Source organism: Haloterrigena salina JCM 13891, from assembly GCF_000337495.1.
GTDB lineage: Archaea > Halobacteriota > Halobacteria > Halobacteriales > Natrialbaceae > Haloterrigena > Haloterrigena salina.
The window spans coordinates 55,415-109,736 of sequence record NZ_AOIS01000030.1; the positions used below are offsets into that span (position 1 = coordinate 55,415).

Below are 54,322 nucleotides of genomic sequence, written 5' to 3' on the forward strand. Positions count from 1 at the left end.
GGTGTCGTGGTTCCGTTATGGTACTTGTACCATAGAAATCGCCTGAAACGGGAACCGAACGATCGCTGAATCAGAACCGCTGTGCTTCTGATTCTCCCGTCTGGCCCCACTCTGACGGAAATACGTTCTGGCTCTGCGTTACTGTCGTCGCCGATTCCGCGAACTCGCCCGTGCACACGAGGCTGTGACGGGATGGTGCCGTCACCTCGGGTTTCGTGTCGATCCGTCTCCGCGAGGGGTCGTTAGACTCGAGTAGCTCTCCAAATCACGAGACGTCGACGGACCGAACCGTTATACCGGACGGCGGCACAACGTGGGGCAGTATGCAGGTCGAGAGCCCCGACTTCGTCGTCGCTCGAGACGGGAGCGGCGATTTCGAGTCCGTTCAGGCCGCGATCGACGCCGTTCCGGACTTCCGGGACGCGGAGACGACGATCCTCCTCGAGTCCGGGACCTACGAGGAGAAACTGGTGGTGCCGACCTCCAAGACCAACGTGACCCTCGTCGGTGAGGACCCCGAGGAGACGATCCTCACGTACGACGACTACAACGGCAAGGAGAACCGCTTCGGCGAGGAGATGGGGACGACCGAGTCCTCGAGTTGCTTCCTGTTCGGCGACGACTTCACGGCGCGGGACCTCACGTTTCAGAACACGGCGGGCGCCGTGGGACAGGCCGTGGCCGCCCGGGTCGACGGCGACCGCGCCGTCTTCGAGAACTGTCGGTTCCTCGGCCATCAGGACACCCTCTACACCCACGGCGAGGACAGCCGCCAGTACTACCGCGACTGCTACGTCGAGGGGCGAGTCGACTTCATCTTCGGCTGGTCGACGGCCGTCTTCGAGGACTGCGAGATCTTCTGTACCGGCGACGAGGGGTACGTCACCGCCGCCTCGACGACCGAGGACACCGACTACGGCTATCTCTTCCGAAACTGCGAGATCACGGGTGACGCGCCAGACGGCTCCTTCTACCTGGGGCGACCGTGGCGACCCTACGCCCAGACGGTGTTCGCTCATTGCCACCTCGGAGAGCAGATCCGGCCGGACGGATGGCACAACTGGCGGGACCCCGACAAGGAGGAGACCGCCTTCTACGCCGAGTACGAGAACGAGGGCCCCGGCTTTACGCCCGACGAGCGCGTCGACTGGGCCCGCCAGCTGACCGACGGGGAGGCCGCCGAGTACACCAGAGAGACCGTCCTCGACGGCTGGGAGCCGCTCGAGCGCCTCGCGGACTCTTAATCACCGACCGCGATCAGCGGTCGACCTCGCCCATGATACAGTCGGGGGCGTCGATCACCGCGACCGACGTTTCGCGGCGTCTAATCGGGCAAATACTCCGCGAGCGGCGGCGCGAACGCGTCGATCACGCGACACGGCTCGAGGGCGCGCACGCCGTGTTCCGTCCCGGGCGGGATGACGTAGGAGCCGCCGGCCTCGACCGTTCCGGAGTACGCGCCGCGGAGTTCGAGCGAGCCCTCGATGACGAAACTCGCCTGGGTCGCCTCCTCGTGGCTGTGTGGCTCGCCCTCTTCGCCTTCCGACAGCGAGTAGTGGACCACCATCAGTTCGTCCGTGCAGGCGAGGACGCGGCGCTCGCCGCCGCCCTCGAGGTCGTCGATCCGGGTCGGATCGTCCCAGTCAGTGATCTCCATACGATCGAATTCGTGTCGTTCGAACATAAGGCTCCGCCGGGGTCCGGAACCGGCGCGCCGCGAAACTGCGCGATCGACGGCTATTTTCCGCCCGCGAACGCCGCATCGCGTATGGCCTTTCGATTCGTCACCGGCAACGAGGGGAAGGTTCGCGAGGCGCGGGACTACCTCGCGGACCTCGAGCCAGTCGACCAGATCGACTACGACTACACCGAGGTCCAGAGCGACTCGCTCGCCGAGATCGCAGCCCACGGCGCCCGCGAGGCCTTCGAGGAACTGGGCAGCGACGAACCGGTGCTCGTCGACGACGCGGGGCTGTTCGTAGACGCGCTCGAGGGGTTCCCGGGACCGTACTCCGCGTACGTGGAGGACACCGTCGGCGTCGAACGCCTCTGGCGACTCGCGAGCGAGGAGGAGAACCGCCGGGCGCGGTTCAAGACGGTGCTCGCGTACGCGGATGAGGACGGTACCGAGACCTTCAAAGGAACGGTCGCGGGCACGCTCGTCGCCCCGCGCGGCGAGGGCGGCTTCGGCTACGATCCGATCTTCGAGTACAACGGGCAGACGATGGCAGAGATGAGCACCGAGGAGAAAAACGCCATCTCCCACCGCGGCCGCGCGCTGGCCGAGTTCGCGGAGTGGTACGCCGGACGCGACTGATGAGTCGATAGATCGAGTATTTCCGATTCATCTCTACCAATCCGAATACGTTCTGCAGATCTCCCGAAACCGACGATTTCTCGACATTCAGCACTAGACCTTTATATTGGCCCGGAACGTGAGGTCTCGTAGGTGAGGGAGCGCTCGAGAAACCGCTCTCGAGAGCAAGGTCTCGCTCATCATAAATCGAGAAAATACAATATGAGTTCTGACAACGACGCGCTCGAGGCGGCCTGCCGGAGCCTCGAGGGCGTGTGCGACGACGTCGAGGGGACCGTCGACGCCCTGACGGAGCAGCGGCCGGCCGAGGACAGGGTCGCGACGCAGGCGGCGGTGTTCGGCGCGCTGGCGAACGAACACCGGGTGCGGATCCTCGAGGCGCTCCGGGACGGCGAGCGGTGCGCCTGCGAACTGCAGGTCGTCCTCGAGGCGCCCCAGTCGACGGTCGCGACCCACCTCCGGCGGCTCCGGGAGACGGGGCTGATCAAGGGCCGCAAGAAGGGGAAGTGGACCTACTACCGGATCGCCGACACGGCGGCGCTCGAGTTGCTCGATATCGGCGCCGCCGTCGACGTTCCGGAGTCCGACTGACTGCCGACCGATACGAACCGATACCACCATGTCAGGAACCGATACTACCATCGACGACGCGACCGACACGCCGCGCGACCGGCGGACGCACGTCCGCGAGCGGTACGCCGAGGTCGCGTCCGCCGACGACGACTGCTGCGACGCATCGACGACCGACGCCGATTGCTGTGACGACTCCGCGGCCGACGACGACACCGAAACAGAGTGCTGTGACACCTCGGAAACCGATAGCGGCTGCTGTGATGCTTCGAACGGCGAGTTCGACCTCGAGGACGATCCGTCCCGGGCACTGTCGCTCGGCTACGAGCCGGCCGACCTCGAGGCCGCCCCCGAGGAGTCGAACCTCGGACTCGGCTGTGGCAACCCGGTCGCGATCTCGAACCTCGAGGCCGGCGAGACGGTCCTCGACCTCGGCTCCGGCGGCGGGTTCGACTGCTTCCTCGCGGCCCGCGAGGTCGGCTCCGGGGGACGGGTCATCGGCGTCGACATGACCCCTGAGATGCTCGAGCGCGCTCGCGAAAACGCTTCGGACAGCGAACTCGAGAACGTCGAGTTCCGACTGGGCGAGATCGAATACCTCCCGGTCGCCGACACGACCGTCGATACGATCGTCTCGAACTGCGTCGTCAACCTCTCGCCGGACAAGGGGCAGGTGTTCGCGGAGGCGTACAGAGTCCTTCGGCCCGGCGGCACGCTCGCGATTTCGGACCTCGTCGCGACCGAGCCGCTCCCGCGGGAGATCCGCGAGAACCCCGACGCCGTCGACGCCTGCGTCGGCGGGGCCGCGACGGTCGACGAACTGGAAACGCTGCTCGACGACGCCGGCTTCGTCGACGGCTCGATCGCCCTCGAGGGCGAGTGGACCGCGGACCTGCCGGTCGCGTCCGCGCGGATCGAAGCGAGAAAACCCGTCTGAGTCGCGGTCGGCCGTCTCCGCTCGCGTCCGAACGCGAGCGCCGAAACGACGGCGATCGACGGCCGTCAGTCGTCGCCTTCCGCGGCCGCGTTCGCGCTTCCCCCGTCCGATCCCGAGCCGTCGACGGCCTTCGCCGTGCTGTCGACGTCGACGCCTTCCCAGTCGTGGTCGGCGTGGTAGCCCTCTCGTTCCTTCGCGCTGGCGGCGACGCGGATGAACCCGGCCTTCTCGCGGGCCGCGGGGATCGTGTGGCCGCCGCAGTAGGAGAGCCCCGACTGGATGCCCGCGCAGAACTCCTCGACGACGTCGGCGACCGGCCCCTTGTACGGGGTCAGCGCCTCGACGCCCTCGTCGGCCCGGACGTTCTCCTCTTTGTCGTCGCGCTTCTCCGCGGCGGTCGTCGTCGCCATGCCGCGCGAGCGCTTGTATCGCGTGCCGTCGACCTCGACGACCGCGCCGGGGGCCTCCTCGGTGCCCGCGAAGAGGCTCCCCATCATCACGGTGTCGGCGCCCGCCATCAGCGCCTTCACCGCGTCGCCGGAGGTCCGGATGCCGCCGTCGGCGCAGACGGTGACCTCGAGGGCCTCGGCCGCCTCCGCGCAGTCGTCGACGGCGGTTAACTGGGGAACGCCCGCCCCGGCGACCTTCCGCGTAGTACAGTGGGAGCCGGGACCGATGCCGACCTTCACGCAGTCGGCGCCGGCGGCCGCCAGATCCTCGACGCCCGCGGGCGTCGCGACGTTGCCGGCGACCAGATCCGTCTCGGGGAATTCCTCGCGGAGCCGTTCGACGGCGTCGATGGTTCGCTCCATGTGGCCGTGGGCGACGTCGACGACGAGCGCGTCGACGCCGGCCTCGACCAGCGCGGCGCTGCGCCCGACGTAGTCCTCGTCGATCCCGATCGCGGCGCCGACCTGCTCGCCGGCGTCTTTCACGCGCGCGACCTGTTCGGCCTGCTCCGACGGCGTGAGGAAGCGGTGGAGGACGCCGAAGCCGCCGGCGCGCGAGAGCGCGATCGCCAGTTCGGCCTCCGTGACGGTGTCCATGGCGGCCGAGACCAGCGGCGTCTCGAGCTCGACCGAGGGCGTGAACGTCGTCGAGAGATCCACGTCGCTGCGGCTGTCGACTGGCGAGCGGTTCGGAACGAGGAGGACGTCCCCGTAACTCAATCCGGTGCGGAGATCGTTCATTGACCCCTCCATACTCGCGGCTGGGTCCGCATAAACATCTCGACTCGAGCGGCCGCGCCGCGATGCTCTTCTCGCGTGTTACTCCGACGCTCGAGGGTCCCGATCCGGACCGGGATACGCCCCGCCCTCGACGGCCTCGTAGAGGCTCTCGGGGTTGAACAGCCGCGCGAACGCGTCCGGGGGGCGGACGCTGACCGAGACGCGAGGTTGCAGGGAGAGGCCCGCCCGCGCCGATCCCAGTCCCTCGTCGTACGAGAGCAGGTGTGCAGCCCCACCTCGGTAGGCCGAGGCGAGCGCCGGGTGGTCGTCCGCCGGCTGGTCGACGGCCACTCGCTCGGCCTCGAGTCGCTCCCGGTGGTCGGCCGCGAGGTCGGAATCGGCCAGCACTGCGACGAGCCGTTCGGTTTCCTCGAGCAACCGGTCGCTCGCAACCAGCTCGACCCAGGAGTGACGACGGACGTGATCGAGGGCCTCGCGGGCGTCGCCGCCGACGAGCAGGTCGGCCGCGAGCACTTCGGGAGCCGCGACGACGCGGGCCGGATTCGGTCGCTCAGGCATCGTCGCCGGCCTCCGTTCCCGAGTCGGTCTCCGTCTCGGCCGACAGCTCGTCGGCCGCCGTTCGAACGGTCTCGAGATCCACGTCGTAACCCGCGCCTCGATCGAAGAGTTCGGCCCAGCTCGCTGGCATCGGCACACCTTCGCAGTCCGGAGAGAAAAGCCCCGCGTCTCTCGCGTTCGACTGGTTTGATATCGCACCATGTAATTTATCCTGTCGAAACCGGGGAAGTGACGAACCCAGCCGACAGTCGCCGCTGCACCGCTCGAGCGGCGTCTTCACCTTGGTTTTGCGGGGGATTTGCTACGCTACCGTCGAAAACAGCACTGACAGTGCGGAAAGACGCCAGCTTCGAGTGACCGTTCACTCCGCTCGAGCCAGCGCCCAGAACAGGCCGGCGCCGAGGACGAACGCGACGCCGACGTTGACGAACAGGCCGACGGCGCCGACGCCGAGCACGAACGCCAGCGAACGGCGGCCCGAGACCGGCTCGAACGCCGCACGAGCCAACTCGAGGGAGACGACGACGAGCAGGACGCCGAGGACGGCAAACGGGAACGCGGCCAGCAGGGCCCCGGTGGCCACGAGCGCCAGCGCGAGGTAGCCGACCCCGAGCAACACGTTCGCACCCCCGGTTCGAGCGCCGAAGGCGTACTTCCCCGCGAGGCCGCCGCTGCCGTGGCACATCGGTACGCCGCCGAGCGGAATCGCCGCCAGACAGGTCACGCCCATGCTCGTCGAGAGCGCGTCCGGCGAGATGTCCCGGTCGTAGAGATCGCCACAGAGCAGGGCGGTCGCGATCGCCGCGTTCCCGACCGTCATCCCCAACTGTGCGACGGTCCCCTCGAGCGCGGCGCTCGACAGCGTCGGCCCGCCCGCCGGGAAGACGGCGAGGGCGGGCACCTGCGGCGTCGGGAGCCCCGTCGTCGCGACGGCCGCGATGGCGCCGAGTCCGAGCACGACCAGCACGCTGGCCTGCCGGTAGCCGACCAGCGCTAGCAGGCCGACGACGGCCAGCCCGCCGATCGCGACCGGGAGGTTCCCCGTCGAGAGGTCGACAGCCGCCTCGAGGAGGAGCAGGGCGACGGCGAACTGGACGCCGCGAATCACGGGTTCGCCGACGACCCGCTGGAGCCGGCCAACGAGCCCCAGTTTCCCCACCGCGAGCAGTATGCCCCCCGCCAACAGGCCGGCGGCGGCGAGTTCCGCGTAGGTGAGCGTCCCGACGATCGCCAGCCCGATCAGGGCCTTCATCGGTTCGACGGACAGCGGCAGTCCGTAGTAGAGCCCCCAGACGATCTGGAAGACGCCGAAGCCGACCAGCACGTGGGGCAGCGAGACGCTCGTCGTCGCCGCGAGGGCGACCAACAGCGGCAACACCGTAACCGAATCACCTAGCGCGCCCGTCAGCTCGCTCGTCGAGAACTCGAGCGCGGAGTCGGCCCCAGACCGGAACGAGTACGCCATCTATACCCGGTACAGTCGGAGCCCATTTGAGACTTACCGGTAACCGACTTCCATTTCGCTTCGTGGCTGAAGCAAAGGGATCTCGTTACTGCTGGACCTCGCGAGCGGTCGATTACTGCGACGGAGACTGTTCCCCGATGGACAACGTGTTCCACCCGTTCCACTCATCGTCGATGTAGCCCGTAGATCTCGAGCAGCGCCGGCACCACCGACTGCCGTACTGCGTCGAGATCGTCCGCGGACTCTGGTCGACGAGTTCGCCCGCGGTTCGCGCGATCTCGTAGACGTCGAGAGAGACGGTGACCGGCGCGTAGTCCTTTTCCTCGAGGTCGGCCGCCGCTGGCTGGGCAGCTGGGCGTCTTCCCGTACGTGTCCGCGACGAACGCTGCAGCGTCTTGCGGGAGGTAGCGTTCGTTTCTACGAGACCTGCGTCCTGATCTTCTCTACTGTCGGGTGCGTAACGCCGAACGACGGGATCGATACGAAATAAATCAAATACAGCTATACCAAACTAGTGGCTTCGCGTCCGGCGCCTAGTTATCGACGGACTCGAGCGAGTCCGCCTCGAAGGCGTCGCTGTACCGCGCTAAGTGGATTCGTAGCCGGTCATCGCGAGCTCGTAGGTCTCGCCAGGTCGGTGATCGGGGTCTCGCTGGCGTCGATCCGCAGGTCGTTGGACGCCGGCTCCAATCGTGGCGCCGGTCGTCTCGACGATGACCGCCGCGCTCTGGACCGACAGCTCCTCGCGCTTGTCGCCGCCCTCGAGGTCGCCCGCCGCGAGGGCGTCGATCAGCCGCTTCGCGAGCGGATCGGTTTCGGCGTCTTCACGAACCGCCTCCGGTCCCGTCACGGGATCGGTCGTCTCGTGGACGGCGTTGGCCGCGTAGTTGGCCGCGGCCGCCTCGAGGACGTCCTCGCCGGTCAAAATGTTGCCGGCGACGGTGAAATTGTCGCGCTCGAGGTGTCCGGAGTGCTTGACGCACTCCGCGCCGGTGAAGGCGAACGTCTCCTCGCGGTCGACGCCGTGGAGCTGTCGCTGCGGGGCGGCCTCGTCGGCGTTGAGCAGCGCCTCGAGGGCGTTCATCAGACTACGTCTGCTGGGCCGTCAGAACGCGGACGTTCTGACGACGTCGTCGATCGCGAGCCCGTCCTCGAGGTAGGCGAGCCCGCGGTCGCCGAGTTCGACGTTGACCAGGCTCTGGGTCGCGACGGCGCCGCGGTCGCTGACGAACGGACAGAGGGCACCGACGCCGGGCAGGCGAGTCGTCACGGCGACGCCGAATCGGTGGTGGCTGTCGCCGTCGGGGTCTCGTAGGCCTCGTGAGCGCAGATGCTGAAGGTCATCGTTCGTGAGTCACCGGTCGCAGACAAAAATCTCGCGTCGGTCTCGGTGGACGGGGTCGACACCGGATCGTCCTAGACAGCTTCGTTCGTCGGACCGTCGGTCGACGAGGAGGGTTCCATTCGACATGACTCGAACGTTGCGCCTCACCGGTACAATTTTTGAAACTAAACGGTTTGGAAACATCCCGATCTCGTCGTTCGTTCCGTCCGACGGAACGGTTTTCCTCGAGTTTTCGGGCGCAACTGCCGGGTACCGCCTCGAGACTCGTTCGCCCGTGTTCGGGGCCAATTCATTCGAAGTCGTGACTGTGTCTGACGTAAGAACTATACTGGCGGCCGCGGTGGGTTACTCCAATGGGACTTATGAGCAAAATCCTCGGCGGCGGTCAGTCTCGGACGGCCGAGGACTACGTCGAACTGGATCTCGACGACGCGTCGGCGAGTTCGGCCGAGGCGGCTATGCAGGTACACATCGCCGAAGTCAACGACCAGGCCGACGCCATCGATATCAAAGACGCCGTCTACGACGGCGACATCGTCATCGCGGACATCACGCGTCTGCGAACCTCGGACAGCACCGTCGAACACATCGTCGACGAGCTCCGGCAGGTCGCCCAGGAGGTCGACGGCGACATCGTCCGGAAGGGCGACGATCAGATCATCATCACGCCGACCGGCGTCCACATCAGCCGCGAGAAACTGGGCCAGCGGGTCTGAATCGGCGATTCGACTGTTCTGCGGTTCATCTCGTTCGCACTCGAGAGCGGGCGTCCCTTCCGTCGAACCGGCGTCGGGAGAACTGTAACGGTTCGAACAGAACGACCAGTGTTCCGCGATCTCATACGGCACGGTACGACTCCGTGAGTCGGCACTCTTTCTCGGATTTCGTTGCCGGATCCAGTGACGAAAGCGGCGAACGGCGACCGCCGGTCTCGAGTCCCCTGCCGTCGATCCCGTCGCTGCAATAAAGGCCGGACGTACGACAGGTAGGGTCACCAGTACGAGGAGTGGTGTTGAACCGATCGGTCGGTCTCCCGGTTGGGTTGCGACCCACGGTCGCTCGAGGACGGTCGGTCGTTCCGCATCTCTCGGTGCGCTGATCGAGGTATTTGCGTCGGCTGGCGGTGTGCCACTACCCTCTGTGTCGGCCGCTCGTGCAGGGTCACTCTGTCGCTGACCGGTCGGGCTCTGCGTGTCGGCTGCCGGTTTCGGAGAGCTGTACCGGCTGCCCGGACGAGCTATGTGTGTCGCTCGCTCGATCTGGCCACCGCGGTCGGGCGGGACTGAAAGGGGCTGGCCGCTCGCCGCGGGGCGAGCGGTCCAGGGGCTTTCACGTGTTTTCATCCGGCGGGAATTCCGGTGACGGGTTATTACGCCCAGTGTGTAATCCGTTTCCATGACCGGGTTTCGAGCCACAGTCGTCGTCAAAGACCCCGGGAACTGCCCGATCGCGGACGTGTCGGCGTCTACCGACGAGCTGATCACCTCCGTGACGCGGTCGCGCGCGTCGACCGACGGGACGGTCGTCGAAGAGTTCGGTATCGCCGCCGACGCTGGGACGGAGTCGATCGACGATGGCACCGCGACCGACCTGACCCCCATTCAGGCGAACGATCGCGAAGAGATCTACCGATTCGAACGCGAGAGCGAGGCCGACTGCGCGTGCGAAATCGTCGAGGGAACCGGGACGCCCGTCTCTTCGGTCCGCGCACAGGACGGCGCGCTCGAGTTGACGTTTCGAACCCTCGAACTGACGGAGATCGCCGACATCGTCGACGATCTTCGAGACCGGTTCGAGAGCGTCCTCGTCGAGGAACTCACGCAGGACCACGACGACGAGACGTCGGATCCGGTGCTCGTCGACCGCGACCTGCTGACGACGCGCCAGCGCGAGATCATCGAGACAGCCCACGAGATGGGCTACTTCGACTATCCGAAAGGTGCGAACGCGACGGACGTCGCAGAGGAACTGGAGATCGCTCGATCGACGTTCACCGAGCATCTGGCCGCCGCCCAGACGAAGCTGCTCGATGCACTGCTCGAAAAATAATGTAAAATAATTCGCCCCATATAGTGGTTGGTGACCGAACGTCGAATTAGCGGTCCTTATAACGGGTTCGATTGACCACACGCACGGAACGAAACGGAGACATCACACGCATTTGGCTGTGACGGCGAACAAACGACAATACTTTTCCAATGGGGTGCGGAATATCGACTATGGCTGACGATCTCAAAAAAGGACTGGAGGGAGTCCTTGTCGCAGAGTCAGGGCTCAGCTCGATCGATGGTGACGCCGGTCGACTGATCTATCGAGGGTACTCGATCGAGGATCTCGCTCGCGGCACGAGCTACGAGGAAGTCCTCTATCTCCTCTGGCACGGCGAACTCCCGACCGCGGACGAACTCGAGTCGTTCGCCGCGGCGCTCTCGGAGGAGCGCGAGGTCCACGACGACGTTCTCGACGCCATGGAGCGGCTCGCGGCAGCCGACGAACGGCCGATGGCCGCCCTCCGAACCGCGGTTTCGATGTTCTCGGCCTACGAGCCCGAGAACGACGCTGACCCCGAGGATCTCGAGGCGACGATGCGCAAGGGGCGGCGCATCACCGCCAAGATCCCGACCGCGCTGGCGGCCTTCGAGCGCTACCGGCTCGGCGAGGAGCCGGTCGACCCCCATCCTGACCTGGGGCTGGCCGCGAACTTCCTGTACATGCTGACCGGCGAGGAGCCGAGCGACGTCCACGCCGAAACCTTCGACCAGGCGCTGATCCTGCACGCGGACCACGGCCTGAACGCCTCGACGTTTACGTCGATGGTGATCGGCTCGACGATGGCCGACATCTACAGTGCCGTGACCGGTGGTATTAGTGCCCTTTCCGGCCCGCTTCACGGCGGCGCGAATCAGGACGTCATGGAGGTGCTGATGGAGATCGACGAGAGCAACCTCGACCCCCTCGACTGGGTCGAGCAGGCGACCGACGAAGGCCGGCGCATTCCCGGCTTCGGACACCGCGTCTACAACGTCAAGGACCCCCGCGCGAAGATCCTGCAAGAGCGCAGCAAGGAACTCGCCGAGAGCGGCAACTCGAAGTGGTACGACATCACCACCACGATCGAGGAGTACCTCTCCCAGGAGAAGGGGCTGGCCGAGAAGGGGATCGCCCCGAACGTCGACTTCTACTCCGGCTCGGTCTACTACCAGCTCGGCATCCCGATCGACATGTACACGCCCATCTTCGCGATGAGCCGCGCCGGCGGTTGGGTCGGTCACGTCCTCGAGTACCAGGAGGACAACCGTCTCATCCGTCCCCTCTCGCGGTACACCGGCCCGGAGGACCAGGAGTTCGTCCCGGTCGAAGAGCGGTAACGCGGCCGCTCGAGCGAGTCAGTTTTTCGGCGTCGCGGGTTCGTTTCGACGACATCGATACCGGTCCCAGCAGCGCGAGTCCAACCAGTACGGGCAAGACCGTCGAGTGTGTACCCCGACGCGTGCTGGTCTTCGTCTACGGGACGCTGACCGATCCCGAACGGGTCGCGTCGCTGCTCGCGGACGGTCCCGGCGAGTACGAGTTCGTCGGACCGGCGACGCTCGAGGGGCTCCAGCGCGTCGACGGCCGGTATCCGACGCTCGTTCCGGGCGGCAGTGTCGAGGGCCGACTCCTCTCGGTCGACGAGTCCGCGCTCGAGCGGCTCGATCGCTACGAGGGCGTCGATCGCGGACTGTACGTTCGGGTTGCGGTTTCGGGACCGAACGACCGACGCGTCTGGATCTACGTCGGGCAGCCGGATCGACTCGGCGTCGACGCCGACGGGTGGCCGGACGACCGCCCGTTTCGCGACGCGGTTCGCTCCGCTATCGTGCCGGATGCTACCGTGGTAAGAAGACGCGCATGACGGTCGTCTGCCAACCGTCAGACGCGGGTGTTTCCCCGCTTCTGTGTGGCGATTTCACTTTTACCCTGGAGCCATGAGCTTTATATGCACCGCGTCCCGTTCTACACTCGCACGTCACACGCCGTGCATTCCCTGTATTCCCTGTCGTGTTGCCAATCCGGCAACACTGTCCTGTTGGGGTCGCCGTGAGCGCCGGACCGTCCGGCGAGTCGTCCCCGACAGTCTTACAGTACCCGCCCCGTAGTCGGGCGTATGCTCGAACTCGACGATATTCTCGAGGCTCGCGAACGGGTGCGGGAAACGTCCAGACACACGCCGCTCGAGCGGTCCCACACCTATTCGTCGATGACCGGCGCCGAGGTACACCTGAAACTGGAGAACTTCCAGCGGACGGGCGCGTTCAAGATCCGCGGGGCGACCAATCGAATCGCGACGCTCTCGGACGCCCAGAAGGACGCGGGCGTCGTCACCGCCAGCGCGGGCAACCACGCCCAGGGGGTCGCGCTCGCGGCCACGCGGTCGGGCGTCGACTCGAAGATCGTGATGCCCGAACACGCCCCGATCTCGAAGGTCAAGGCGACCAGAAACTACGGCGCCGAGGTCGTGCTGTCGGGTCGCGACTACAACGAAGCCGCCGAGCGCGCCCACGAGATCGAACGCGAGGAGGGGCGGACCTACGTCCACGCGTTCGACGACGAGTACGTCATGGCGGGTCAGGGGACGATCGGCCTCGAGATCCTCGAGGACTGCCCCGACGTCGAGACCGTCGTCGTCCCCATCGGCGGCGGCGGCCTCATCAGCGGCATCGCGACCGCGATCAAGGAGCAGAACCCGGACGTGCGCGTCATCGGCGTCCAGGCCGCGGGCGCCTCGAGCGCCGCCACCTCGCTCGAGAAGGGCGAGCGAATCTCGATCGACGAGGTCGACACCATCGCCGACGGCATCGCGACCCGCAGCGTCGGCGAGCAGACCTTTCCCTACATCCAGGAGTACGTCGACGAGGTCGTCACCGTCTCCGACCCCGAGATCGCCGTCGCCCTGGTCTACCTCCTCGAGCGCTCGAAGACGGTCGTCGAGGGCGCGGGCGCGGTGCCCCTCGCCGCGGTCCTCTTCGAGAAGTTCGACTACGACGAGGGCGAAGTCATCGTCCCCGCGCTCTGCGGCGGCAACATCGACCTCAACACGCTGACCAACGTCATCGTCCGCGGCCTCGTCGAGACCGGGCGCTACCTGAAGATCCGCACCGTCCTGAAGGACCGCCCGGGCGCGCTCGAGGATCTCCTCGATGTCTTCACCGCCCACCAGGCGAACATCTACGCCATCCACCACGATCGGACCTCCCGCGACGTCGAGATGAGCGATACGGAAGTCGAGATCGAACTCGAGATGCGCGGCCCCGACCACGTCGACGCCTTCCTCTCCGACCTGCGAGACGCCGGCTACGAAGTCGACGTGCTCGCTTGATCGGTTCGGCACGATCGCTCGTTCGCTTGTGCGACGACTGCGTCCGGTCAGTTCACTATGCTTTTCCCATCAGTCAGCAATAATCCGATATGGGAATTCAGGAATACTTCGAATCCGATCTTCGCTTCTACTACGCGATCGGCCTGTTCGTGATGGGGATCTACGTCTTCGGAATCGCGCTCTCGGCGGTGCTGGACCTCGCCGTCATCGATCACCGGCTCATTCCGCTCACCGTCGGCTTCTTCCTGTTCATGTTCGTCTACGTCATCTCGGTGAGCGTCCAGGCCCTCGAGCCGGATTCCTGACCGCGATTCGACGCGCTCGACACTCGTACTGCGCTCGTGTCGGTCACTGCGGCCGCCGAGCGCTCGACCACACTTCGGCCGCTTTTAAGCCGCCTCGGCTCGAGTCGTCGACCATGAAACGGATCATCGAAACCGACGACGCGCCCGCCGCGGTCGGCGCCTACAGCCAGGCGACCAGCAACGACTCGCTGCTCTTTACCGCCGGCCAGATCCCGCTGACGGCCGACGGCGAACTGCTCGACGACGAACCCATCGCGGCCCAGACCGAACAGGCTCTCTACAACCTCGACGCCGTCCTCGACGAAGCGGGCGCGTCGTCCGAGGACGTTCTCAAGGTCACCGTCTACCTCGACGACATCGACGACTTCGACGCAATGAACGAGACCTACGCCGACTACTTCGACGACCAGCCGCCCGCCCGCAGCGCGGTCGAGGTCGCCGCCCTCCCCAAGGGCGTCGGCGTCGAAATCGAAGCCGTTGCCTCCCTCGAGTAATGGCTCCGGCGCTGTCCCCGATCGTCCGATCCCATCCCCGAATCGTCTCGGCGCTCCTGTGGGGCGCCGTCGGCTGGATGGCGTTCCTGGCGCTCGTGCAGGGCTATGCGCTGGTCGTCGACCCGCTCGTGACGTTCGGGCGGGCGGTCGTCGTCGCCGTCCTCGTCGGAGCAATTACCGCGGGAACGGCCTACTGCCTCGAGCACCGCGTGGCTGTCTGGGCGGCGCGACGCGCGAGGGATGAAACCGGGGCACACGGCGGCGACGACAAAAGTAAGAGTTAAAAGACGGACGCGGTTAGGAAGAGACGGGCCAGGATGGCCGAACGGTAAGGCGCACGCCTGGAAAGCGTGTTCCCTTTGGGATTCAGGGTTCAAATCCCTGTCCTGGCGCTTCTGGACATTCGTTCAATTCTACTAAATATATTTGCGTAAGTGTAGACATAATTCCCTATTGAGGACGATACCGTTCAATAATCTCCTTCGGACTGGTTGTGGAAATAATAAATTTAATACTATGACAGAGGCGATTATGCTATGTGGCTGGCGAAGACTACCTGAGACGGACTGCGATTACCCGACCGATCCTTTCTGATGAGCAACAGGAGATGCTTGCGCAGACGCTCAGTGAATGGAAGTCCGCCTGCAACATCGCGAGCCAGATCGGCTGGAACGTCGATGAGACGCGGAAGACGCGTCTCCAACGTCTTGCATACGACGATGTGCGGGACCGAACCCGTCTCGGGAGTCAACACGCGATTCTCGCGATCCATCAGGCCGCGGCCGCGCTCGCAGGCGTCGAAGAGATCGAAGGCCTCGACAAGGGCTACGATACGTCTCGGCCGACGTTCACCAGCGATACGCTGACCTATGACGTACGGACGATGACGTTGTTCGACGACGATTCCGTGTCACTGGCGACGGCCGGTACCGGAGATCGAATCAAGTGCGACCTCGCGCTCCCAGACGACGGAACCGGTTACCAACGTCAGTACCTGGATGACGATGGGTGGGAGCTGACCGAATCGACGCTCTCGAAACGCGACGGCGACTGGTATCTCCATCTCGGCTTTCGCAAACCGAAACCCGAGTCGCGCGATGAGACAAAACCTGGCGCCGAGGACAGGACAGTTCTCGGCGTTGACCTCGGTATCGTCAACATCGCGACTACCATCACCGCGTACTTCGCCTCGGGACGGGAACTGCGACATCGTCATCGCGAGTTCGACCGTATCCGAAGTGGGCTCCAGCGAACCGGGACGCGGTCAGCACATCGGACCATTCAGCGACTGAGCGGACGGGAAGGCCGGTGCGTTCGACAGACGCTCCACGACGTCGCCAACGATATCCTCAGGGAGGCGCTCGACCACGGCTGTACCGTTATCGCCATCGAGAACCTGACGCATATCCGTCAACGGGCACCACCTGCCAAGGAATTTCATCAGTGGGCCCACCGGAAGCTCGTCGATCTGCTCGAGTACAAGGCCAAAGCCGAAGGGATCCGGACTGCGTTCGTCTCGCCGGAGTACACAAGTCAGCGGTGTCCGGAATGCGGACATACCAGTGCGGAAAACCGCGTGCGACAGGCTCTGTTCGAATGCGAGAACTGCGGCGCAACGGCGAACGCCGATTACATCGGTGCGAAAAACATCGGATGGCGATACGTCCGTCGGGGCCAACAGTCGTCTCGGCGGACGGGCGACAGTCGACTCGCCCTAAAGTCAGGAACCGTCGAGCCGAATCGCGGGTTTATCCCGGCCGACTGACGTTGGTCTCGGTCTCGTCACGTTCACTGACAAGCCCCGAACGGGGTCGTCGGCATCCCAGTCTTGGCGTTCTGTGAAGTATCCTACTAGCGCTCTTACTTACGGAGTGATCAGTGCAATCGCGTCCTCGAAAAATGATGAGCGGTACCGGTATCGTGGAGGCGAGACGGGTTACCGCGTCACTGTCGCCGGCGAGTCGGTCGCAATCCAGCAGTCGGGGTCGTCCGGATCGCGGAGTTCGAGATTGCCGCTTTGACACACCACCATTTCGTATCGATCCATTATCGTGACCCCGTCGTGACCTGCGCCGGGATCGGATATCGTAACGGGGCCCTTACCGGCCGTCTCGGCGATAGTATGAGGCCCATACCGCCCCGCAAGCGGACCGGTACTCGTCGCGCGGTCGGGGCTCGAGCGGCCGTCTGCGCCCCGAACTCGTCTGTAGTGCGGTATGTGGAACCGACATTCTCGAACGCCGACGAACAACGATTTATCCCGACGGATCGACGGGCGAGGTATGTGCGGTCGCTACACGCTGATGGTCGAGCGGGAGGTCCTCGAGGAGCGGTTCGACGCGCGGTTCGCGGGCGGCGGTGACGGGTTCGAACCGCGGTACAACATGGCGCCGGGCCAGCGCCTGCCGGTGATCGCGAACGACGACCCGGAGACGGTCCGGCGACTCGAGTGGGGGCTGGTGCCGTCGTGGGCCGATGACGACAGCGGCGGGCTCATCAACGCGCGGGCGGAGACGCTCGACGAGAAGCCGACGTTTCGCGAGGCGTACGAGCGCCGTCGCTGCCTCGTCCCGGCCGACGGCTTCTACGAGTGGGTCGAGACGGACGATGGGAAACGGCCGTACAGAGTTAGCTTCGAGGACGACCGCGTGTTCGCGCTGGCCGGGCTGTGGGAGCGATGGGAGCCCGACGAGGAGACGACCCAGGCCGGCCTCGAGGCGTTCGGCGGCGGGCTCGAGGAGAGCGAAGACGACGGTTCAGACGGCCCGCTCGAGACCTTCACCATCGTGACGACCGAGCCCAACGACCTCGTCGCGGACCTCCACCACCGGATGGCGGTGATTCTCGAACCCGGGAGCGAACGGGAGTGGCTGACGGCCGACGATCCCGGCGAACTCCTCGAGCCCCACCCCTCCGACGGAATGCGCGCGTACCCGGTCTCGCGGGCGGTCAACGATCCGTCGGTCGACGAGCCGTCGCTGGTCGAACCCCTCGAGACCGGTTGAGCCGTCCGAATCGCTGGCGTTCTCCCGCTCGTTCGCTCTGCGCGTTCAGTAGTGGACGCTCCGCGTGAGGACGAAGACAAGCAGCGCCATCAGCAGCGATCCGAGCAGGGTTTCGATGCCGGCGACGGCGCGGGCCCACCCGCCGACCGGCTGGATGTCGCCGTAGCCGAGCGTGGCGAAGGTGATGACGCTGAAGTAGAGGCTCTTGAGAAACGTTCGAACGAGGACGGGGCCGGGGGTGTCCGCCGGATCGTCGATTTCGTAGGTGATCGCCGTGTCGGTTCCGACCTCGCGGATGCCGCCGGTCAGCGGGAACAGCCCCGCACAGACGACGATCAGAAGCAGCGAGGTCGCGACGACGCGCCACGGACTCGTCCCGTAGCGCATGACCCAGCGCGATCCGGCGAGCGTGATCGCCTGCAGGTAGTTTCCGCCCCGCCAGGCCAGGCGGCGCCGGAGATCCATCTCGCGAAGGTAGTAGGTCTGTGCCTGCTCCGAAAGCGCGTTTTCCCCGTAGAGGCGCTGGAGCTCGCGGTAGAGCCACTGTGCGGATTCGGATAGGGCCAGGAAATCCTCGTCCGACGCCCATCTCAGTTCGTTCTCGTACACCGACCGTTCGCCGAACGTCGTCTCGAGGTTGAGTCGAACGTCGGTCAGCCCCGCACGGTACAGCCTCGCCTCTCGAAAGTCCGCGCCTCGGAGGTCGGCGAAGGTGAACACGGCGTCGTGGAGGTTCGCGCCTCGGAACGACGCGCCGTGTGCGTCGACGTCCTGAAATCTGGCGCGGCGGAGATCCGCCTCCGAGAGGTCGGCGCCGTCGAGGACCGCGTCGGTGAAGTCCGCGGCGACGAGCGACCGCCCTGCGAGGAACGACGTCCCGCTCAACATCGTCCCCTCGAGATTCGCTCCGTCGAGCCGTTCGCCCGGCTCCGGCGGATTTCGCTCGTACTCCTCCGCCGGAACGACGCGCTCGGTGTGCCAGAGACACCGATCGGTATCGTCCCACGTGGGCCGCCAGCAACAGACCGCACCGGCCTCGTCGACCCCGCTGCTACTCGTGACGTGTCTACACCGCTGGGCAGTCATAGCCGTCTTAGCAGCTAGCTGGCCCCTAATAGTAGTGCCTGAATACGTACCGACGCGAGCCGCGCGGCGCGGCGTTCAGTTCAGTTCCGCGAGAATCTCCCGAGCCGCCCGCCGGACGGCCTCGTCGCTCGAGCGCGTCGGCTCCCAGCCCAGCGCCGAGAGCTTCTCGATCGAGAGGCGCATCTTCGGCACGTCGCCGGTCCAGCCGCGCTCGCCGCCGGTGTACTCGAACTCGGGCTCGAGTTCCATCTCGTCGGCGACGATGGCGGCGATCCGATCGACCGAGGTCGTCGTCCGCGTCCCGAGGTTGTAGGTGTTCATCGCGTCGTCGGCGTGTTCGACGACGTGGAATATCGCGTCGAGGCAGTCCTCGATGTCGAGGTAGGACTTCTCCTGTCGCCCGTCGCCCAGGATCGTCAGCGTCTCGGGATCGTCCTGCAGCTTTTCGATGAAATCCGGAATGACGGCCCCGCGAAGGCGCGGCCCGACGACGTTCGCGAAGCGGAAGTTCCAGACGGTCAGATCGTGGCTGTGTGCCCGCGCAGAGAGCAGTCCCTCGTCCGCGAGCTTGCTCGCCCCGTAGGCGCTGATCGGCTCGAGCGGGGCGTAGTCTTCGGGCGTCGGCCGCGGGGCCTCACCGTAGACCGTCGAGGTTGAGGTGTAGGCGATCTCCGTGACGCCGGCGTCGGCCATCGACTCGAGGATGTTGCGGGTCATCCGCGTGTTGTCGTCGAACTGGCCGTGCGGGCGGTCGGTGTCGACGTGTTTCGACGCCGCGAGGTGGAAGACGAGATCGACGTCGTCGAGGCGACCGTCGAGAACGCCGGGTTCGGTGAGGTCCGCTTCGATGAACGTCGCGTCCTCGGGAACGCGGTCGGCGTCGCCGTTCGACAGATCGTCGACGATCGTGACGTCGACGCCGTCGGCCAGCAGTCGTTCGGTCAGATGCGATCCGATGAATCCGGCGCCGCCCGTGACGAGAACCCGTCCGTTCGAGAGCTCCATACCGGACGATCCATTGACATCGGGATAATTGTTGTCTTCGCCGTCGATGACTCAAGTCCTCGCCGCGGTAAGGTCCGAATTATATAGGATATGTGATGATTCGTCCGGCGTCGAGTCGCCAGTGCGTCGCCGCTCGTTCGGTACGTCGGCGTCCCATCGGCCCTTTCGGAACGGACCACCCCGTCGCGCAAATCGGATCCACTTAAATATGGCGGATGTACCCTCCTTGTGAGCTCCCTCTTGGAATGTTAGCTTCTCACGTGGATGGGTGCCGAACACCGCGCACTACGGCGGTTTTGCACCGCTCGCTTCGTTTGCTGACGATCGTCACGAGCGTTGAATAGCGTAACGTTTATGTAGAATCACAATCAATGATTCGACCGACTATGAGCCAGCGAATGCAGCAGGGTCAGCCGATGATCGTAATGAGCGAGGATTCCCAGCGCGTCAAGGACAAGGACGCGCAGGATTACAACATCAGCGCGGCCCGTGCGGTCGCCGAGGCCGTCCGTTCCACACTCGGTCCGAAAGGGATGGACAAGATGCTCGTCGACTCGATGGGCTCGGTCACCATCACGAACGACGGCGTCACCATCCTCCAGGAGATGGACATCGACAACCCGACGGCCGAGATGATCATCGAGGTCGCCGAGACCCAGGAGGACGAGGCTGGCGACGGCACCACGACGGCCGTCGCGATCGCCGGCGAACTCCTCAAAAACGCCGAGGACCTTCTCGAGCAGGAGATCCACCCGACGGCGATCATCAAGGGCTTCCACATGGCCTCCGAGCAGGCCCGCGACGAGATCGACGACATCGCCCAGGACGTCGACACCGAAGACGAGGAGCTCCTGCGCTCGGTCGCCGAAACCTCGATGACCGGCAAGGGCACCGAGGTCAACAAGGAGCACCTCTCGCAGCTCATCATCGACGCGGTCAAGCAGGTCACCGTCGAGGACGACGAGGGCAACAACGTCGTCGACCTCGAGTTCCTCAACATCGAGACCCAGACCGGCCGTAGCGCCGGCGAGTCCGACCTGCTCGAGGGCGGCATCGTGGACAAGGACCCCGTCCACGACAACATGCCCACCGAGGCCACCGACGCCGACATCCTGCTGCTCAACGAGGCCATCGAGGTCGAAGAGACCGACGTCGACACCGAGGTCTCCGTCACCGACCCCGACCAGCTCCAGAAGTTCCTCGACCGCGAGGAGAAACAGCTCCGCGAGAAGGTCGACACGATCGCCGACCTCGGCGCCGACGTCGTCTTCTGCCAGAAGGGCATCGACGACCTCGCCCAGCACTACCTCGCAAAGGAGGGCATCCTCGCCGTCCGCCGCGCCAAGAAGTCCGACCTCGAGTTCCTCTCGGAAGTCGTCGGCGCGTCGGTCGTCTCCGACCTCGAGAGCGCGACCGAGGACGACCTCGGCTTCGGCGACGTCACCCGCGACGACGCTGACGAGCTGTTCTACGTCGAGGGCGAGGACGCCCACGGCGTCACGCTCCTGCTGCGCGGCTCGACCGAGCACGTCGTCGACGAACTCGAGCGCGGCGTCAACGACGCACTCGACGTCGTCGCCCAGACCGTCTCCGACGGTCGCGTCCTCGCCGGCGGCGGCGCCATCGAAGTCGAACTCGCCAGCCGCCTGCGCGACTACGCCGACTCCGTCTCCGGCCGCGAACAGCTGGCCGTCGAGGCCTTCGCCGACTCGCTCGAGCTCGTCCCGCGCGTGCTCGCCGAGAACGCCGGCCTCGACTCCATCGACACGCTCGTCGACCTGCGTTCGGCCCACGACGACGGCGACGTCGAAGCCGGCCTGAACGTCTTCACCGGCGACGTCGAGGACACCTTCGAAGCCGGCGTCGTCGAGCCGGCCCACGCCAAGGAACAGGCCGTCACCTCCGCTGCCGAGGCCGCGAACCTGGTCCTCAAAATCGACGACATCATCTCCGCCGGCGACCTGTCGACCGACAAGGGCGGCGACGAAGAAGGCGGCGCCCCCGGCGCCCCCGGCGGCGCCGGCGGCATGGGCGGCATGGGCGGCGGCATGGGCGGCATGATGTAGAACTAAATTTTGCTCTACGGGCCAGCGAAGCTGGCCCTCGGCAAAATTTAGTATAAAAGCACTCCTCGCTCCCGAGGGTCGCTCGTCGGCCCGAGTGCGGCGCGTGGCGCCGCACTCGGGGAACGACGTCGTTCGGGTTCTCCGAACCACTCACTCGCCGATACTCGGCCGAGGATGATCAACCGGCAGTAATTCACTCGCGGTCAGCGGTTTTTTCTCCAGTTCTAATCGCAACACGACTGTCACTCGCGAATCCCACTTCCACTTCGTGGCAAGCCGGCGACCTTTTGTCCTGGGGCCTGTACGGCGACTATGTCGTCGCAAACGACCTTCGGCTGGTCGCTGTTTACCTCCGGTATCGTCACGCTCGTCCTGAAGGCGCTCCCCGGCGACTCGCTGTGGTGGGGGCTCATGCTCCTCGCCGTCGGGCTGGTGTTGCTGTACTACCGGTAGCCGCGGCGCCACCGGTGCCGATCCGGCGGTCGATGCCATCAGTTGCCGAAATCATGGCCGCTTTCCGTTTCGAACCGAAAGCTCTTCGCCAGTGAGTACCACCGAGGACGAGACGCCGTTCGATGCCTACCGCGAGCACGTCGACCGACCGCTGTGGCGACTCTTTCAGGAATACGCGCCCGATCGGTTGGGCTGGTTCACTGCGGGGATGCTCGCCAACTTCGTCGCCCGGATGGCGAGTCTCGTCCCGCCGCTGTTGCTGGGCACCGCCATCGACGCGATCTTCGCCGGCGACGGCGCGTTTGAGTTGCCGATCGTGCCCAACGCCTGGCTGCCGACCACGCAGATGGCCCAGTTCTGGTTCTCGATCGCGGCCATCGCGGGCTCGTTCCTCGTCGTCGCCCTCTTCACCTGGATCTACGGCGTCACCGCCAACCTGTTCGCCCACGGCGTAATGCACGCCGTGCGCGTCGACTCCTTCGAGAAGATGCAGCGTCTCGACATGACCTTCTTCGACGACAAGGAGACCGGCGAGGTCATGGCGGTGTTGAACAACGACACGCAGAACCTCGAGATGTTCCTCGACAACGCGTTGATGAACTCCGCGCGGCTGCTGGTGATGGTCGGCGGGATCGCCGGTGTCCTCTTCTATCTCAACTGGCAGCTGGCGCTCGTCACGCTCGTCGCGATTCCGGCGATGATCGCCTTCACGATCTGGTTCATGCGCGTCGTCGAACCCCGATACGCCCGCCAGCGCTCGGCCGTCGGCTGGCTCAACACCCGCCTCGAGAACAGCCTCTCGGCGGTCACGCTGACGAAGGCGACCAACAGCGAGTCCCACGAGATCGATCGCGTGCGGCGGGCGTCGCGGCGGCTCTACGAGGACACGATGGCCGTCCTCCGACTTTCGTACTTCTACCGGCCCGGCATGGAACTGCTCGCCGGCCTCGCCTTCGCCGGGACCTTCCTCGTCGGCGGCCTCTGGCTCGCCACCGGCGCGGCGCCCGGCCCGCTAACCGGCACCCTCTCGGTCGGCGACTTCGTCGTCTTCCTCTTTATGACCCAGCGGATCGTCGCCCCGCTGGCCGAGGTCTCGAACATCGTCGACCAGTACGAGAACGCCAAGGCCTCGAGCGAGCGCGTCTTCGGGCTGATGGACATTCCCGTCCGCGTCGATGACCCCGACGACCCGGCCGAACTCGAGTCCGTCGAGGGTCGCGTCGAGTACGAGGACGTCACCTTCAGCTACGACGCCAGCGAGGCCCACGTCGGCGAGGAGATGGCCTTCGAGGAGTCCGTCATCCGGGACGTCTCCGTTACCGCCGAACCCGGCGAGACGGTCGCGTTCGTCGGCCCGACCGGCGCCGGCAAGTCGACGCTCGTCAAACTGCTCCTCCGGCTGTACGACGTGGAGTCGGGATCGATCCGGATCGACGGCCACGACGTCCGCGACCTCTCGCTGTCCGATCTGCGGTCGTCGATCGGCTACGTGAGTCAGGAGACGGTGCTCTTCGACGGGACCATCGCGGACAACATCCGTTACGGCCAATTCGAGGCCGACGATGAGGCGATCCGCGAGGCCGCGCGGGCGGCGCAGGCCCACGAATTCATCACCGGTCTCCCAGACGGCTACGAGACCCGCGTCGGCGAGGAGGGTGTCAAGCTCTCGGGCGGCCAGCGACAGCGGATCGCGCTCGCGCGGGTCGTCCTCGCGGACCCGGCCCTCGTCGTGTTAGACGAGGCGACCAGCGCCGTCGACACGAAGACGGAGCTCCAGATTCAGCAGTCGATCGACCGGCTCACCGCGGAGCGGACGACGCTGACGATCGCCCACCGGCTCTCGACGATCAAGGGGGCGGACGCGATCCTCGTCGTCGAAGACGGCGAAATCGTCGAACGCGGGGATCACGAGGAGCTCCTGGCGGCGAACGGTCGGTACGCGATGCTGTGGGCAGCTCAGGCCGGAAACCGCGACACGGCCGCCGAAGCGCTGACCGACGGGGACGACTGATCGAACCGGCGTCGGTCGCAAACGCTGCGGTGCGGCGCCGACGCCAAACCCTCGGGTACGGGCTGCTGACTGACGGAGAATCGTCCGAGCCGCCCGCTTCCGTTCGAATTAGCGCTCGTCGACCTCGAGTTCGAACTGCTCGTTCTCGCTGACCGCGTTGAGAACGACGCTCGTGTTCGAGGCCTTGATATCCGGGTCGGACAGCAGGTCCTTGATCTCGTCGTTCATGCCGTCGGTGTCGGTGAACTTGCCGACGGCGATGACGTCGTAGTCGCCGGTCACCTCGTAGACCGAGATCATCTGCGGGTGATCCCGGAGCGCGTCGGTGACGTCGGGGAGTGCGTTCCCCTCGACCTGCAGCTGAACGACGGCCGTGACGTCGTACCCGACCGCGTCGTAATCGACCTGTGGCGTGTAGCCTTCGATCACGCCATCGTCCTCGAGGTCGGAGAGGTGGTTCGAAACTGTCGTCACCGAAACGTCGAGTTCCTCGCCGAGGCTGCGGAGGCTCGCCCGCCCGTTACCCAGAAGTTCATTCACTAGTTTTGCATCGAGATTTTCGTACGTCATCACGCACACCCACTCGCTAGTCCCATTAGAACTTTACGAACAGTCAGTTCCGACGGTTGGAGAGAAGATTTGCTTAGAGCAGTAGGGTTTTAGTAGCAGAGTTACTTGGGTAGGACGACGAGAAATATGACAAGCGGAAACATCACCGAGGCCGAACAGGCGGTATTAGACGAGATCGAGGAGAAAGACGTCGATTTCCTCCGTCTTCAGTTTACTGACATTCTCGGAACGGTAAAGAACGTCTCCGTTCCCGCTCGCCAGGCCGAGAAGGCCTTCAGCGAGGGTATCTACTTCGACGGCTCCTCGATCGAAGGCTTCGTCCGCATTCAGGAGTCGGACATGCGCCTGGTCCCCGACCCTGACACCTTCGCGATCCTCCCGTGGCGCCAGAAGGAGGGCAGTGCCGCGGCCCGGATGATCTGTGACGTCTACAACACCTCGACGGGCGAGCCCTTCGAGGGCGACCCGCGCCGCGTCCTCAAGAACGCGCTCGAGCGCGCCGAGGACCTCGGCTACGAGGTCAACGCCGCGCCCGAACCGGAGTTCTTCCTGTTCGAGGAAGACGAGGAGGGCCGCGCGACGACCAACACCAACGACGCCGGTGGCTACTTCGACCTCGCGCCGAAAGACCTCGCGAGCGACGTCCGCCGGGACATCATCTACGGCCTCGAGGACATGGGCTTCGAGATCGAGGCCAGCCACCACGAGGTCGCNAAAGACCTCGCGAGCGACGTCCGCCGGGACATCATCTACGGCCTCGAGGACATGGGCTTCGAGATCGAGGCCAGCCACCACGAGGTCGCCGAAGGCCAGCACGAGATCAACTTCGAGTACGACGACGCGCTCGCGACCGCGGACAACGTCGCCACCTTCCGCACCGTCGTCCGCGCCATCGCGGCCCAGCACGACCTCCACGCGACGTTCATGCCCAAGCCGATCCCGAAGATCAACGGCTCGGGAATGCACACGCACTTCTCGCTGTTCGAGGACGGCGAGAACGCGTTCCACGACGAGGACGACGAGTTCAACCTCAGCGACGAGGCCCACTCGTTCCTCGCGGGTATCTTAGAGCACGCGCCGGCGATCACGGCGGTCGCGAACCCGACGGTCAACAGCTACAAGCGCCTGGTACCGGGCTACGAGGCGCCGGTCTACGTCGCCTGGTCTGATCGCAACCGCTCGGCGCTGATCCGCAAGCCGGCGGCTCGCACGCCGGCGGCCTCGCGTGTCGAACTGCGCTCACCAGACCCCTCGTGTAACCCCTATCTCGCCTTCGCCGTCATGATCCACGCGGGTCTCGACGGCATCGAGAACGACCTCGAGTGTCCCGACCCGGTTCGGGAGAACATCTACGAGTTCGACGAGCAGAAACGAGAGGAGTACGGCATCGAGACGCTCCCGTCGAACCTCGGCGAGGCCGTCGAGGCCCTCGAGGACGACGAGGCCATCTACAGCGCGCTCGGCGAGCACGTCGCACCGAAGTTCGTCGAAGCTAAGAGCCAGGAGTTCGAGGAGTACCTCGTCGACGTCTCTCAGTGGGAACTCGACCGTTACCTCGAGACGTTCTGAGGTCGCCCGGCCGTTCGGTGGAGACTCGCTGCCGTTTTCTCTCTCGCTCTCGCCGTTTTGTTTCGGTCCGTAGCTCGCGTCCAGCGCTCGAGCCGCGGGCTCGCGGAACGGGTCGTATCGCTACCGCGCCGCAATTAGTCGGACGCGTCGGGACCGAACGCGTGCTCGTGGCCCTCGAGTCGGAGCCCACCTTCGTCGACATCGCCTTCGAGCGTGTAGTATCGCTCCCAGGCGGGAGCGAGGCTCACCACGTCGACGCCGGCGATCTCGGCCTCGCGGTGGCGCTCGTGGTGGCCGACCAGACAGAGCGACGGCGAGAGGGCCTCGAGCAGGGCGTCGACGTGTTCGCAGCCGGGATCGTAGCCGTAGGAGAGGAGTCCGGTCGGGGCCTCGTGGGTGAGCAGGACGTCGACGTCGTCCAGTTCGGCCGCTCGCTCGACGTCTTCGCGGGTGAAGTGTCGGTGGCGGTCTCCCTCGAGCTCGTCGCGGGCGCAGTCGTACTTCGTCGGCGCGTAGTTCCCCGAGAGGCCGGCCACGCGGAGCCCGTCGACGGACGCGACGGTGCTCGCGAGCAGGTGGACGCCGTCGGCCTCGGGCGGGTCCTCGCCGGCGCGCAGCGCTTCGATGACGTCGAGGTCCTCGTTGTTGCCCGCGACGAACCACGTCGGCGCCGGGAGGTCGTAGTACTCGAGATCGCCGAGCTGTAACACGGCGGCGGGATCGACGGCTCGGTACAGTTTCAGGAGCGTCTCGCGGCGGTCCGGCTCGGACGCGTGGGCGTCGCCGAGAACGAGCATGCGTGGACGAACGGTCCCGTCGAGGAAAACGTTGCTCAGGCTTCAGCCTGGTCGATCCACTCCTCGGCGTCGCTTTCCGAGACGTCGGCGGCCTCGGCGACGGTCTCGGCGTCGGCGCGCACGAGGTCGTCGACCGTCGCGATGCCGGCGTCGGCGAGTCGCTCGCGGACGTCCGCGTCGATTCCCGCGACGGATTCGAGCGTGTGCTCCGGGTCGGTCTCGATCTTCGTCTCCGCCGAGACCTGCTGGTCCTGAAGCTGTTGGGTCACTTCCTCGGCCTGTTCCTCGAGTTGCTGCTGGAGCTGTTCGATCTGTTCGGCCTGCCGGTCGAGCAGGTCCGCGACGTCGTCGCTCTGGCGCTCGAGTTGCTCCTCGAGCTGGTCCTGCAGCTCTTGGGTTCGCTCGAGTTGCTCGCTGAGCTGACTCGAGAGCTCGTCGACGCTCTGGACCGTCTGTTCCTCGACCGAGCGGGAGAGCTCGAGGAACTGTTCGGTCCCGTCCTCGAACGCGTCGACGAACTCCTCGGAGAACTCGTCCGCGACGTCGGCGTCCCGCTCGAGTTCGCGCTCGAGGGCGTCGTAGAACTCCGCGTGGGTCGTCTTCAGCTGTGCGAACGCCTCGTCGACGCTCCGGTGGGCGTCCGCGGACCCCTCACCGGGGAACATCGCGGTCGTCGCGTCGACGTAGCCGTGGGTCGCCGCCTGCGCGAGTTCGAGTTGCTGGCGCTGGAGCGACTCCTGGCCGTTCACTCCGGTCACCGCCAGCCTATCGACGGCGGACTGGGCGGACAACCCCTGCGTGAACAGCTGCTGGCTTCCTTTGATCGCGGTTCGCTGGGCGTCGAACATCGCTCGAATGGGGGATTCCGATTGACTCATTGGTCACTCGGTAGTCGGCGTCGTTCGGGAATAAGTGACGGGCTTGTAAACCACTGAATGGGGTCTAGTGGTGAATAATACCACAACTCGCTTGCCAATGGGTGGCTCTGCGTTCCAGCAACCGTCACGCGAAACTGAGTGTCAGTGTGGGGGCCATTGAGAATTATGAGGGCCTTCGTGGTCCGTTCACCATGGTGGACAGTCGAACCTACGCGTTCGAGGGGACGCAACCGACGGTCGACGACGCGGCGGCGGTGAGCCGGGAGGCGACGCTGGTCGGCGACGTCCGGATCGACGCCGAGGCGAGCGTCTGGCCGGGCGTCGTCCTCAGGGGCGATATCGGACCCGTTCGCGTCGGCGAACAGGCCCACATCGGCGACAATGCGACGATTCACGCTTCGACACTCGCGGACCGCGTCATGATCGGTCATGGCGCGGTGCTCAACGAGGCGACCGTCGAGGAGGGAACGCTGATCGGATTCAACGCGACGGTCAACACGGAGTCGACCGTCGGCGCGGGGAGCGTCGTCGCTGCCGGGACAGTGATCCCCGACGAGTACGACATCCCGCCCGAGTCGTTCGCCCGCGGCGTTCCCGCCAAGATCACGCCGCTCGAGGAGACGGGCGTCGACGCCGAGGCGATCTTCGAGGAGTTCTCGTCGGGCGAGTACACGAACCTGGCCGGCCGCCACGAGGAACTGTTCGACTGAGCGCGCCGCAGACGGTCCGGACGAGTCGGCGGCGAGGGCCCGTTACTCGCCGGCCGGGATTTCCCGTCCGTCCTCGGCGTCGATGCGAATCGGGTCGTCCTCCCGGTCGATCTCGAGTCGGCGCCGCGAGAGGTACGGCGCGAGCGTCGACGCGGAGACGAGGCCGTAGTAGGCACCGTCGCTGACGACCGGGAGGTGTTTCACGCCGTCGGCACGCATCGTTTCCGCGGCGGCGACCAGCGATTCGTGTCGCGAGATCGTGGTGACCGGCGACGACATGACCGCCCCGACCGAGTGCGGTTCGAGCGTCTCGGCGACGAAGGCGACGATATCCGATTCGGTGACGATTCCGACGACGGTCTCGTCCTCGAGGACGACGAGCGCCGGTACGTCCGGATCGCGGAGTCGTTCCGCGGCCTCGGTGACTGGCGCTTCGGGCTGGATCGTTCGACCGGACCGAGTCAGTACGCGTTCGAGTGGAACGTCGATCATCGCTTACGCGTCGCTACCACGACCCGCTACATAACCACTTCGCATATATGCACGGTATTTCCTAGTATTGTATTCCTATGCGATCTAAATTGCCCAATAATTGGACAATATGGAAATATATGGGCACATATTACTATATACCTCACTTGTTACGATGCCCGACCGAGAGCGGGGACTCGTCTCGCCGTCCGGTCCGATTCCCCCGTCGGTCCCGGCTCACCGGACGGCGCCGGCATCGTAGAGCGCATCGATCTCCGCGCCGCTATAGCCCGCCTCGACGAGATACCGGCGCGTGTGTTCTCCCTGCGTCGGGACGCGCTCGTCGAGTTCCGCACGCTTCGCCGTCGCTGCGGTTTCGTCGTCGAACCGGGCCGGAAATCCGATCCGCGGCGGGGCGCCGTCCGGACGCTCGACGAGATCTCGCGCCTGGAACTGGGGGTGCTCGAGCATCTCGGTGGGCGAGTAGACGCCGGCGAACGCCGCGTCGACGCCCTCGAGGGCCGCCTCCCACTCGTCGCGGGTTCGTTCGCGGAAGAGATCGCGGAGTTCGGGCTCGAGGGCGGTGCGCACGGCCGGATCATCCGTCCCGTGCTCGTCGGCGAGGTCGTCCCGGTCGACGGCCTCGCAGAACGCCCGCCAGAACCCCGGTTCGAGGGCCGCGAGCGTCACCCAGTTCCCGTCGGCGGTCTCGTAGCAGTCGTACCACGGATAGGCGCCCGTCAGCGGCGTCTCGCCGGGTCGCGGCTCGGCGGGGTCGCCGGTCGCGGCCTGGTAGGCGACCGGCTGGGCGAACGAGGCGACGACGTCGGCCATCGCGACGTCGACGTACTCGCCGCCGGCGTTTCCCAGTTCTCTCGAGAGCAACGCCCCGACGATGGCGAACGCGGCGAACAGCCCGCCGGCCATGTCGCCGATCGGGTAACCGGGGACCTGCGGTTTCTCCCCGAGTGACTCCCGCGTCAGATCGAGCAGGCCGGCCAGCGCGACGTAGTTCAGGTCGTGGCCGACCCGATCCGCCCACGGGCCGTCCTGGCCGTAGCCGGTGAGCGAGCAGTAGACCAGTTCGTCGTTGTACTCGGTGAGCGTCTCGTAGTCGATCCCCAGCCGGTCGGCCACGCCCGGTCGGAACCCCTCGAGGACGACGTCGGCGTCCTCGACGAGTCGGTAGAACGCCGCCCGTCCGCCGTCGGTTTTCAGGTCGATCGCGACGCTGCGCTTGCCGCGGTTGACCATCTCGAAAATCGCGCCGACGCCGTCGGCCGTGTCGGGTTCCATCGCTCGAGCGTAGTCGCCGGCGCCGGTGTCCTCCACCTTCACCACCTCGGCGCCGCAGTCGGCCAGCAACTGCGTCGCGTAGGGGCCGGGCAGCAGCCGCGAGCAGTCGAGCACGCGAACGCCATCGAGTCGCATACGGTGTCCTCGTCGCCCCGATAGTTTACCGTATGGGTCGTCGCGCACGAGAGCCGAAAACGAGGTCGCGAGCCGCGAACCGAACTACGACCGTTGGGTCGCTGAGCCGATGTCGAAGAACTCAGCGTAGAGCCCCTTCGCGAGGGCGTCGAGGTTCTCCTCCGCTTCGCTCGCGTCCATGGTGTCGCCGACGCCCTGCCACTCGACCGAGAAGCGGCTGATCGGGACCAGCGCGAGGCCGCCGATACGGATCTCGCCGTCGGGGGTGTGGACCGTCCACTCGGTTCGCATGCCGTCGGACGACCGGGTGACGTCCTCGATGTGGGCGCCGGCGTCGACCCACCGCTCGACGAGGCCGTCGGTGATCCGCCGAAGTCGCCGCTCGCCGAGCACGTGGGCGCCGACGCCGCCGCCGACCAGCACGGCGAACGCGGTGAGGGCCGTCGGCACGCCGCCGTAGGGGATGTTCACTGACGCGGCCAGTCCGCCCACCGCGACGACGAGGACGAGGATCCGTACGTCGACCGCGCTGGGGACCGTCCCGGTCCAGGCCGATTCCTGCGTCGATTGCTCGACCTGCGCCGGCTGCTCGAGTTGCATGGTACTCGCGGATGGGGACGACGTCCCGGTAGCCGTTGTCCTGTCTCAGTTCCGGCTTTATGGTCCGATACTCACTCGTAATCGAGTAATTCACCGTCGCCGTGTCGTTCGCGGAGGGTCTCGAGTTCCTCGCGCTGTTCCTCGAGGCGCGGCGTCAACTCGTCGTACGCGTGCTCGAAGATGTTGCGCGGGTCGGCCTCGGCGGATTCGGCGCGGTCGACCAGCTCCTCAAGGGTGGCCTCGATCTCGGACTCGATCGTCTCGATCCCGTCGTCGTCGAGGACACCGCGGTTCCGGAGGTAGGTCTCGAATCGGTCGATGGGATCTCGCTCGCGCCAGCGCTCGACTTCGGCCTCGTCGCGGTAGGCCGAGGGATCGTCGGCGGTCGTGTGCGCGCCGTAGCGGTACTGGACGGCCTCGATCAGCGTCGGCCGCGGCCGGCCGTCGTCGCCGGAACGAGCGTCGAGCGCCGTCTCCCGCGCGGCCCGCGTGACGACGTAACTCGCCAGCGGATCCATCCCGTCGACCTGCACGCCCTCGAACCCGTAGGCGCCGGCCTTCTGGGCGATGGTGGCGCTCGCGGTCTGGTTCTCCCGCGCGATCGAGATGGCCCACTGGTTGTTGTTACAGAAGAAGATCGTCGGGGTGTCGAAGACGCCAGCGAAGTTCATCGCCTCGTGGAAATCGCCCTCCGACGTGGCCCCGTCGCCGAAGTGGACGACGCTCGCGCGTTCGTCGCCGTTCAGCTTCGCGGCCCACGACCAGCCGACCGCGTGGGGGAGGTGGCCGCCGATCGAGATGTTCAGCGGGAAGACGTCGATCTCGGCCAGGGCCGCGTTGCCGTCCTCGTGGCCCATCCAGTACAGCAGGTACTCCCACGGGAGGTCCCGCGAGACGACGGCCCCGTGTTCCCGGTACTGAAAGGAGAGCATGTCGTCGTCCGCGAGCGCGTACGTCGAGCCGATCTGCGAGCCCTCCTGACCCGCGAGCGAGGCGTAGGTTCCCAGCCGACCCTGCCGCTGGAGGCTGATCATCCGCTCGTCGAACCGCCGGGAGAAGCGCATATCCCGGTACATCGACCGCAGCGTCTCGTCGGCGAGGTCCGGTTCCAGTTCCGGCGCGACGATCGTCCCGTCGGTGTCGAGGATCCGGATCCGGTCGTCGGGTTCCCGCTCGAGAACGGCGCGCTCTACGGCGTCTCCTGCCATACCTCGAGCCTCTGTCTCCGGCCACATAACGATATCCCGCGGCGCGGCCGCGCCGCCGCCGACCCCGACGATTTCTGGCGGCGAAAATCCGCGACACCACTTTAGGTGTCTCGAACGAAGGGATGGGTATGGACGATTCCGACGTCACCGTCGATGTCGAGGTAGAGGTCGAAGTCGACAGCGAGGAACTCGAACTCGAGGCCGAGGATCGCCGCGAGTTCGAGGGCGAGTTCGAGACGGACGGACTAACGATCGAGGTCGAGGCGGAGATTGAGGTCGAAGGTGAGGAGGAGGCCGACGAAGCGGAGGAAAGCGAGGCGGAAGCCGACGAAGACGAGGACGAGGAGTAAGTCGCGATCGATTCGCGTCCGTCCACTGCTCGACGGGCGACCATCCAGCGACCATCGTTTTTAGCGGCTGATTCGATCACGGAGCGGTCGCTCGGCGCCGGAACGCTTCCGGACCCGCGACGGGTGAAGTCGGTTTTATCAATTAGCCGAATGAATAATCATCCATGTACCGCGTTCTGATGCCCGTCGACACGAACGAGAGCCGAGCGATCGCGCAGGCCGAGTACGTCGCGTCGCTCCCCGACGCCGCCGCGTCCGTCGAGGTCTCGATCCTGTTCGTCTTCACCGACGAGAACGAGGACCTCCCGGAGGAGATCGAACGCTACAAGTCCGCCTCGCGGGTCGCGTCCGTCCGGCGCGCGCGGGAGCGCCTCGAGGAGGCCGGCGTCGACGTCACCGTCCTCGAGGGCAGCGGCGAGATCGAGGCGGACGACGTCCTCGAGGCGGCCGACGAGCGCGACGCCGACGCCATCGTCCTCGGCGGCCGGAAGCGATCGCCCGTCGGAAAGGCTGTCTTCGGGAGCCTCACGCAGTCGGTGATCCTGACCAGCGACCGCCCGGTCGTCGTCACCGGCGGCCAACGAGGGGAGTGAGTGGCCGCCCGAACCGACCGGGACCCGGACCGTCGCCGGGATTTATCACGCGCTCGGGAGACGGTAGCACATGGCTCTCGAGCGACCCGATCTCTCCGGCAAGACGGCGTTTATCACGGGCACGACCCGCGGCATCGGCAAGGCGATCGCGCTCGCGCTGGCCGAACAGGGCTGCAATATCGTCTCGACCGGCAAAACGAGCGAGGAGGACGAGGACTACGCGGAGAGCGACCTCGAGGGAACGATCGAACGGACGGCCCGCGAGGTGCGGGAGCGCGGCGTCGAGGCGCTGCCGATTCAGTTGGACGTCCGCGACGAGGCGGCCGTCGAGGCGGCCGCGGAGCGGGCCATCGACGAGTTCGGAACCGTCGACATCGTCATCAACAACGCGAGCGCGATCCAGTTCGCGGCCGTCGCGGAGCTCCCGCCGAAGCGGTTCGACCTCCTGACCGACGTCAACGTGCGGGGAACGTATCTCGTCTCGCGGGCGTTCGCGGACCACCTCCGGGAGGCCGACGACTCGTGGCTGCTCGCGAACGCGCCGCCGGTGACGATCGATCGCGCGCCGGATCTGGCACCGTACGCGTGGTCGAAACTCGGCATGACCTTCCTCACGCTCTCGATGGCGAGCGAACTCGCGGCCGACGACGTCGGCTGTAACGCCTTCTGGCCTGTCACGGCGATCGATACGCGCGCGACCCGACACTTCGGGATGGGGACCGAAGACGACTGGCGTACTCCGGAGATCGTCGCCGATGCGGTCCTCGAGATGCTCTCCCGGGATCCGGCCTCGTTCACCGGGAACGCTGTCTACGACGAAGAACTGTTGCGCGAGGCGGGACTCGAGGACTTCTCGCGGTACAACCTCACCGAGGGCAATCCGGAGCCCGGTTCGGCGCAGCTGTTCGATCCGGACTACCAGCGGCCGGAGTGAGGAACGGGTAGTTACCGTTCGACCGGCGTTCGCTTCTTCGGAGCGGCCGCGACGACGAGCGGGGCCGTACCGAGCGCGACTGCGGGTGCGGCCGGCTCGCCGCCGTCGCCGCCGGCGCTCGAGTTGTCCTCGGTCTCCTCGATGACGTAGCGCTGGCCGAGCATCGGATCGAGCAGGCTGTCGACCTCGCCGCGGTCGTCCCGGAGGACGGGCGCGTCCGAGGTGTCCGGCTCGTCCATGTAGTGGTCGATCTCCTCGGCGAGGTCGATGCCGAGGTCGCGCTCGTCGTTTCGCTCGGCGAGGTCGGCCTCGGAGAAGTCGGTCTCGGCGTTAGTCGCCGCGATTTCGATGTTCTGGATCTCGTTCGTGTTCGAGGTCCGGAACGCGTACGTGCCGCCGAAGGCCTCGTCCATCGTCTTCCACTGGGCGCGGTAGAACTCGCCGGCGGCGCCGCTCGGCGCGGCGATGACGTTGGCGTGGAAGACCCCGTCGTCGGCCAGCCGATCGGAGGCGAGTTCCATGAACTCGACGGTGGTCAGGTGGAAGGGGACCTGATCCTTCTTGTAGGCGTCGAGGACGATCACGTCGTAGGTCTCGTCGGTGTTCTGGAGGTACTGCTTGCCGTCGATGGTGTGGCTCGTCATGTTCTCGCCGTGCTCGAGGCCGAAGTACTCCTCGGCGGTGTCGGTCACCTGCGGGTCGATCTCGACGACGTCGACGTTGACGTCGTAGCGCCGCTCGAAGTCCTTCGGCCCGGTGTACCCGCCTCCGCCGATGAACAGCACGTTATCGACGTCCTCGACGTCGTCGGTCAGCAGCATCGGCAGGTGGAAGTACTTCGTGTACTCGAAGACGTGGCGCTCGGGTTCCTCTAGGTCCATCGCGCTGTGGCGGGCGCCGTCTAAGTACATCGTCCGAACGTCGCCGTCGTCGACGACCTCGAGTTCCTGGTAGGCGGTCTGAGTGTGGTAGACGACGTCGCCGCGGTGGTCGAGCGCGATCGGCCCGGCGCCGGTCGCGACGACGAGCAGGACCGCGATGCCGACGCTCGCGAAGGTCGGCTTCTGGGGCAGCGAGGGCGCCTCGATGGCCACCGCCGTCGCGACGAGGGTGATGCCGAAGACGAGGCCGATGGTGTCGACGGTCAGCGCGGGAATGAGGACGAACGTCGTCGCGGCCGAGCCGAGGATGCTGCCGATCGTCCCCAGCGCGTAGACGTGCCCCGACGCTTCGCCGGTGCCCTCCTTTCTGGAGAGTTCGGCCGCGTAGGGGCTGATGAAACCGAGTAGGTAAGTCGGCGGGCCGAACAGGATGATCGAGGACGGGAGGGCGGCGTACCGCGCCGGCAACGCCAGCGCGGCGGTCTGGCTCAACAGCATGTCGCTGGCGTAGATGACGACCGCCATGTAGACCGCCGTCCCGAGCAACAGCCAGGTCATCTCCCGGTTGGTCGCGTCGGTCGCTCGCTTGCCGCCCTGCCAGTAGCCCAGGCTCAGGGCCGCGAGACAGACCGTCATGATGCCGCCGACGGTGTAGATGTGGCTCCCGAACTGCGGCGCGACGATCCGGAGGGCGAGAACTTCGATCCCCATGCTCGTGATTCCCGAGACGAAGACGGCGAGTTCGGGGTTCGCGGGTCGATAAGAGAGCGCGGTCCGCGCAGTCATTCGTTTCGACATTGGGGCCCGACGACGAGAACTTGTCGCCTCGACGGCGACCCGCGGGAGTCGTCGCGCTCAGGGCCGCGTCATCACGAGGGCGAGCACGAACAGCCCGATCGCGGCGGGGACGACCGTCGCGGGGCCGAACTCGAGGGATCCCACGATCGACGCCCCCCAGACGATCAGCACGGCGAACAGCGTCGACAGCACGGCGTTCAACGCGAGCAGCACGCGCGGATCGCCGCGGGAGGACTCGAGGCCCTCCTCGAACCCGTTCCGCTCGTCGTCGGAGCCGGCGGACATGCCCGAACACGGGGGCGACGCTCACTTAGTCGTTTCCTCCGGCGAGGCCCGTCGTCGACCGGCGCCTGCCCGGCAGAACGGTCACCGCGGCGCCGCCCCGGCCGCCGTCACCAGCATTTATCCCAGTCGGCGCGAACGTGGCGGGTATGCGCGAGGTGACGGTCTCTCGAGTCGTCGACGCGACGCCCGCGGAGCTCTCGGAGTGGCTCGATCCGCCGACGATCGTCCGCGCCGAGGGGAGTTTCGACGTCGAGGCGGTCGAGGACCGGGACGACGCGGTGGTCGTCCTCGCCGGCGGCCCCGGGATGGCCCTCCCGCTGCGGTTCGAGGACCGAGACGGCGCGATCTACTACACGCAGGAGGGCGAGCAGGGCCCGTTCTCCCGCATGGAAACGTGGATCGAACTCGAGGGCGCCGACGACGGTACTCGGGTCGCGGTCCGCTCGTCGGTCTCGCTGTCGGCCCCGCTGCCCTTCGGCGACCGGATCGCCGCCTGGAAGCGGAAGGGCGAGTGCTCGCGGCTGCTCGAGGCGCTCGTGGACGCGTTCGGTTAATCAGGGCTCGCGCAGCGCGACCGCTTCCTTCTCCTCGTCCGGGAACGGATTCTCGAGGGCGTCCGCTCGCTCCCACTCCTCGTCGGTGACCAGACAGTCCTCGAGGGCCGACCGGAGCCGCGCTTCCCGCGTGTCGGTGCCGATGAAGACCAGTTCCGTCCGGCGGTCGCCGTGCTCGTCGTGCCACTCCAGATCGGGCCGGTTCGAGCGGTACAGGTCGCGGCGGACCTCGGGGAGCGCGGCGATCCAGGGCCCGCGAACGCTCGCGCGGACGGACGGGCCCGCCTGCGCGACGTCGATTTTGACGTCCCGGCCGGCGATCCACGCGACGCCCTTCGAGCGCACGATGCCGTCGGGAAGGCCGCGCAGCACCTCGGCGAACCGCTCGGGGTGGAAGGGGCGGTGCGCTCGGTAGACGAACGAGTCGACGCCGTAGACCTCGTCGGGATGTCGGTGGTCGTGGTCGTGGTTGCCATCTTCGGCGTCGCGATCGCGGTCGGCGTCGTGCCCGCCGTGTCCGCGGTCGTCGTCCAGCGCGCGCTGCCAGCCCGCCGCCTCCGCCGTCCGGCCGGGATCGAACAGCCCCACGCCGAGGAGGCGGTCGGGATCGACCGCGCTGAATTCTGTCCGGATCGTCTCGGCCTCGGGCCGGAGCGCCCGGACGAGCGCCTCGGCCTCCTCGAGTTCCGCGGGCTCGCAGAGATCGGTCTTGTTGAGCACGACGAGGTTCGCGACCTCGAGTTGCTCGATCAGCAGGTCCGAGAGGGGGCGCGTGTCGCCGTCGCCAGCCGACTCCCGCTGACCCTGGCGCTTCGGAATCTCATCGCCGGCGAAGGTATCGAGGAAGAGCCGGGTGTCGAGGACGGTCACGAGCGCGTCGAGGTCGTAGCTGGCGGCGACCCGCGAACTGGTCGTAAAGAGCCGCGCGACCGGTTCCGGCTCGGAGATCCCCGAAGCCTCGACGAGCAGGTGGTCGAACTCGCGCTCGCGGGCCAGTCGGACGACCGCCGTCTCGAGGTCGTCCTGCAGCTCACAGCAGATACAGCCGTTCGAGAGCTCGGCGACGCCGCCCTCGACGTCGAGGTCCGACCCCTCGGCGACGAGTTCGGCGTCGACGTTCACGTCGCCCATGTCGTTGACGAGCACGGCCAGGTCGCGGTCGTCCACCGTTCGCAGGAGGTGGTTCAGCAGCGTCGTCTTCCCCGCGCCGAGTCCCCCCGAGAGCACGGTGACGGGAGCGGCGTTCGAATCCGAGTTCATAGGGTGTCATTGTGCCTCGAGGGCCAAGAACCGTCGTATCGGCGCCGTTCGATTCCGCCGATTCATCTCGATTCGATGCCATTATTAGCGTTCAGTTGCACCGTTTATTACGGGAGCTGCGTCGCAGTAAGACACACCACCCGCTCCCGTTTTCACGGCGCAGTGACCGAAGAGCCGTGACTCCGTCGGAGCGGGCAACGCGCGATCTGTCGTTTCACGCCGATCCACGTAATTGTTTGGCAGACATTCACCTGACGAAATACATTGCTGTCGCGTCCCCGGCGGACGGGGTGCGTCAGCCCGGTCTCGTTCCCGCGCGATCGCCCGCCGCGACAGCTTTTTGTCTCCGGGCCCGAGCATGACCGACGATGACACTCGCCGAGCGGATCGCCGCGTTCCGGGCCACCGTCGAAGAGTGGCTCCGCGGGCTCTACCACGGGATGTTCACCCACCCCGCCTACGAGAAGATCGAGGCCGAAGCCGAGGACACGGAGGACGCGTTCATGCTCGCCTGCTTCCCCGACGCGTTCGGGATTCCCAGTCCCGTCTCCTACTACACGGCCGAACTGCTGCCCTACCTCGAGGACGAGTACGAGGCCTGGGAGCGCCGCATGTGGGACCGCCAGTCCGTCGTCGAGCGCAAGGGCCACCAGTATCACTTCTGAGCCAATGACGACCTTCACGTTCTTCGGCGGCAAGGGCGGCGTCGGCAAGACGACCGTCTCGAGCGCCTACGCGCTCGAGTGTATCGACGCGGGGCTAGAGACGCTCGTGGTCTCGACGGACCCGGCCCACAGCACGGCCGACGTCTTCGACCAGGAGTTCGGCGACGACCCGCGTCCCGTCGAGGGGTACGACGGGCTCTCGGCGATGGAGATCGACCCCGAACGGGAGGTTCAGGATCACCTCCAGGAACTGCGCCGGCAACTGAACGCCCAGCTCTCGGCGGCGATGGTCAACGAGGTCGAACTGCAACTCGAGATGGCCCACCAGACGCCGGGGGCCTACGAGGCCGCGCTGTTCGACCGCTTCGTCGAGGTGATGCGCACGGCCGACGACTACGATCGAGTCGTCTTCGACACCTCGCCGACCGGTTCGACGCTGCGACTGCTCGCGCTGCCGGACCTGCTCGAGCGCTGGATCGACCGGCTGATGGACAAACGCGAGCGCAGCATCGACCTCTACGAGAAGGCCGCGATCGGGAACCAGGAACCCCGCCGCGTAATGGAGGGCGATCCGATCCTCGCGCGCCTGCAGGAACGCAAGGAGCGCTTCGAGTTCGCCGGCGAGGTGTTGCGCGAGGACGCCGCCTTCTACCTGGTGATGAACCCGGACGAACTCTCGATCCGGGAGACGGCCCGCTCGCTCGAGACGTTAGCCGAGGCCGACCTGCCGGTGCGCGGACTGGTCGTCAACCGGCTGACGCCCGAGCCGGAACCCCGCGAGGAGGGCCGTGGCGCCCGGTATCTCCGCGAGCGCGTCGAAACCGAGCGCGACCGCCTCGAGCGGATCGAACGCGAGTTCGAACCGCCCGTCGTGGCGACGATCGAGACGCGCGTCGAGGAAGTGCGCGGGAGCCTGCTCGAGGACGTCGCGAGCGAACTCGAGATCGCCGTCGATACCGAGTGACGGCGCCCGGTCGTATTCGGCCGCTGCGCTTACCGTTCCGTTATCGACGCTGATAGAACGCCTCCCGAACCGGAGCGTTCCGTTATCCGGTCGTTACGGGGTCGACCTGTCATAATACACAGACCTACCGCGATCCACAATGAATTATATTTATGTTCTTCCCGTACCTCCCGGGCTAGAGAGAGGGTACCATGGCAGGTGTAATATGGATCGTGGCACTGGTGCTGGTGACGTTTTCCGTCTCGTACGTCGCGTACGGACGGTATCTCTCGCAGTTCGTGGGGTTAGACGACAGTCGAGAGACGCCGGCACACAAGTACCAAGACGGTCAGGAGTACGTTCCGGCGAAGAAGCCGGTACTACTGGGGCATCACTACTCGAGTATCGCGGGCGGCGCGCCCGTCGTCGGCCCGATTACGGCCGCGCTGGTCTGGGGTTGGGTCCCGGCCGTGCTGTGGGTCGCGATCGGTAATCCGCTGTTGGGTGCGGTACACGACTTCGTCTCGCTGTCGAGCAGTCTCCGACACGAGGGGAAGTCGATCGGCTACATCATCGGCGAGTACGTCGGGGAGCGCGGCAAGGACATGCTGCTGTGGTTCGCGTTCCTGCTGACGATTCTCGTCGTCGCGGTGTTCGCGCTGGTCATCGGCGTCGTGCTGAACGCCTACCCGTCGGCGGCGACCGCGAGCCTGCTGTACGTCACGCTCGCGTTCGTCTTCGGGGTCTGGCTCTACCAGCTGAACCTCCCGTTCTCGGTCGGGACGATCGTCTTCGTCGGCGGCGTCTTCGCGTCGGTCTGGGTCGGCATCCAGTACCCGCTCGCGATCGTCCCCGGCGACTACCCCGCCGGGACGACCGTGCTGTTCGAGTCGACGCCGTTTTTCGTCCCGTCGCTGCTCGAGAGCGCGAACATCGGCGCGTGGGTGCTGGTGATGCTCGTCTACGGGGGCGCCGCCAGCGTCCTGCCGGTGTGGATGCTGCTACAGCCCCGCGACTACCTCTCGTCGTTCCTCCTGTACGCGGGGGTCGGCGGGAGCCTGCTCGCGGTCATCGTCGGCACGCTCATCACCGGGATGGGGACCGACGCCGTCCACCCCGAGACCGGCGCGCAACTGACGCTCGACATCACGACGGGCGCCTGGTACGGCTTCCTCGGCCAGGGTGGTCCGCTCGCCGAGATGCTTCCGCTCATGCCGCTGTTCCCGCTGTTGTTCCTGACCATCGCGTGCGGGACGATCAGCGGCTTCCACTCGCTGGTGTCCTCGGGGACGACGGCCAAACAGTTGAACAAGGAGACCGACGCCAGACTGATCGGCTACGGCGGGATGCTCGCGGAGGGGCTCCTGGCGGCGGTCGCGCTCTGTGCGGTGACGGTCGTCGCGATTCCAGCCAGTAGCGGCGGGATCGGACTCGCGTTGCCCAACTTCGCGACCGGCGGCGGCGCCATCCTCACCGCGCTCGGCATTCCGTTCGAGTACGCCGCGCCCTTTATGGCGCTCGTGCTCGCGAGCTTCCTGCTGACGAGCATGGATACGGCCGTCCGACTGGGCCGATACATGTTAGAGGAGATCGTCGGCACGCCGGAGACGCCCGTCGAGGAGTACGCGGCCAACCGCTACGTCAACACGTCGATCATCGCGCTCGTCGCGTTCTTCCTGCTCGGCAGCGGTCGCTGGGAGGACCTCTGGACGCTGTTCGGCGGCGCGAACCAGCTGCTGGCGTCGCTGGCGCTGCTGACCGGCACCGTCTGGCTGGCCAACTGGAGCGAGTCCAAGCAGCTGATCTCCACGGGCGGTCCGATGGCGCTGATGGGCTTTATCACCGTCATCGGCCTCACCTGGACCGGCCTCTACCAGATCCTCGGCGGTCGGCTGCTCGGCATCACCGCCGACGCCGAGACGACGCTGCTCGGCCAGGCGTCGGCTGTCGTGCAGATCGCCATCATCGCGGTCCTCATCGGGCTGGCGCTGTCGCTGTTCAAGATCGGCTACGATAACATGCGGACGGCCCGTCGCACGGGCGGCGGGGTCGCAGCCGACGTCACCTCGGACGACGACTGAATCCGATCGCGACCGCGACTGGCAATTTCGACGCCGAACCTTCCTTTTTCGGCGACTCGAGACCAGCAGAAGCGCACTCGAGCCGCCGTTTCTCCGTTCGCTGTTTCGCTCTCGCGTACGGCAGCCGGCAATCCGGGGCTACAGCTGCAGCCGCCGGGAAAGCAATCCGAGAAGCCCCGGTTCGTCGGTTTCGATCGGGTCCCAGAGCCGGAAGGCGGTCGCGGCGTCGGCGTTCTCGCTTGCGACCAGTTCCTCGCAATCGGGCGCGACGACGGCCAAATTGATCTCGTAGTGGCCGTGATACCCCCACTTCAGCAGCGTTCGGCCGTCGTATCCGGCGACGCGGTCGCGGATCTCGTCGGGGATCGACGGAGCGACCGCGACGAAGGTAAACTCCGTCGAGAAGTGTTCCTCGTCCGGTTCGATCCACTCGTCGGCCAGCCGCTCGCCGAGGTCGACGAACCGATCGAGCGTGCGGTCGTCGACGCTGTCGACGCGCCTGACGAACAGGTGTTCGGTCGACTCGTGTTCGGCCAGCGAGAGCGCGGGGTGGAGGAAGTGCTTCTTGTTCACCAGTTCCATCCGTCCGTACAGCGTGAACCGCTCGCCCTCGACGGCGTAGTCCTTCTCGAGGTCGTAGTTGTGAAACAGCCGGTCGCTCACCCGGTCGACGTACTCGTCGTCCCAGTCGGGGATGGCCTCGAGAGCGGCGTCACCGGTCGACTCGGCCGCGGGCTCGAACGACTCGGCCTCGTCGGGGTCGCGCGTGCTGTCACTCATGTGGGTCACCGGATCGGGCGTCGCGTGTCGGCTGCCGGTCGAGACCGGCCGTCTCGACTCGAGGGCTGTCCATGCGTCCCGATGGCACGACACGTCCAAAAGTCCGTCGGCACCGCCGTCCGCGCGAACCGCCGCTCCAACAGGACTTAAGAGTCGAGCGATCCTATTACGGATAATCGACCATGACAAACGACCGCGAAGCGTGCGGCCGCTGCTCGGTGTCAGTCGCAGTCGACGTCGCGAACGAGGACCGGGACGACGACGAACGGACCGCCCGCAACCCGTACGAGGAGGGCCGCATCGAGGTCGACGAGACCGAACTGAAAACGCTGTCGCCGGACGGTTGGATCGCCGACCTCTCGAGCCGGTTGAACGACGCGGCCCAGCGCGTGATCTGGCGGCGGTAAGCGGATCCCAGCGTCGCGTCCGGATCAGAACACTGCCACCGCGACGAGGACGAGCGCGGCGATCACGGCTCCGAAGACCACTCCGGAGACCTGCAGCGCTTCCGCCGCGATCGCGAGCAGAAGGGCGACGATCGCTCCGAGCGCTGCGACGGACCGGCGCTGTCCGTTCGGGGACGCCTCGCGGTCCGCTCGATCGGGCTCCGCGTCCGTCGGGGCCGCTGCCGCCTCGAGATACGGGCGAAACGACTCGAGTCGCTCGGTCGGCCGCACGATTCCGCGCGACTTGTCGTACTCGATGACGCCGGCCGTGTCGAGTTTCGGCAGGTGTGACTGGTAGAGCGGAATGTAGACGCGCTGGCGCTGCGCGGAGGTGAGCTCGGCCACGGTCGTCTCGTGTTCCCGCGCGGCGACGTGTTCGGCGACGTCGCGCATCTTGACGGGACCGTCTTCTTGCAGCAGGTATCGGATCGACTCCCGCCGTCGGAAGGTCTGGAGGATGTGGAACGTTTCGTCGGGGGAGAGGGCTGCGGACGCTTCGGTGTCCGATTCACCGGAATCGCTGGCGGAGGCGTTCGGCGGATGCACGGGGCGGTCTGTAACTGACATACTGCTCACTCGAGTAGGCGAATCGGATCGACCTAAACTTTATTGTATCAGGTTAGTGTTGGGACAATAACGATATCTCTCGCGATATTCTCCGTCGGGGTGATCGAATCGATCGTCCGACGGAACGCGACGATTCACGAACCCGTGCCGTCCGACCTCGATCCGCTACGAGATTCCGCTACGCCACGCGCCGTCTCTCGGACGGTCGGGACGTCCGCTCCACCGGCGTCGGCACCCGACTCGAACGGAGTGCGTCGTCGCGGATCGACGTCGCATCCACCGGTCGGTGGTCATTCGGACCCCTCCGCGCCGTCCCCGTCGCGGTCCGATCGCACCTCGAGGTACCCGCGACTGGAAACGGTGATTCGAAACCCGCGAGCGGCGAACGAAACCGAGCGCCGATCCGCGGTCTCGCCGGACTCGGATGGCGACAGAAGCCGGTCGAGCGCATCGGGGTCGATCACGTCGTACAGCGGTGCGTCGAATCCGCCGTCGGAGAGGGAGTCGAGCGCCGAGACGACGGCGAGGCTCGGCGGCGTCGTCCGCGCGTCGTAGGCGATCCGATAGGTGTCCGTTTTCGGCTCGTACTCGAGTGTCTCGATGGCGTCGGGCGTTCCCCCCGTCATTCCGGTTCGTCGACGAGTTGTTCGCCGAAGTGATCGAACGGCTGTCTGTGCGAACTCTTGAACACCTTTGAGTTAGTGATCGAGAGACCGATCGCGCTCAACTCGTCGCCGACGCGAGCGATGTCGTCGGTATTCGTCCCGACGGCTTCGATCCGAACGTTCTCCGTCCCGTCGAGGACCTCCTGCACGCTCACGACTCCGCTTACGCTTCTGGCCGTCTCGGCGAGCGCGCTCCGTTCGACGCCGGGCGCGCTACAGACGAAGAGCACGTGTAACTGAAGTCCCGCGTTGTCGTAGTCGATTTCCGGATAGTAGCCCCGGATGACGCCCTCCTCTTCCAGTTGCTCGATGCGATTCCGAATCGTACTGGCCGAGACGCCGATTCGATCCGCCATCTCGCGCGTCGTGATCTGCCGAGAGTCGTGTTGGAGTACGTATATAATCCCCTTGTTGACGTCATCTAACTCCATGAATCACGATTTTGCAGTACTCGCCCCCTGGGATCATATTTTCCCCAAAATACGACGGTACGGTTTACAATCAGCAACCGAAGGGTGAAAATATCTAGTATACGACGGGTGGAACTGTATTCTTCGCAACTATACAGTACCGTAAAAACGAATGTGAAGATAGATATCGTGTTGCGGCCCCGGGCTACCGGCCGCTGGCGACGGACGCGAACGGATCGCGGCGAGCCGCCGAACGGAGACGGCTCTCGTCACGAATCATCGGTGTCCCGTTCGTCTCACAGCAAAACGCGGATCGCACCGTCTCGAGGCGCCGACCGGGCACTCAGTTCGTCGTGATGACCTCGATCACGTCGCGGGACTCGACCTCGTAGTCCTTGCCGAGCTGGCGGTTCGTCCGGCAGTCGATGGCGTGCAGGAAGCCGTCGCCGATGTCGGAGTGGAGGCTGTAGGCGAAGTCCTCGGCCGTCGAGTTCGGCGGGATCAGGTAGCAGTCAGGCAACACCTCGCCCCGCTCGTTGCCCAGCCCGTTCGCGCCGCCGGGGAACACCGGCACGACGCCGAGCACGTCGAACAGCGCGGTCTCGAGGGCCGCCTGGACGCCCGTCGCGCCGTACTCGGAGAGGAAGTCCCGGATCTGCTCTAGGCCCTGTTCCTGGTCGCCCGAAATATCGCCCGTGATCTCGAAGTCGGCGTCGCCGGGGCGGTAGTCGACGACGTCGGCCTTGTCGGCCGATTTCAGCGCCTTCTCGGCGTGGGCGCTGCAGGGGACGATCGTCAGGTGGTCGTACTCGGGGTCGTTCGCGATCTCCTCGTAGTTTTCCTGTGCCTCGGGCGTGTCCATCTTGTTCGCCGCGATGACCATCGGCTTGGTTTCCGTGCGGATCTCGCGCGCGAGTTCGAGTTTGTCCTCGTCCTCCCACTCGGCGGGGTTGAAGCCGACGTCCGTCCGCCGAATCAGGCGCTTGATCTCGTCCTCGTTGGTCTTGAACGCGCTCATCTGCTCGGCGAGTTCCTCCTCGATGGCGTCGTCCTCGGTCGTGTAGCCAGACTCGTATCGGTTGATTCCCTTCTCCAAGACGTCGAGATACCACTGGTCGAGTTCCTCCTCGAGGAAGGCGATGTCCTTCCGGGGGTCGTGGTCTTCGGTGGGTTCGCCCTCGAGGTCGGTCTGACCCGAGAAGTCGACGACGTGGACGAGCACGTCGGTCTCGTTCAGGTCGCTGAGGAACTGGTTGCCCAGCCCCGCACCCTCGTGGGCGCCGGGGATGAGGCCGGCGACGTCGACGAGTTTCGTCGGGACGAACCGGGTCCCGTGGTCGCAGTAGCCGACGTTGGGGGTACACTCCTCGTCGAACTCGGGCGCCGCACAGTCGACGCGGACGTAGGCCTCGCCCACGCTGGGGTCGATGGTCGTGAACGGATACGCGCCCTCGGGCACGTCGTTCATCGTGGCTGCATTGAAGAAGGAGGACTTGCCGACGGAGGGTTTGCCGACGAGTCCGATCCGGTAACTCGTACTCATTATCCGTCCGAGGAGCGGGGTGACTAAACGGGTTTTCCTTCCGGCCCGGGTGTGTTATGCGGATTCCTGGCACGGAAGAGGGTCGTGATTCCGCTCGAGACAGGCGGCGACCGCAGTGGGGGCGGGCCCGCGTCGACTCGAGAATCAGTATACCTATCACCGACCGGTACTGACGGGCGTCCATGAAGGTCGGCGCACACGTATCCATCTCCGGCTCGCGCGTCTCCTCCGACGACGAAACGCCGCCGTACGACGATCTCCGCAACGCGGTCCACCGCCAGCGCGCGTTCGGCGGGAACTGCGGACAGATCTTCACCACCTCGCCGCAGGTCTGGGCCCAACCCGAGATCAGCGACGACGCCGCCGACGGCTTCCGCGAGGAATCGGACGAACGACTCGAGGGGCCGTGGGTGATTCACTCGGCCTATCTGGTCAACCTCTGTACCCCGAAGGACGACCTCCGGCGCAAGTCCAAAGAGAGCATGCAGGCGGAGCTCGACGCCGCCGAGAAACTGGGTATTCCGTACGTCAACGTCCACCTCGGCGCGCACACGGGCGCAGGCGTCGACGGTGGCCTCGACAACGCGGCGAGTCTTATCGACGAACTCGACGTTCCCGAGGACGTTCAGATTCTCATCGAGTCCGACGCCGGCAGCGGGACCAAGCTCGGCGGCGAGTTCGAGCACCTTGCGGGGATCATCGACCGCACCGAGACCGACATCGGCATCTGCATCGACACCGCCCACACGCTGGTCGCCGGCAACGACCTCACGACCCCCGAGGCCGTCGACGAGACCGTCCAGCGGTTCGACGACGAGGTCGGACTGGAGTACCTCGAGTACATCCACCTCAACGACTCGAAACACGACGTCGGCACCCACAAGGACGAACACGCGCTCATCGGCGAGGGCTACATCGGTGAGGACGGCATGAAGGCGATCGTGAACCATCCCGACCTGCGGGATCTGCCGTTCGCGCTCGAGACGCCGACGGAAGACGGGAAAGGCTTCGCCTGGAACATCGAGAAGGTGAAGGAACTGCGAGACGCGTAAGCGTCTCGAGAGAGCGAGCGGGGAACGAGTGGCCCGCGAGCTGCGCGACTCGGAGTGAGCGCGGTTCGGAGCGAACGAAGCGAGCGAGGCGTTCCTTTGCGTATTCGTTTCCTACGCTCGTTGATTGGTACTTCGATCAAAACGGACGGTGAAGCGCACTGTCCTGCGATCGTGGTAACAGGGACTCGCCACACCCTCCCCAGCCGATTCGCTCACGTCGTTCGCTCATCCCTCGCGCGGTATCGTCAATCAGCCTCGCTATCGCTCGGCCGACCGACAGCGCGCGCCACCGCACATCGGACGATCTGGCTGCAGTGGATTGGAAAGCGACGATGTCGATCAACACCGCTGGCCGACTCCCGACAGCGACCGCGTGTCGAAAATCGACCCGTTTTTACTCGAGACTACCATACGACGGCTCGTGCGCGAGTTCTCCGAGGACTACCTGCGTCGGACCCGCGAGGGGATGTGGGACGACTCCCGCGAGGCCCTCGAGCCCCTCGCCCTCGAGTCCCACCAGCGAATTCTGGACGTCGGCTGCGGGACCGGCGAGCTGAGCCGCGTCCTCCGCGAGGAGGCGCCCGACCACGCCACCGTCGTCGGCTGCGACGCCGACCGCGAGTTGCTCGAGATTGCGGTCGACCACGACGACCCCGTTCCCGCCGTCGCCGGCGACGCCCTTCGCCTCCCGTTCCCCGACGACAGTTTCGACCTCGTGGTCTGCCAGGCGCTGTTGATCAACCTGCCCGATCCCGCGGCCGCCGTCGCGGAGTTCGCCCGCGTCTCGACGGATCTCGTCGCGGCCGTCGAACCGAACAACGCCACCGTCGAGATCGACTCGAGCGTCGAGCGCGAGGGGCGTCTCGAGCGGCGGGCCCGCACCGCCTACCTCGACGGCGTCGGGACCGACGTCGCGCTCGGCGCCGACGCCCGCGCAGCGTTCGAGGACGCCGGCCTCGAGGTGTGCGAGACGCGCCGGTACGATCACGTCCGGACGGTCGAGCCGCCCTACAGCGAGATGGCGCTGGTCGCGGCCCGGCGGAAGGCGACCGGCGCGGGGCTGGCCGACGACCGCGAGACGATGCTCTCGGGGGACCTCACCGAGGCGGAGTACGACGACCTCCGGGGCGCGTGGCGCGAGATGGGACGGGACGTAATCGAACAGATGGAAGCGCGGGAGTACCACCGCGAGGAGGCGGTGCCGTTTTTCGTCACCGTCGGTCGAGTCCCTTGACAAATCTCGAGAACGGGTAGCACTGCCAGATCGTCCCGTCCGTACCGGCCGCCCTTAGCGTGACGATCGAATGATGATCTGATCCTTCACCGTCTCGATGCGATCGACGGGAACCCACAGCCGGTCGTCGTCGGATCGCTCAGACGCCGACCTCGGGGAGCCGTCGCCGGGTTCGACGACGAGGTCGAGCAGCGCGCCGGACTCGGGGTCCATGGTCACGGTGTGGAGTCGACCGAAGATTTTCCCGTCCGTTCCGACGACGCGTTTTCCGCCCAGATCTCGTGCGAATATCTCGCTCATACGTGTCCGGCCTACGTCCCATCACAAATGAGTTCGGTTCCTCCTCACTCGAAGCGCCTCGGATCGGACCGCGACCGACGGCGGGTTACATGTAAACGCGGCGCCAACAGTTCGTCATGGCTGCGATCGAACTCGAGGGGCTCACCAAGGACTACGGCGAGGTGCTGGCCAACGACGGCGTCACGTTTTCCGTCGAGCGCGGCGAGATCTTCGGCTATCTCGGGCCCAACGGCGCCGGCAAGACCACGACGATCCGGACGCTGCTCGGTCTGCTCGCGCCGACGGCGGGGACGGCTCGCGTGCTCGGCCGCGACGTCACCGACGAGGACGCCCTGCTCGAGGCCAAACGGCAGTTGGGCTACCTGCCGGACGCCCCCGCGTTCGACGAGACCGCGACGGGCCGGGAAGTCCTCGAGCTCCACGCCGCGATCAAGGGCGACGAGCGCAGCGAGGCGTTGCTCGAGTTGTTCGAACCGCCCCTCGATCGGCCGGTTCGGGACTACTCCCACGGCAACGTCCGCAAACTTGGCCTCGTGACGACGTTCATGCACGATCCGGAGCTGGTGATCTTGGACGAGCCGACGAGCGGGCTCGACCCGCTGATCCAGCACCGCTTCGCCGAATTCCTCCGCGAGGAACGCGAGCGCGGCGTCACGGTGTTTTTCTCCTCGCACGTGTTGAGCGAGGTCCGGCGACTCTGCGACCGCGTGGGGATCATCCGGAACGGACGCCTCGTGACGGTCGAACCCGTCGAATCGCTGCTCGACCGCAGCGGAAAGGTCGTCCGACTGCGCGCCGCTGCCTCGATCTCCCGGGAGGCGCTCGCGATCGACGGCGTCCACGACCTCGAGACGAGCGTCGTTCGCACCGGCGGCGACAGTGACGGCGAGGGTTCGGAGATCACCGAGTGTACGTTCACCTTCACCGGCGACGTCAACGCGTTGCTCGCCCACCTGCGGGAGTACCGGTTGCTCGATCTGTCGATCGAGGAGGCGCCCCTCGAGGGCGTCTTCATGCGGTTTTACGGCGGCGAGGAGTCCACCGACGCCGAATCGAAGCCGGGACTGACCGAGCGGCCGGGGGGCGGTTGAGATGCTCGAACTCGCTCGGTACGACGGTCGCCAGCGACTCAAGGGGAGCCTCTACCTCTCGGCCGCCATGTCGCTGCTGGCGGTCACCGTCGTCTGGATCTACCCCTCCTTCAGCGGCTCGTTCGACGACGTCGACGAGGAGTTCCTGCAAGCCTACCCCGAGGGGGTCATCCAGCTGTTCGACATCCGGACGATGGCCTCACTCGAGGGGTTTCTCGCCTTCGAACTCTACGTCTTCGGCTGGACGATCCTGCTGGGGCTCTATCTGGCCTATCTGGGGGCCGGGACGATCGCCGACGACGTCGAGCGCGGGCGGATGGACGTCCTGCTCTCGATGCCGATCTCGCGGGCCCGGACCGTCGCGGAGAAGTTCGCCTCGCTGGCCGTCCCGATTATCGTCGTCAACGTCGTCACTCCGATCGTCGTCTTCGTCGCCGCGACGCTGGTCGGCGAGCCGATTTCGGCCGCGGACCTGGTGGCGCTGCACGCCCTCTCGGTGCCGTACCTCTTCGCCTGCGGGGCCATCGGGCTGGTCGCCTCCGTCGCCGTCGACCGCGTCGGTATCGCCCAGCGGCTCGCCCTCGGGATCACGTTCGGGCTGTTCATGCTCGAGTCCCTCCTGACCGGCACCGACTACGAGTCGGTCGGCGCCGTCGCCCCCATGCGATACTTCGATCCCAACGCCGTGTTGCTCGAGAGTTCGATCGATCCGGTCCACGCCGGAATTCTGGTCGCGATGACACTCGTCCTCGTCGTCACCAGCCAGCGCTGGTTCGAACGGAGCGATATCGCCTCGTGAGAGGGGCCCTTCTCCAACGGACCAGAGAACGACTAACGAATTCGATCCTCGAGTAAGCGATCAAGCCGTCGAATTCGCTTCCAAGAAGCGGAGTGTAGAGAAGATCGCTTTTCGAATCGCTATCCCAGTCGCTCGAGGACCGCGCTGCCCTCGAGGTAGGCGAAGTCGTGTCGGTCGGCGTAGGCGCGGGCGTCGGCGGGCGAGAGCGCCGCGCCGGTCTCGTCGTCGAGCATCTCGCAGACGACGACGGCCGACGGAAGGTCGGCGGCCTCGGCTAAGGCGACGCCGAGTTCGGTGTGACCCTCCCGCTGTGCGAGCAGGTCGGGCGCGGCCTTCAGCAGGTGGACGTGGCCGGGGACGCGGAACTCGGCGGCGAAATCGGTCTCGGCGGGCGCGGCGGCGGCCTCGCCCAGCGCGCGGATCGTCGTCGAGCGGTCGTCGTCCGTGATCCCGGTGTAGGTGTTGCGGTGGTTGACCGTCAGCGAGAACGACGAGCGCTCGTCGTAGCCGAGTTCGTGGTCGCCCGTCGCGGGGTGGTCGACTTCCTCGGCGTAGAAGGGCAGGTCGAACGCCTCGGCGACCTCATGGCCCAGCGCGACGCAGACCAGACCGCCCGCGTCGTTGCGCAGGCGGGCGACGGCCTCGGGCGTGACTGCGTCGGCGTGGTAGATCAGGTCGGTCTCGCCCTCGCGATCGGCCGCGTCGTGGACCAACACCGGCTCGCCGGCCCGAAGCGACTCGAGGGCGTCGTCGACGGCGTCGGCCCGCGCGGCCCGACTGGCACCGCCGTCGGCGCTCGCGTTCGGCTCGCCGTCCGCGGTCGATCGCGGTCCGGCGTGGTGGCCGGTCATTCGCGACCACCCACGTAGACGACGACGTGATCGTCGTCCTCGAGGCCGAGTTCCTCGCGGAGCTTGTGCGGGGCGATGACCTCGAGCTGGTCCTCGTCGTGGTGGGTCCGCTCGGGCGCGATGATGTGTGCGGTCTCGTACCGGCGGCCGTCGGCCGTCTCGATCGTCGCGGGATGGCAGACCGCGGGGCCGTAGGTGCGGTCGTCGTCCTCCCAACCGTCGATCGGCACGGGCTCGAGCGACGACATGGCGCCGCGCCGGCGGACGCTGTCGTCGCGCAGGTCGACGTTCAGCGTGCCGGGGAACGGCTCGTAGCCGAGTCGGTCCTCGAACTGGCGCTGGTAACCCGGCAGGGAGATGTAGTGGCGGCCCTCGCCCATGCCGCTGGTGACGGTGCCGTCGAGTTCGATCTCCGAGTCCGTCTCGAAGATGCGACGGTAGTCCTCGTACTCGGCGTGGAGCGCGTGTTCGCCGTCGTCGGTGATCGCCACCCACTGGCCGTCACTGACCGTATCGCGCTCGAGCAGCTCCGCGCTCTCAAGGCGCTGGAGCCGGCGCGAGGCGGTCTGGTTCGACGCGTCCAGTCGATCCGCGAGGTGAGAACAGGAGATCTTCACGTCGCCCTCGAGACCGCCCTCGAGCGCGAGCAGTTTGAGCACGGCGAGTTCGTCGTGCCCGACGGCGGACTCAGCTGAGACTGACATACCCGAGCCTATGGGCGGATTCCCTAAAAGCATACCGAATGTGGTATGCGTACCAAAACTGTGATGGCGTTGTCGAGCGTTTATCGCGTGTCCTGCAATCCCGCGCCCGGCGCAAAAAGCCACCGGTCCCCTCGAGGTTTTCAGTCCGATTCCCCCGCTCGACTCGCACCACCGAAATTCGCGGCGCTCGACATCGCGACGACGTTCCTTGCACAATGCAAGCCGTCCGGTTTTACCGCGGTCTGTTGAGCGTTTAGGCGTACTTGCATGAAGCGTCTCGTCGAGGCCCTGTTCGGACTGGTCGCACTGACGGGCCTCCCGTACCTGATCTACCTGGGAGCGTACTATCTCCGGCGGCCGTCTGGCACGCCGGCGAACACGCGGCCCCGCGAACCGTCGGTTAGCATCGTGCTACCGACGTACAACGAGGCCGCCATCGTCGAATCGAAACTCGAGGAACTGGTCGAACTCGACTACCCGATGGAGAAGGTCGAGATCGTCGTCGTCGACTCGAGCGACGACGGAACGGCCGAATTAGTCGAGACCTTCTTCGCGGGCCGTCCGGAGCCGGAACTGACGCTCATCCGCGAGGACGAGCGGCGCGGGCTCGCGACCGCGCTGAACGACGCCTACGCCGCCGCGGAGAACGAGGTCGTCGTCAAGACCGACTGCGACTCCCGGCTGGCGCCCGACGCCGTCCGGAAGGCGGTCGCGAACCTCGCAGACCCCGACGTCGAGGCGGTGACCGGGCGCAACGCCGACGTCATCGGCGGCAGCGAGGTCGAACAGAGCTACCGGGACATCCAGACGATGATCCAGATCCTCGAGTCCCACATCGACTCGACGCTGATCTTCCACGGGCCGTTCTCGGCGTTCGAACGCGACGCCATCGTTCCGATCGACGAGGACTCGATCGCCGACGACAGCGAACTCGCCTTAAAGATCCGGCGCAACGGCGGCCGCGCCGTCTTCGATCCGGAGATCCACTACAAGGAGGCCGCTCACTCCGAGTTCGGGAAGCGCCGCGAGCAGAAGGACCGCCGCGCGATGGGCCTGTTGCGCCTGCTCTGGCGCCAGCGGGACGCGCTCGGCCGCCACGGTAACTACGGCCGCGTCGTCCTGCCCTTCAACTGGTGGTTCATGATCGTCTCGCCGTGGCTCGTCGGCGCCGGCCTCGCGCTGGCGACGCTCGGCTCGCTGGCGGTCCTCGGCCCCGCCGGGCTGCTCACGCCGGCCGGCGTCCTCGCCTTCACGGCGCTCGGCTCGCGGGACGCCCTCGGGCCGATCCAGCCACTGTACTCGCTGTTCGACACCCAGATCTCGCTGCTGCGCGCCAGCGTCTCCCTCATCCGCGCCCGCGCCGACGGGGACGAGGAGACCCACGACGGCACCTGGTCGACCGACGACGAACTCCGGGAGGTGTTACAGTGACCGACGCCGACACCGGCACCGACGCGAACGTCGCGATCCTCCACGACCGGTTCCCCGGCATCGGCGGCGGCGAGGAGTTCGCCATCGAGGCCGCGCGCGTCCTCGAGTCGCCGATCTACACGACCTACGTCGCAGCCGGGACCGACATCCCCGACGACGTCGAGGTGATCCCGTTCCAGCAGGCGAAGTACACCTCGCTGCCATGGCGCCCGTTTCTCGAGTGGAAGAACGAGGGGATGAACCCCCTCGAGACGCTCAACGTGGCTCTGGACATGACCGACGCCCATCCCGACCTCGCCGACTACGACGTGATCCTCGAGAGCGCGCCGCTCTCGAAGTACTACGTCCCCGAGGTGGGCCAGCGAATCGTCCACTACCCTCACAGCCCGCCGCGGTGGCTGTACGACCTCTACCGGGACCGGCTCTCCGGGTTCGACGCCCCGTTCGTTCAGACCGGACTCAAGGCCTACGCCAAGGGCTGGCGGGCGCTGGACAAGGAGGCCAACGACTACGTCGATCAGTTCGTCGCGAACAGCGAACTCGTCCGCGACCGGATCCGGCGGTTCTACGACCGCGACGCGAAAGTCGTCTACCCGCCGGTGACCGGCGACTGGCGCAACGAGGGCGACGACGGCTACTTCGTCACCTGGTCCCGACTCGCCCCCGAGAAGCGGATCGACACGATCGCGAAGGCCTTCGCGGGAC

58 protein-coding genes, 1 tRNA gene and 1 pseudogene (1 of these 60 only partly in view) are annotated in these 54,322 nt (G+C 66.2%); 34 read left to right on the plus strand and 26 right to left on the minus strand.

The features are described 5' to 3' along the window. Positions 1–323: 323 nt before the first annotated feature. The gene (locus C477_RS08365) at positions 324–1,244 is read left to right on the plus strand and encodes a pectinesterase family protein (RefSeq protein WP_008894033.1); all 921 of its coding nucleotides are present in this window, start codon (positions 324–326) and stop codon (positions 1,242–1,244) included. An 80-nt stretch (positions 1,245–1,324) separates the two neighbouring features. Here the strand turns inward: C477_RS08365 and C477_RS08370 are convergent, their stop codons facing one another. Continuing rightward, the gene (locus tag C477_RS08370; protein ID WP_008894034.1) at positions 1,325–1,657 is read right to left on the minus strand and encodes a cupin domain-containing protein; all 333 of its coding nucleotides are present in this window, start codon (positions 1,655–1,657) and stop codon (positions 1,325–1,327) included. Between the two features lie 111 nt (positions 1,658–1,768). Between C477_RS08370 and C477_RS08375 the strand changes: the two genes are divergently transcribed. From C477_RS08375 to arsM, 3 genes are all read left to right on the plus strand, one after another. Then, entirely contained in the window at positions 1,769–2,317 is a 549-nt protein-coding gene (locus tag C477_RS08375) for an XTP/dITP diphosphatase (RefSeq protein WP_049914433.1), read from the plus strand. 201 nt (positions 2,318–2,518) lie between these two features. After that, complete coding sequence (locus C477_RS08380) at positions 2,519–2,908, plus strand: ArsR/SmtB family transcription factor (protein WP_008894036.1); 390 nt, start codon at positions 2,519–2,521, stop codon at positions 2,906–2,908. A 28-nt stretch (positions 2,909–2,936) separates the two neighbouring features. Then, positions 2,937–3,824 carry an arsenite methyltransferase gene (arsM, locus tag C477_RS08385; RefSeq protein ID WP_008894037.1) on the plus strand — a complete coding sequence of 296 codons (888 nt, stop codon included), beginning with the start codon at positions 2,937–2,939 and terminating at the stop codon, positions 3,822–3,824. A gap of 65 nt (positions 3,825–3,889) precedes the next feature. Here the strand turns inward: arsM and C477_RS08390 are convergent, their stop codons facing one another. The 5 genes and pseudogenes from C477_RS08390 to C477_RS08405 all read right to left on the minus strand — a co-directional run bounded on the left by C477_RS08390 (position 3,890) and on the right by C477_RS08405 (position 8,381). Beyond that, on the minus strand, positions 3,890–5,014 hold the full coding sequence (locus C477_RS08390; RefSeq protein ID WP_008894038.1) for a guanosine monophosphate reductase: 1,125 nt from the start codon (positions 5,012–5,014) through the stop codon (positions 3,890–3,892). A 78-nt stretch (positions 5,015–5,092) separates the two neighbouring features. Continuing rightward, positions 5,093–5,572, minus strand: a complete 480-nt coding sequence (locus tag C477_RS08395) for a DUF7384 family protein (RefSeq protein WP_008894039.1) — start codon at positions 5,570–5,572, stop codon at positions 5,093–5,095. After that, positions 5,565–5,702 (minus strand): hypothetical protein, encoded by a 138-nt coding sequence (locus C477_RS24045; protein ID WP_008894040.1) that lies wholly within the window; start codon positions 5,700–5,702, stop codon positions 5,565–5,567. The genes C477_RS08395 and C477_RS24045 overlap by 8 nt, the downstream gene beginning before the upstream one ends. Before the next feature lie 231 nt (positions 5,703–5,933). Beyond that, positions 5,934–7,037, minus strand: a complete 1,104-nt coding sequence (locus C477_RS08400; RefSeq protein WP_008894041.1) for a putative sulfate/molybdate transporter — start codon at positions 7,035–7,037, stop codon at positions 5,934–5,936. A gap of 533 nt (positions 7,038–7,570) precedes the next feature. Beyond that, a pseudogene (locus C477_RS08405) lies at positions 7,571–8,381 on the minus strand (DUF1028 domain-containing protein). A 354-nt stretch (positions 8,382–8,735) separates the two neighbouring features. Here C477_RS08405 and C477_RS08410 point away from each other — a divergent pair. The 11 genes from C477_RS08410 (at position 8,736) to C477_RS08460 (ending at position 17,545) form a co-directional block, all read left to right on the plus strand. Then, on the plus strand, positions 8,736–9,098 hold the full coding sequence (locus tag C477_RS08410) for a cell division protein SepF (RefSeq protein WP_008894042.1): 363 nt from the start codon (positions 8,736–8,738) through the stop codon (positions 9,096–9,098). A 679-nt stretch (positions 9,099–9,777) separates the two neighbouring features. After that, positions 9,778–10,431 (plus strand): helix-turn-helix domain-containing protein, encoded by a 654-nt coding sequence (locus C477_RS08415; protein ID WP_008894043.1) that lies wholly within the window; start codon positions 9,778–9,780, stop codon positions 10,429–10,431. Between the two features lie 170 nt (positions 10,432–10,601). Beyond that, the gene (gene citZ, locus C477_RS08420) at positions 10,602–11,750 is read left to right on the plus strand and encodes a citrate synthase (RefSeq protein ID WP_008894044.1); all 1,149 of its coding nucleotides are present in this window, start codon (positions 10,602–10,604) and stop codon (positions 11,748–11,750) included. Between the two features lie 122 nt (positions 11,751–11,872). Next, positions 11,873–12,277, plus strand: coding sequence for a gamma-glutamylcyclotransferase family protein (locus tag C477_RS08425; RefSeq protein ID WP_008894045.1), 405 nt, complete (start codon positions 11,873–11,875; stop codon positions 12,275–12,277). A gap of 252 nt (positions 12,278–12,529) precedes the next feature. Further along, positions 12,530–13,741 carry a threonine ammonia-lyase gene (ilvA, locus tag C477_RS08430; protein ID WP_008894046.1) on the plus strand — a complete coding sequence of 404 codons (1,212 nt, stop codon included), beginning with the start codon at positions 12,530–12,532 and terminating at the stop codon, positions 13,739–13,741. An 89-nt stretch (positions 13,742–13,830) separates the two neighbouring features. After that, positions 13,831–14,046: a hypothetical protein gene (locus C477_RS08435; protein ID WP_008894047.1), complete on the plus strand. Its 216-nt coding sequence runs from the start codon at positions 13,831–13,833 to the stop codon at positions 14,044–14,046. A gap of 113 nt (positions 14,047–14,159) precedes the next feature. Next, positions 14,160–14,540, plus strand: a complete 381-nt coding sequence (locus C477_RS08440; protein ID WP_008894048.1) for a Rid family detoxifying hydrolase — start codon at positions 14,160–14,162, stop codon at positions 14,538–14,540. After that, positions 14,540–14,824 (plus strand): hypothetical protein, encoded by a 285-nt coding sequence (locus C477_RS08445; RefSeq protein WP_008894049.1) that lies wholly within the window; start codon positions 14,540–14,542, stop codon positions 14,822–14,824. Before C477_RS08440 ends, C477_RS08445 begins: the two co-directional genes overlap by 1 nt. Positions 14,825–14,851: 27 nt before the next feature. After that, positions 14,852–14,932, plus strand: a tRNA-Ser gene (locus C477_RS08450). 215 nt (positions 14,933–15,147) lie between these two features. Then, complete coding sequence (locus tag C477_RS08455; protein WP_239641857.1) at positions 15,148–16,305, plus strand: RNA-guided endonuclease InsQ/TnpB family protein; 1,158 nt, start codon at positions 15,148–15,150, stop codon at positions 16,303–16,305. A 517-nt stretch (positions 16,306–16,822) separates the two neighbouring features. Beyond that, complete coding sequence (locus tag C477_RS08460; protein WP_008894052.1) at positions 16,823–17,545, plus strand: SOS response-associated peptidase; 723 nt, start codon at positions 16,823–16,825, stop codon at positions 17,543–17,545. A gap of 45 nt (positions 17,546–17,590) precedes the next feature. On the opposite strand, the gene C477_RS08465 is transcribed toward C477_RS08460, so the two are convergent. Beyond that, positions 17,591–18,631, minus strand: coding sequence for a pentapeptide repeat-containing protein (locus C477_RS08465; protein WP_008894053.1), 1,041 nt, complete (start codon positions 18,629–18,631; stop codon positions 17,591–17,593). A gap of 75 nt (positions 18,632–18,706) precedes the next feature. After that, on the minus strand, positions 18,707–19,636 hold the full coding sequence (locus C477_RS08470; RefSeq protein WP_008894054.1) for an NAD-dependent epimerase/dehydratase family protein: 930 nt from the start codon (positions 19,634–19,636) through the stop codon (positions 18,707–18,709). Positions 19,637–20,022: 386 nt separating this feature from the next. Here C477_RS08470 and thsB point away from each other — a divergent pair, with 386 nt between their 5' ends. The 3 genes from thsB (at position 20,023) to C477_RS08480 (ending at position 24,166) form a co-directional block, all read left to right on the plus strand. Next, positions 20,023–21,702: a thermosome subunit beta gene (gene thsB / locus C477_RS08475; protein WP_083870266.1), complete on the plus strand. Its 1,680-nt coding sequence runs from the start codon at positions 20,023–20,025 to the stop codon at positions 21,700–21,702. A 312-nt stretch (positions 21,703–22,014) separates the two neighbouring features. After that, positions 22,015–22,155, plus strand: a complete 141-nt coding sequence (locus C477_RS24050) for a hypothetical protein (RefSeq protein WP_008894056.1) — start codon at positions 22,015–22,017, stop codon at positions 22,153–22,155. Positions 22,156–22,246: 91 nt separating this feature from the next. Continuing rightward, the gene (locus tag C477_RS08480) at positions 22,247–24,166 is read left to right on the plus strand and encodes an ABC transporter ATP-binding protein (protein ID WP_008894057.1); all 1,920 of its coding nucleotides are present in this window, start codon (positions 22,247–22,249) and stop codon (positions 24,164–24,166) included. A 108-nt stretch (positions 24,167–24,274) separates the two neighbouring features. Here C477_RS08480 and lrp read toward each other — a convergent pair whose 3' ends face one another. Then, complete coding sequence (gene lrp / locus C477_RS08485; RefSeq protein WP_008894058.1) at positions 24,275–24,736, minus strand: HTH-type transcriptional regulator Lrp; 462 nt, start codon at positions 24,734–24,736, stop codon at positions 24,275–24,277. 126 nt (positions 24,737–24,862) lie between these two features. On the opposite strand from lrp, the gene C477_RS08490 reads away from it, so the two are divergent. Beyond that, positions 24,863–26,305 carry a glutamine synthetase family protein gene (locus tag C477_RS08490; RefSeq protein WP_008894059.1) on the plus strand — a complete coding sequence of 481 codons (1,443 nt, stop codon included), beginning with the start codon at positions 24,863–24,865 and terminating at the stop codon, positions 26,303–26,305. Positions 26,306–26,439: 134 nt separating this feature from the next. On the opposite strand, the gene C477_RS08495 is transcribed toward C477_RS08490, so the two are convergent. Both C477_RS08495 and C477_RS08500 read right to left on the minus strand, forming a co-directional pair. Then, positions 26,440–27,102 carry a metallophosphoesterase family protein gene (locus C477_RS08495; protein ID WP_008894060.1) on the minus strand — a complete coding sequence of 221 codons (663 nt, stop codon included), beginning with the start codon at positions 27,100–27,102 and terminating at the stop codon, positions 26,440–26,442. A 35-nt stretch (positions 27,103–27,137) separates the two neighbouring features. Further along, positions 27,138–27,950, minus strand: coding sequence for a helix-hairpin-helix domain-containing protein (locus C477_RS08500; protein WP_008894061.1), 813 nt, complete (start codon positions 27,948–27,950; stop codon positions 27,138–27,140). A 221-nt stretch (positions 27,951–28,171) separates the two neighbouring features. On the opposite strand from C477_RS08500, the gene C477_RS08505 reads away from it, so the two are divergent. Then, positions 28,172–28,690, plus strand: coding sequence for a gamma carbonic anhydrase family protein (locus tag C477_RS08505; RefSeq protein WP_008894062.1), 519 nt, complete (start codon positions 28,172–28,174; stop codon positions 28,688–28,690). 42 nt (positions 28,691–28,732) lie between these two features. On the opposite strand, the gene C477_RS08510 is transcribed toward C477_RS08505, so the two are convergent. The 4 genes from C477_RS08510 to pdhA all read right to left on the minus strand — a co-directional run bounded on the left by C477_RS08510 (position 28,733) and on the right by pdhA (position 32,400). Then, positions 28,733–29,182 (minus strand): CBS domain-containing protein, encoded by a 450-nt coding sequence (locus C477_RS08510; RefSeq protein ID WP_008894063.1) that lies wholly within the window; start codon positions 29,180–29,182, stop codon positions 28,733–28,735. Between the two features lie 216 nt (positions 29,183–29,398). Next, complete coding sequence (locus tag C477_RS08515) at positions 29,399–30,592, minus strand: CaiB/BaiF CoA transferase family protein (protein WP_008894064.1); 1,194 nt, start codon at positions 30,590–30,592, stop codon at positions 29,399–29,401. A gap of 84 nt (positions 30,593–30,676) precedes the next feature. Beyond that, on the minus strand, positions 30,677–31,192 hold the full coding sequence (locus tag C477_RS08520; RefSeq protein WP_008894065.1) for a hypothetical protein: 516 nt from the start codon (positions 31,190–31,192) through the stop codon (positions 30,677–30,679). A 71-nt stretch (positions 31,193–31,263) separates the two neighbouring features. After that, complete coding sequence (gene pdhA, locus C477_RS08525) at positions 31,264–32,400, minus strand: pyruvate dehydrogenase (acetyl-transferring) E1 component subunit alpha (protein WP_008894066.1); 1,137 nt, start codon at positions 32,398–32,400, stop codon at positions 31,264–31,266. 128 nt (positions 32,401–32,528) lie between these two features. On the opposite strand from pdhA, the gene C477_RS08530 reads away from it, so the two are divergent. The 3 genes from C477_RS08530 (at position 32,529) to C477_RS08540 (ending at position 34,277) form a co-directional block, all read left to right on the plus strand. Continuing rightward, complete coding sequence (locus C477_RS08530) at positions 32,529–32,750, plus strand: hypothetical protein (RefSeq protein ID WP_008894067.1); 222 nt, start codon at positions 32,529–32,531, stop codon at positions 32,748–32,750. Between the two features lie 164 nt (positions 32,751–32,914). Then, positions 32,915–33,343: a universal stress protein gene (locus C477_RS08535; RefSeq protein WP_008894068.1), complete on the plus strand. Its 429-nt coding sequence runs from the start codon at positions 32,915–32,917 to the stop codon at positions 33,341–33,343. 70 nt (positions 33,344–33,413) lie between these two features. Next, on the plus strand, positions 33,414–34,277 hold the full coding sequence (locus tag C477_RS08540) for an SDR family oxidoreductase (protein ID WP_008894069.1): 864 nt from the start codon (positions 33,414–33,416) through the stop codon (positions 34,275–34,277). An 11-nt stretch (positions 34,278–34,288) separates the two neighbouring features. Here C477_RS08540 and C477_RS08545 read toward each other — a convergent pair whose 3' ends face one another. Beyond that, a complete protein-coding gene (locus tag C477_RS08545) occupies positions 34,289–35,944 on the minus strand; it encodes a spermidine synthase (RefSeq protein WP_049914435.1) in 1,656 nt (551 codons plus the stop codon). A gap of 69 nt (positions 35,945–36,013) precedes the next feature. Next, positions 36,014–36,241 carry a hypothetical protein gene (locus tag C477_RS08550; RefSeq protein ID WP_008894071.1) on the minus strand — a complete coding sequence of 76 codons (228 nt, stop codon included), beginning with the start codon at positions 36,239–36,241 and terminating at the stop codon, positions 36,014–36,016. 146 nt (positions 36,242–36,387) lie between these two features. Here C477_RS08550 and C477_RS08555 point away from each other — a divergent pair, with 146 nt between their 5' ends. Beyond that, positions 36,388–36,795 carry a hypothetical protein gene (locus C477_RS08555; protein WP_008894072.1) on the plus strand — a complete coding sequence of 136 codons (408 nt, stop codon included), beginning with the start codon at positions 36,388–36,390 and terminating at the stop codon, positions 36,793–36,795. On the opposite strand, the gene C477_RS08560 is transcribed toward C477_RS08555, so the two are convergent. After that, positions 36,796–38,055, minus strand: coding sequence for a CobW family GTP-binding protein (locus C477_RS08560; RefSeq protein ID WP_008894073.1), 1,260 nt, complete (start codon positions 38,053–38,055; stop codon positions 36,796–36,798). Positions 38,056–38,423: 368 nt separating this feature from the next. Between C477_RS08560 and C477_RS08565 the strand changes: the two genes are divergently transcribed. The 3 genes from C477_RS08565 (at position 38,424) to C477_RS08575 (ending at position 41,744) form a co-directional block, all read left to right on the plus strand. Next, entirely contained in the window at positions 38,424–38,720 is a 297-nt protein-coding gene (locus tag C477_RS08565; RefSeq protein WP_008894074.1) for a hypothetical protein, read from the plus strand. 4 nt (positions 38,721–38,724) lie between these two features. After that, positions 38,725–39,684, plus strand: coding sequence for an ArsA family ATPase (locus tag C477_RS08570; protein ID WP_008894075.1), 960 nt, complete (start codon positions 38,725–38,727; stop codon positions 39,682–39,684). 191 nt (positions 39,685–39,875) lie between these two features. Continuing rightward, positions 39,876–41,744 carry a carbon starvation CstA family protein gene (locus C477_RS08575; protein ID WP_049914436.1) on the plus strand — a complete coding sequence of 623 codons (1,869 nt, stop codon included), beginning with the start codon at positions 39,876–39,878 and terminating at the stop codon, positions 41,742–41,744. A 138-nt stretch (positions 41,745–41,882) separates the two neighbouring features. Here the strand turns inward: C477_RS08575 and C477_RS08580 are convergent, their stop codons facing one another. Then, positions 41,883–42,524: a hypothetical protein gene (locus C477_RS08580; RefSeq protein ID WP_008894077.1), complete on the minus strand. Its 642-nt coding sequence runs from the start codon at positions 42,522–42,524 to the stop codon at positions 41,883–41,885. A 182-nt stretch (positions 42,525–42,706) separates the two neighbouring features. Here C477_RS08580 and C477_RS08585 point away from each other — a divergent pair, with 182 nt between their 5' ends. Further along, a complete protein-coding gene (locus C477_RS08585) occupies positions 42,707–42,931 on the plus strand; it encodes a hypothetical protein (protein ID WP_008894078.1) in 225 nt (74 codons plus the stop codon). 24 nt (positions 42,932–42,955) lie between these two features. On the opposite strand, the gene C477_RS08590 is transcribed toward C477_RS08585, so the two are convergent. The 4 genes from C477_RS08590 to C477_RS08605 all read right to left on the minus strand — a co-directional run bounded on the left by C477_RS08590 (position 42,956) and on the right by C477_RS08605 (position 46,155). Then, complete coding sequence (locus C477_RS08590; RefSeq protein ID WP_083870267.1) at positions 42,956–43,537, minus strand: DUF7344 domain-containing protein; 582 nt, start codon at positions 43,535–43,537, stop codon at positions 42,956–42,958. Between the two features lie 290 nt (positions 43,538–43,827). After that, positions 43,828–44,163 (minus strand): HalOD1 output domain-containing protein, encoded by a 336-nt coding sequence (locus C477_RS08595; RefSeq protein ID WP_008894080.1) that lies wholly within the window; start codon positions 44,161–44,163, stop codon positions 43,828–43,830. After that, on the minus strand, positions 44,160–44,633 hold the full coding sequence (locus C477_RS08600) for an Lrp/AsnC family transcriptional regulator (RefSeq protein WP_008894081.1): 474 nt from the start codon (positions 44,631–44,633) through the stop codon (positions 44,160–44,162). The genes C477_RS08595 and C477_RS08600 overlap by 4 nt, the downstream gene beginning before the upstream one ends. A 322-nt stretch (positions 44,634–44,955) precedes the next feature. Then, positions 44,956–46,155, minus strand: a complete 1,200-nt coding sequence (locus C477_RS08605) for a redox-regulated ATPase YchF (protein WP_008894082.1) — start codon at positions 46,153–46,155, stop codon at positions 44,956–44,958. Positions 46,156–46,337: 182 nt separating this feature from the next. On the opposite strand from C477_RS08605, the gene C477_RS08610 reads away from it, so the two are divergent. Next, positions 46,338–47,207 (plus strand): deoxyribonuclease IV, encoded by an 870-nt coding sequence (locus C477_RS08610; RefSeq protein WP_008894083.1) that lies wholly within the window; start codon positions 46,338–46,340, stop codon positions 47,205–47,207. A gap of 421 nt (positions 47,208–47,628) precedes the next feature. Continuing rightward, a complete protein-coding gene (locus C477_RS08615; protein ID WP_049914440.1) occupies positions 47,629–48,441 on the plus strand; it encodes a class I SAM-dependent methyltransferase in 813 nt (270 codons plus the stop codon). 54 nt (positions 48,442–48,495) lie between these two features. Here the strand turns inward: C477_RS08615 and C477_RS08620 are convergent, their stop codons facing one another. After that, positions 48,496–48,741 (minus strand): PRC-barrel domain-containing protein, encoded by a 246-nt coding sequence (locus C477_RS08620; protein ID WP_008894085.1) that lies wholly within the window; start codon positions 48,739–48,741, stop codon positions 48,496–48,498. Positions 48,742–48,857: 116 nt separating this feature from the next. On the opposite strand from C477_RS08620, the gene C477_RS08625 reads away from it, so the two are divergent. Both C477_RS08625 and C477_RS08630 read left to right on the plus strand, forming a co-directional pair. Then, positions 48,858–49,832, plus strand: coding sequence for an ABC transporter ATP-binding protein (locus C477_RS08625; RefSeq protein WP_008894086.1), 975 nt, complete (start codon positions 48,858–48,860; stop codon positions 49,830–49,832). Position 49,833: 1 nt separating this feature from the next. Beyond that, the gene (locus C477_RS08630) at positions 49,834–50,631 is read left to right on the plus strand and encodes an ABC transporter permease subunit (protein WP_008894087.1); all 798 of its coding nucleotides are present in this window, start codon (positions 49,834–49,836) and stop codon (positions 50,629–50,631) included. Positions 50,632–50,750: 119 nt separating this feature from the next. Here C477_RS08630 and ribB read toward each other — a convergent pair whose 3' ends face one another. Both ribB and C477_RS08640 read right to left on the minus strand, forming a co-directional pair. Beyond that, positions 50,751–51,482, minus strand: a complete 732-nt coding sequence (gene ribB / locus C477_RS08635; protein WP_008894088.1) for a 3,4-dihydroxy-2-butanone-4-phosphate synthase — start codon at positions 51,480–51,482, stop codon at positions 50,751–50,753. Continuing rightward, positions 51,479–52,186, minus strand: a complete 708-nt coding sequence (locus tag C477_RS08640) for a DUF120 domain-containing protein (RefSeq protein WP_008894089.1) — start codon at positions 52,184–52,186, stop codon at positions 51,479–51,481. Before C477_RS08640 ends, ribB begins: the two co-directional genes overlap by 4 nt. 267 nt (positions 52,187–52,453) lie before the next feature. On the opposite strand from C477_RS08640, the gene C477_RS08645 reads away from it, so the two are divergent. Both C477_RS08645 and C477_RS08650 read left to right on the plus strand, forming a co-directional pair. Next, the gene (locus tag C477_RS08645; RefSeq protein WP_008894090.1) at positions 52,454–53,617 is read left to right on the plus strand and encodes a glycosyltransferase; all 1,164 of its coding nucleotides are present in this window, start codon (positions 52,454–52,456) and stop codon (positions 53,615–53,617) included. Beyond that, positions 53,614–54,322, plus strand: the 5' portion of a protein-coding gene (locus C477_RS08650) for a glycosyltransferase (RefSeq protein WP_008894091.1). It continues 557 nt past the right edge of the window; the window shows 709 of its 1,266 coding nt (coding positions 1–709); it begins with the start codon at positions 53,614–53,616; its stop codon lies off the right edge, out of view. The genes C477_RS08645 and C477_RS08650 overlap by 4 nt, the downstream gene beginning before the upstream one ends.

What these genes read in the sequence shown, in the direction of transcription:
- C477_RS08415 (WP_008894043.1), top strand. Translation starts at nt 9,778, where the DNA reads ATGACCGGGTTTCGAGCCACAGTCGTCGTCAAAGACCCCGGGAACTGC.
- C477_RS08370 (WP_008894034.1), bottom strand. Translation starts at nt 1,657, where the DNA reads ATGGAGATCACTGACTGGGACGATCCGACCCGGATCGACGACCTCGAG.
- C477_RS08460 (WP_008894052.1), top strand. Translation starts at nt 16,823, where the DNA reads ATGTGCGGTCGCTACACGCTGATGGTCGAGCGGGAGGTCCTCGAGGAG.
- C477_RS08520 (WP_008894065.1), bottom strand. Translation starts at nt 31,192, where the DNA reads ATGCAACTCGAGCAGCCGGCGCAGGTCGAGCAATCGACGCAGGAATCG.
- C477_RS08600 (WP_008894081.1), bottom strand. Translation starts at nt 44,633, where the DNA reads ATGGAGTTAGATGACGTCAACAAGGGGATTATATACGTACTCCAACAC.
- C477_RS08550 (WP_008894071.1), bottom strand. Translation starts at nt 36,241, where the DNA reads ATGTCCGCCGGCTCCGACGACGAGCGGAACGGGTTCGAGGAGGGCCTC.
- C477_RS08530 (WP_008894067.1), top strand. Translation starts at nt 32,529, where the DNA reads ATGGACGATTCCGACGTCACCGTCGATGTCGAGGTAGAGGTCGAAGTC.
- C477_RS08545 (WP_049914435.1), bottom strand. Translation starts at nt 35,944, where the DNA reads ATGACTGCGCGGACCGCGCTCTCTTATCGACCCGCGAACCCCGAACTC.
- ribB (WP_008894088.1), bottom strand. Translation starts at nt 51,482, where the DNA reads ATGACCGGCCACCACGCCGGACCGCGATCGACCGCGGACGGCGAGCCG.
- C477_RS08500 (WP_008894061.1), bottom strand. Translation starts at nt 27,950, where the DNA reads ATGTTCGACGCCCAGCGAACCGCGATCAAAGGAAGCCAGCAGCTGTTC.
- C477_RS08395 (WP_008894039.1), bottom strand. Translation starts at nt 5,572, where the DNA reads ATGCCTGAGCGACCGAATCCGGCCCGCGTCGTCGCGGCTCCCGAAGTG.
- C477_RS08575 (WP_049914436.1), top strand. Translation starts at nt 39,876, where the DNA reads ATGGCAGGTGTAATATGGATCGTGGCACTGGTGCTGGTGACGTTTTCC.
- arsM (WP_008894037.1), top strand. Translation starts at nt 2,937, where the DNA reads ATGTCAGGAACCGATACTACCATCGACGACGCGACCGACACGCCGCGC.
- C477_RS08375 (WP_049914433.1), top strand. Translation starts at nt 1,769, where the DNA reads ATGGCCTTTCGATTCGTCACCGGCAACGAGGGGAAGGTTCGCGAGGCG.
- C477_RS08435 (WP_008894047.1), top strand. Translation starts at nt 13,831, where the DNA reads ATGGGAATTCAGGAATACTTCGAATCCGATCTTCGCTTCTACTACGCG.
- C477_RS08510 (WP_008894063.1), bottom strand. Translation starts at nt 29,182, where the DNA reads ATGATCGACGTTCCACTCGAACGCGTACTGACTCGGTCCGGTCGAACG.
- C477_RS08365 (WP_008894033.1), top strand. Translation starts at nt 324, where the DNA reads ATGCAGGTCGAGAGCCCCGACTTCGTCGTCGCTCGAGACGGGAGCGGC.
- C477_RS08580 (WP_008894077.1), bottom strand. Translation starts at nt 42,524, where the DNA reads ATGAGTGACAGCACGCGCGACCCCGACGAGGCCGAGTCGTTCGAGCCC.
- C477_RS08590 (WP_083870267.1), bottom strand. Translation starts at nt 43,537, where the DNA reads ATGTCAGTTACAGACCGCCCCGTGCATCCGCCGAACGCCTCCGCCAGC.
- C477_RS08470 (WP_008894054.1), bottom strand. Translation starts at nt 19,636, where the DNA reads ATGGAGCTCTCGAACGGACGGGTTCTCGTCACGGGCGGCGCCGGATTC.
- thsB (WP_083870266.1), top strand. Translation starts at nt 20,023, where the DNA reads ATGAGCCAGCGAATGCAGCAGGGTCAGCCGATGATCGTAATGAGCGAG.
- C477_RS08560 (WP_008894073.1), bottom strand. Translation starts at nt 38,055, where the DNA reads ATGAACTCGGATTCGAACGCCGCTCCCGTCACCGTGCTCTCGGGGGGA.
- C477_RS08465 (WP_008894053.1), bottom strand. Translation starts at nt 18,631, where the DNA reads ATGACTGCCCAGCGGTGTAGACACGTCACGAGTAGCAGCGGGGTCGAC.
- citZ (WP_008894044.1), top strand. Translation starts at nt 10,602, where the DNA reads ATGGCTGACGATCTCAAAAAAGGACTGGAGGGAGTCCTTGTCGCAGAG.
- C477_RS08535 (WP_008894068.1), top strand. Translation starts at nt 32,915, where the DNA reads ATGTACCGCGTTCTGATGCCCGTCGACACGAACGAGAGCCGAGCGATC.
- C477_RS08570 (WP_008894075.1), top strand. Translation starts at nt 38,725, where the DNA reads ATGACGACCTTCACGTTCTTCGGCGGCAAGGGCGGCGTCGGCAAGACG.
- C477_RS08410 (WP_008894042.1), top strand. Translation starts at nt 8,736, where the DNA reads ATGGGACTTATGAGCAAAATCCTCGGCGGCGGTCAGTCTCGGACGGCC.
- C477_RS08455 (WP_239641857.1), top strand. Translation starts at nt 15,148, where the DNA reads ATGCTTGCGCAGACGCTCAGTGAATGGAAGTCCGCCTGCAACATCGCG.
- C477_RS08445 (WP_008894049.1), top strand. Translation starts at nt 14,540, where the DNA reads ATGGCTCCGGCGCTGTCCCCGATCGTCCGATCCCATCCCCGAATCGTC.
- C477_RS08400 (WP_008894041.1), bottom strand. Translation starts at nt 7,037, where the DNA reads ATGGCGTACTCGTTCCGGTCTGGGGCCGACTCCGCGCTCGAGTTCTCG.
- C477_RS08620 (WP_008894085.1), bottom strand. Translation starts at nt 48,741, where the DNA reads ATGAGCGAGATATTCGCACGAGATCTGGGCGGAAAACGCGTCGTCGGA.
- C477_RS08390 (WP_008894038.1), bottom strand. Translation starts at nt 5,014, where the DNA reads ATGAACGATCTCCGCACCGGATTGAGTTACGGGGACGTCCTCCTCGTT.
- C477_RS08540 (WP_008894069.1), top strand. Translation starts at nt 33,414, where the DNA reads ATGGCTCTCGAGCGACCCGATCTCTCCGGCAAGACGGCGTTTATCACG.
- pdhA (WP_008894066.1), bottom strand. Translation starts at nt 32,400, where the DNA reads ATGGCAGGAGACGCCGTAGAGCGCGCCGTTCTCGAGCGGGAACCCGAC.
- C477_RS08625 (WP_008894086.1), top strand. Translation starts at nt 48,858, where the DNA reads ATGGCTGCGATCGAACTCGAGGGGCTCACCAAGGACTACGGCGAGGTG.
- C477_RS08380 (WP_008894036.1), top strand. Translation starts at nt 2,519, where the DNA reads ATGAGTTCTGACAACGACGCGCTCGAGGCGGCCTGCCGGAGCCTCGAG.
- C477_RS08595 (WP_008894080.1), bottom strand. Translation starts at nt 44,163, where the DNA reads ATGACGGGGGGAACGCCCGACGCCATCGAGACACTCGAGTACGAGCCG.
- C477_RS08585 (WP_008894078.1), top strand. Translation starts at nt 42,707, where the DNA reads ATGACAAACGACCGCGAAGCGTGCGGCCGCTGCTCGGTGTCAGTCGCA.
- C477_RS08515 (WP_008894064.1), bottom strand. Translation starts at nt 30,592, where the DNA reads ATGCGACTCGATGGCGTTCGCGTGCTCGACTGCTCGCGGCTGCTGCCC.
- C477_RS08630 (WP_008894087.1), top strand. Translation starts at nt 49,834, where the DNA reads ATGCTCGAACTCGCTCGGTACGACGGTCGCCAGCGACTCAAGGGGAGC.
- C477_RS08440 (WP_008894048.1), top strand. Translation starts at nt 14,160, where the DNA reads ATGAAACGGATCATCGAAACCGACGACGCGCCCGCCGCGGTCGGCGCC.
- C477_RS08605 (WP_008894082.1), bottom strand. Translation starts at nt 46,155, where the DNA reads ATGAGTACGAGTTACCGGATCGGACTCGTCGGCAAACCCTCCGTCGGC.
- C477_RS08505 (WP_008894062.1), top strand. Translation starts at nt 28,172, where the DNA reads ATGGTGGACAGTCGAACCTACGCGTTCGAGGGGACGCAACCGACGGTC.
- C477_RS08610 (WP_008894083.1), top strand. Translation starts at nt 46,338, where the DNA reads ATGAAGGTCGGCGCACACGTATCCATCTCCGGCTCGCGCGTCTCCTCC.
- C477_RS08495 (WP_008894060.1), bottom strand. Translation starts at nt 27,102, where the DNA reads ATGCTCGTTCTCGGCGACGCCCACGCGTCCGAGCCGGACCGCCGCGAG.
- C477_RS24045 (WP_008894040.1), bottom strand. Translation starts at nt 5,702, where the DNA reads ATGCCAGCGAGCTGGGCCGAACTCTTCGATCGAGGCGCGGGTTACGAC.
- C477_RS08645 (WP_008894090.1), top strand. Translation starts at nt 52,454, where the DNA reads ATGAAGCGTCTCGTCGAGGCCCTGTTCGGACTGGTCGCACTGACGGGC.
- C477_RS08555 (WP_008894072.1), top strand. Translation starts at nt 36,388, where the DNA reads ATGCGCGAGGTGACGGTCTCTCGAGTCGTCGACGCGACGCCCGCGGAG.
- C477_RS08640 (WP_008894089.1), bottom strand. Translation starts at nt 52,186, where the DNA reads ATGTCAGTCTCAGCTGAGTCCGCCGTCGGGCACGACGAACTCGCCGTG.
- ilvA (WP_008894046.1), top strand. Translation starts at nt 12,530, where the DNA reads ATGCTCGAACTCGACGATATTCTCGAGGCTCGCGAACGGGTGCGGGAA.
- lrp (WP_008894058.1), bottom strand. Translation starts at nt 24,736, where the DNA reads ATGACGTACGAAAATCTCGATGCAAAACTAGTGAATGAACTTCTGGGT.
- C477_RS24050 (WP_008894056.1), top strand. Translation starts at nt 22,015, where the DNA reads ATGTCGTCGCAAACGACCTTCGGCTGGTCGCTGTTTACCTCCGGTATC.
- C477_RS08565 (WP_008894074.1), top strand. Translation starts at nt 38,424, where the DNA reads ATGACACTCGCCGAGCGGATCGCCGCGTTCCGGGCCACCGTCGAAGAG.